This window comes from uncultured Tenacibaculum sp. (genome assembly GCF_947494125.1).
Taxonomy (GTDB): domain Bacteria; phylum Bacteroidota; class Bacteroidia; order Flavobacteriales; family Flavobacteriaceae; genus Polaribacter.
Genome location: NZ_CANLTU010000014.1, coordinates 1 through 57,671, shown reverse-complemented (window position 1 = coordinate 57,671; position 57,671 = coordinate 1). Strand labels below are relative to the sequence as shown.

Annotated in this window: 39 protein-coding genes (1 of these 39 running past the window's edge); 17 read left to right on the top strand and 22 right to left on the bottom strand. The window is 29.0% G+C overall.

The window, feature by feature from the left end; translation table 11 throughout:
* Positions 1-480 carry the 3' portion of a hypothetical protein gene (locus tag Q0881_RS15990; protein ID WP_299162467.1) on the top strand. 180 nt of this gene lie to the left of the window's left edge, so only the last 480 of its 660 coding nucleotides appear in the window; its start codon lies off the left edge, out of view; the stop codon is at positions 478-480.
* Between the two features lie 153 nt (positions 481-633).
* Positions 634-1,947, top strand: a complete 1,314-nt coding sequence (locus tag Q0881_RS15985) for a DEAD/DEAH box helicase (RefSeq protein ID WP_299162465.1) — start codon at positions 634-636, stop codon at positions 1,945-1,947.
* Between the two features lie 89 nt (positions 1,948-2,036).
* Here the strand turns inward: Q0881_RS15985 and Q0881_RS15980 are convergent, their stop codons facing one another.
* Together Q0881_RS15980 and Q0881_RS15975 are read right to left on the bottom strand one after the other, a co-directional pair.
* Complete coding sequence (locus Q0881_RS15980) at positions 2,037-5,870, bottom strand: M48 family metallopeptidase (RefSeq protein WP_299162463.1); 3,834 nt, start codon at positions 5,868-5,870, stop codon at positions 2,037-2,039.
* Positions 5,871-5,991: 121 nt separating this feature from the next.
* The gene (locus Q0881_RS15975; RefSeq protein WP_299162461.1) at positions 5,992-6,939 is read right to left on the bottom strand and encodes a tRNA-dihydrouridine synthase family protein; all 948 of its coding nucleotides are present in this window, start codon (positions 6,937-6,939) and stop codon (positions 5,992-5,994) included.
* An 84-nt stretch (positions 6,940-7,023) separates the two neighbouring features.
* On the opposite strand from Q0881_RS15975, the gene pbpC reads away from it, so the two are divergent.
* Positions 7,024-9,372: a penicillin-binding protein 1C gene (gene pbpC, locus Q0881_RS15970; protein ID WP_299162458.1), complete on the top strand. Its 2,349-nt coding sequence runs from the start codon at positions 7,024-7,026 to the stop codon at positions 9,370-9,372.
* Here pbpC and Q0881_RS15965 read toward each other — a convergent pair.
* Both Q0881_RS15965 and Q0881_RS15960 read right to left on the bottom strand, forming a co-directional pair.
* Entirely contained in the window at positions 9,365-11,581 is a 2,217-nt protein-coding gene (locus tag Q0881_RS15965) for a SulP family inorganic anion transporter (protein WP_299162455.1), read from the bottom strand. The two genes, pbpC and Q0881_RS15965, sit on opposite strands and share 8 nt — an antisense overlap.
* Positions 11,582-12,409: a universal stress protein gene (locus tag Q0881_RS15960; protein WP_299162452.1), complete on the bottom strand. Its 828-nt coding sequence runs from the start codon at positions 12,407-12,409 to the stop codon at positions 11,582-11,584.
* 80 nt (positions 12,410-12,489) lie between these two features.
* On the opposite strand from Q0881_RS15960, the gene Q0881_RS15955 reads away from it, so the two are divergent.
* Positions 12,490-14,307, top strand: a complete 1,818-nt coding sequence (locus Q0881_RS15955) for a sodium:proton antiporter (protein ID WP_299162449.1) — start codon at positions 12,490-12,492, stop codon at positions 14,305-14,307.
* On the opposite strand, the gene dnaX is transcribed toward Q0881_RS15955, so the two are convergent.
* Positions 14,296-15,996: a DNA polymerase III subunit gamma/tau gene (gene dnaX, locus Q0881_RS15950; protein ID WP_299162446.1), complete on the bottom strand. Its 1,701-nt coding sequence runs from the start codon at positions 15,994-15,996 to the stop codon at positions 14,296-14,298. The two genes, Q0881_RS15955 and dnaX, sit on opposite strands and share 12 nt — an antisense overlap.
* Before the next feature lie 143 nt (positions 15,997-16,139).
* Between dnaX and msrA the strand changes: the two genes are divergently transcribed.
* Positions 16,140-16,796 (top strand): peptide-methionine (S)-S-oxide reductase MsrA, encoded by a 657-nt coding sequence (msrA, locus tag Q0881_RS15945; RefSeq protein ID WP_299162443.1) that lies wholly within the window; start codon positions 16,140-16,142, stop codon positions 16,794-16,796.
* A 68-nt stretch (positions 16,797-16,864) separates the two neighbouring features.
* Here the strand turns inward: msrA and Q0881_RS15940 are convergent, their stop codons facing one another.
* From Q0881_RS15940 to Q0881_RS15910, 7 genes are all read right to left on the bottom strand, one after another.
* On the bottom strand, positions 16,865-19,126 hold the full coding sequence (locus Q0881_RS15940) for a TonB-dependent receptor (RefSeq protein ID WP_299162440.1): 2,262 nt from the start codon (positions 19,124-19,126) through the stop codon (positions 16,865-16,867).
* 58 nt (positions 19,127-19,184) lie between these two features.
* The gene (locus Q0881_RS15935) at positions 19,185-19,505 is read right to left on the bottom strand and encodes a hypothetical protein (protein WP_299162437.1); all 321 of its coding nucleotides are present in this window, start codon (positions 19,503-19,505) and stop codon (positions 19,185-19,187) included.
* Between the two features lie 85 nt (positions 19,506-19,590).
* Complete coding sequence (locus Q0881_RS15930; RefSeq protein ID WP_299162435.1) at positions 19,591-20,370, bottom strand: TerC family protein; 780 nt, start codon at positions 20,368-20,370, stop codon at positions 19,591-19,593.
* Positions 20,371-20,373: 3 nt separating this feature from the next.
* Positions 20,374-20,829 (bottom strand): hypothetical protein, encoded by a 456-nt coding sequence (locus tag Q0881_RS15925; RefSeq protein ID WP_299162432.1) that lies wholly within the window; start codon positions 20,827-20,829, stop codon positions 20,374-20,376.
* A 2-nt stretch (positions 20,830-20,831) separates the two neighbouring features.
* Positions 20,832-21,404, bottom strand: a complete 573-nt coding sequence (locus tag Q0881_RS15920; protein ID WP_299162429.1) for an adenylate kinase — start codon at positions 21,402-21,404, stop codon at positions 20,832-20,834.
* A gap of 4 nt (positions 21,405-21,408) precedes the next feature.
* A complete protein-coding gene (gene purB / locus Q0881_RS15915; RefSeq protein ID WP_299162426.1) occupies positions 21,409-22,752 on the bottom strand; it encodes an adenylosuccinate lyase in 1,344 nt (447 codons plus the stop codon).
* 71 nt (positions 22,753-22,823) lie between these two features.
* Positions 22,824-23,420, bottom strand: coding sequence for a Crp/Fnr family transcriptional regulator (locus tag Q0881_RS15910; RefSeq protein WP_299162423.1), 597 nt, complete (start codon positions 23,418-23,420; stop codon positions 22,824-22,826).
* Between the two features lie 69 nt (positions 23,421-23,489).
* Here Q0881_RS15910 and Q0881_RS15905 point away from each other — a divergent pair, with 69 nt between their 5' ends.
* Complete coding sequence (locus tag Q0881_RS15905) at positions 23,490-23,888, top strand: group III truncated hemoglobin (protein ID WP_299162420.1); 399 nt, start codon at positions 23,490-23,492, stop codon at positions 23,886-23,888.
* On the opposite strand, the gene Q0881_RS15900 is transcribed toward Q0881_RS15905, so the two are convergent.
* The gene (locus Q0881_RS15900) at positions 23,878-24,216 is read right to left on the bottom strand and encodes a hypothetical protein (protein ID WP_299162418.1); all 339 of its coding nucleotides are present in this window, start codon (positions 24,214-24,216) and stop codon (positions 23,878-23,880) included. The two genes, Q0881_RS15905 and Q0881_RS15900, sit on opposite strands and share 11 nt — an antisense overlap.
* A 130-nt stretch (positions 24,217-24,346) precedes the next feature.
* Here Q0881_RS15900 and Q0881_RS15895 point away from each other — a divergent pair, with 130 nt between their 5' ends.
* Positions 24,347-26,365: a VWA domain-containing protein gene (locus tag Q0881_RS15895; protein ID WP_299162416.1), complete on the top strand. Its 2,019-nt coding sequence runs from the start codon at positions 24,347-24,349 to the stop codon at positions 26,363-26,365.
* Between the two features lie 65 nt (positions 26,366-26,430).
* Positions 26,431-26,820 carry a hotdog domain-containing protein gene (locus Q0881_RS15890; RefSeq protein WP_299162414.1) on the top strand — a complete coding sequence of 130 codons (390 nt, stop codon included), beginning with the start codon at positions 26,431-26,433 and terminating at the stop codon, positions 26,818-26,820.
* On the opposite strand, the gene Q0881_RS15885 is transcribed toward Q0881_RS15890, so the two are convergent.
* The gene (locus Q0881_RS15885) at positions 26,809-27,507 is read right to left on the bottom strand and encodes a LytTR family DNA-binding domain-containing protein (RefSeq protein ID WP_299162411.1); all 699 of its coding nucleotides are present in this window, start codon (positions 27,505-27,507) and stop codon (positions 26,809-26,811) included. The two genes, Q0881_RS15890 and Q0881_RS15885, sit on opposite strands and share 12 nt — an antisense overlap.
* Before the next feature lie 3 nt (positions 27,508-27,510).
* The gene (locus Q0881_RS15880; RefSeq protein ID WP_299162408.1) at positions 27,511-29,211 is read right to left on the bottom strand and encodes a sensor histidine kinase; all 1,701 of its coding nucleotides are present in this window, start codon (positions 29,209-29,211) and stop codon (positions 27,511-27,513) included.
* Positions 29,212-29,354: 143 nt separating this feature from the next.
* Here Q0881_RS15880 and Q0881_RS15875 point away from each other — a divergent pair, with 143 nt between their 5' ends.
* From Q0881_RS15875 to Q0881_RS15850, 6 genes are all read left to right on the top strand, one after another.
* Positions 29,355-31,745, top strand: coding sequence for an outer membrane beta-barrel family protein (locus Q0881_RS15875; RefSeq protein ID WP_299162406.1), 2,391 nt, complete (start codon positions 29,355-29,357; stop codon positions 31,743-31,745).
* Between the two features lie 151 nt (positions 31,746-31,896).
* Positions 31,897-32,238, top strand: a complete 342-nt coding sequence (locus Q0881_RS15870) for a hypothetical protein (protein ID WP_299162404.1) — start codon at positions 31,897-31,899, stop codon at positions 32,236-32,238.
* Positions 32,239-32,363: 125 nt separating this feature from the next.
* Entirely contained in the window at positions 32,364-36,683 is a 4,320-nt protein-coding gene (locus Q0881_RS15865) for a CusA/CzcA family heavy metal efflux RND transporter (protein ID WP_299162402.1), read from the top strand.
* Between the two features lie 42 nt (positions 36,684-36,725).
* On the top strand, positions 36,726-37,922 hold the full coding sequence (locus tag Q0881_RS15860) for an efflux RND transporter periplasmic adaptor subunit (RefSeq protein ID WP_299162399.1): 1,197 nt from the start codon (positions 36,726-36,728) through the stop codon (positions 37,920-37,922).
* Positions 37,923-38,022: 100 nt separating this feature from the next.
* Entirely contained in the window at positions 38,023-40,002 is a 1,980-nt protein-coding gene (locus tag Q0881_RS15855) for a heavy metal translocating P-type ATPase (RefSeq protein ID WP_299162397.1), read from the top strand.
* Between the two features lie 31 nt (positions 40,003-40,033).
* Positions 40,034-40,873 carry a prohibitin family protein gene (locus Q0881_RS15850; protein WP_299162395.1) on the top strand — a complete coding sequence of 280 codons (840 nt, stop codon included), beginning with the start codon at positions 40,034-40,036 and terminating at the stop codon, positions 40,871-40,873.
* A gap of 69 nt (positions 40,874-40,942) precedes the next feature.
* Here Q0881_RS15850 and Q0881_RS15845 read toward each other — a convergent pair whose 3' ends face one another.
* Together Q0881_RS15845 and Q0881_RS15840 are read right to left on the bottom strand one after the other, a co-directional pair.
* Positions 40,943-42,763, bottom strand: a complete 1,821-nt coding sequence (locus Q0881_RS15845) for a DEAD/DEAH box helicase (RefSeq protein ID WP_299162392.1) — start codon at positions 42,761-42,763, stop codon at positions 40,943-40,945.
* 171 nt (positions 42,764-42,934) lie between these two features.
* A complete protein-coding gene (locus tag Q0881_RS15840; RefSeq protein ID WP_299162390.1) occupies positions 42,935-44,290 on the bottom strand; it encodes a hypothetical protein in 1,356 nt (451 codons plus the stop codon).
* A 181-nt stretch (positions 44,291-44,471) separates the two neighbouring features.
* Here Q0881_RS15840 and Q0881_RS15835 point away from each other — a divergent pair, with 181 nt between their 5' ends.
* A complete protein-coding gene (locus Q0881_RS15835; RefSeq protein WP_299162388.1) occupies positions 44,472-46,091 on the top strand; it encodes an ATP-binding cassette domain-containing protein in 1,620 nt (539 codons plus the stop codon).
* Between the two features lie 106 nt (positions 46,092-46,197).
* Here Q0881_RS15835 and Q0881_RS15830 read toward each other — a convergent pair whose 3' ends face one another.
* Genes Q0881_RS15830 through Q0881_RS15820 form a run of 3 tightly spaced genes read right to left on the bottom strand, consistent with a single transcriptional unit; the run spans position 46,198 to position 48,270 of the window.
* Positions 46,198-46,731 (bottom strand): RsmD family RNA methyltransferase, encoded by a 534-nt coding sequence (locus tag Q0881_RS15830; RefSeq protein WP_299162386.1) that lies wholly within the window; start codon positions 46,729-46,731, stop codon positions 46,198-46,200.
* The gene (locus tag Q0881_RS15825) at positions 46,731-47,552 is read right to left on the bottom strand and encodes a DUF3822 family protein (protein WP_299162384.1); all 822 of its coding nucleotides are present in this window, start codon (positions 47,550-47,552) and stop codon (positions 46,731-46,733) included. Before Q0881_RS15825 ends, Q0881_RS15830 begins: the two co-directional genes overlap by 1 nt.
* Positions 47,536-48,270, bottom strand: a complete 735-nt coding sequence (locus Q0881_RS15820) for a hypothetical protein (protein WP_299162382.1) — start codon at positions 48,268-48,270, stop codon at positions 47,536-47,538. The genes Q0881_RS15825 and Q0881_RS15820 overlap by 17 nt, the downstream gene beginning before the upstream one ends.
* 102 nt (positions 48,271-48,372) lie before the next feature.
* On the opposite strand from Q0881_RS15820, the gene Q0881_RS15815 reads away from it, so the two are divergent.
* Both Q0881_RS15815 and Q0881_RS15810 read left to right on the top strand, forming a co-directional pair.
* Entirely contained in the window at positions 48,373-49,800 is a 1,428-nt protein-coding gene (locus tag Q0881_RS15815; protein WP_299162379.1) for an AAA family ATPase, read from the top strand.
* Between the two features lie 78 nt (positions 49,801-49,878).
* Positions 49,879-52,395 (top strand): PIG-L family deacetylase, encoded by a 2,517-nt coding sequence (locus Q0881_RS15810; protein WP_299162377.1) that lies wholly within the window; start codon positions 49,879-49,881, stop codon positions 52,393-52,395.
* Positions 52,396-52,492: 97 nt separating this feature from the next.
* Here the strand turns inward: Q0881_RS15810 and Q0881_RS15805 are convergent, their stop codons facing one another.
* Together Q0881_RS15805 and Q0881_RS15800 are read right to left on the bottom strand one after the other, a co-directional pair.
* Positions 52,493-53,917, bottom strand: coding sequence for a SusD/RagB family nutrient-binding outer membrane lipoprotein (locus Q0881_RS15805; RefSeq protein WP_299162375.1), 1,425 nt, complete (start codon positions 53,915-53,917; stop codon positions 52,493-52,495).
* A 15-nt stretch (positions 53,918-53,932) separates the two neighbouring features.
* Positions 53,933-57,097 (bottom strand): SusC/RagA family TonB-linked outer membrane protein, encoded by a 3,165-nt coding sequence (locus Q0881_RS15800; protein ID WP_299162372.1) that lies wholly within the window; start codon positions 57,095-57,097, stop codon positions 53,933-53,935.
* Positions 57,098-57,671 lie beyond the last annotated feature (574 nt).

The window sequence follows — 57,671 nt, the reverse complement described above, 5'->3', positions numbered from 1 at the left end:
TATAAAAAAAATTATGAGAATGATAAAGCTTTTTTAAAATCATATTTAAATGAGTTTGTAACACAAATAAGACAAAATAATAAGTCTTCTAACTTTGAAATAGATACTACCACTAATTGGGATGTGTTAATTGAAGGATACAATGCAAATAATCAAGCTGAAATAAACTCATTATTTATAAATAGTGATAAACGTTATTTATTATATTTTAAAAACTTCACGATTAATAATAGGTTTGTATCTTCATATTCACCTGGTTTTGGACCTGGAAGCTTTGGACATCATAACACAACAGAGTTTTGTGTTGTAACGGCTAAAGTTATAGTTTATAATATAAAAGAGAAAAAACAAATATTAGAGTTTGATTCTACTGGTGAAAGTTCAGTATTTATGTTTGATTTTACCAAAACATTATTGAAAGCTAAAACAAGATCTATTGAAAATGTTATCGAATATATAACAACAGGAAAAAGATCATAGAAATTATAATTTTCCTTCAAAAGGAATGCGTAAATGAGACAAAGCTTATTGAGAAATCAATAAGCTTTGTAATTTCCAAAATACTTAATCTTTCCTAATCAAAGACTACTTATCTTTGCGGTTGATAAAAAATTTCATAGATATTTAAATATTATGGCAACGACAATGAAAACACAGGAAGATATTTTAGCAAAATTGAATATCTATGAATTAAATGAAATGCAACAAAAAGCAATTTCAACAATTGATGAAACTGCAAATACAGTAATACTTTCTCCTACAGGAACTGGTAAAACCTTGGGCTTTTTACTACCAACGTTAAAACTGATAGAACCTGATAATAAAGAGATTCAAGCTCTAATTTTAGTACCATCAAGAGAATTAGCTATTCAAATAGAACAGGTAATTCGTGAAATGGGAACAGGTTTAAAAGTAAATGCCGTGTATGGTGGACGTTCAATGGCGAAAGATAAAATTGAATTAAAGCATACTCCAAGTATTTTAATTGGTACTCCAGGTAGAATTTCAGATCACTTTGCAAACGATCGTTTTTCTAAAGACAGTATAAAGACCTTAATTTTAGACGAGTTCGATAAATCGTTAGAAGTAGGTTTTGAGTATGAAATGCGTGGAATTATTAATCAGTTACCTAATATTAGTAAACGTATTTTAACATCAGCAACTCAAGAAGCTGAAATACCAGAGTTTGTTCGTTTAAATAACCCTACTATATTAAATTACTTAACAGGTAAAAAATCTAGACAGTTAACTTTAAAAACGGTTGTTTCTCCTATAAAAAATAAGAATCAGACTTTAGTTGAATTGTTAAAACATATAGGAAATCAACAAGGAATTATATTCTGTAATTTAAAAGACAGTATAAATCATGTAAGCGAGTTCTTAACCAAAAATAAGATAGCACATAGTTGTTTTTCAGGAGGGATGGAACAAAGAGATCGTGAGCGCTCGTTGATAAAATTCAGAAATGGAACAAGTCAGGTGTTAATTGCAACTGATTTAGCAGCAAGAGGAATTGATATTCCAGAAATGAAATATATTATTCATTACGAGTTGCCAGAAAGAGTTGAAGAATTTACACATAGAAATGGTAGAACTGCAAGAGTAAATGCTAAAGGAACTGCTTATATTTTAAAATGGCAAAAAGAAAGCTTACCGGAGTTTCTTAAAAATATTCCTAATGCTGATATTTCTCAAAAAGAAAAATTAAAGCCTAATTATTGGGAAACTTTATTTATTTCTGGAGGAAGAAAAGATAAAATTTCAAAAGGAGATATTGCAGGATTGTTCTTTAAAAAAGGAAACTTAACAAAAGATCAATTAGGTGTTATTGAATTAAAGCAAGATTGTGCCTTTATTTCAGTGCCTATAAGTGAAGCAAAAAAGTTAATAGAAGAATTAAATAATACACGTTTAAAGAATAAAAAAGTACGTATTACTTTGGCATAAATTATACTATTACACAAATAAAAAAAGTACTTACTAATAATTGTAAGTACTTTTTTTATTTGTATAGGTTTAGAACATTAATAAAATAACTACAAATAAGGTTTTTCATTTGCAAATAAACCACCTTCATATATTTGCTTCCATTTTAAAGGAATATCACCATCTAGAATAATATTTGCCATGATATAAGCTTGTGCTTTCCATCTTAATTCTAGTTTAGCTATATGCTTATCTACTTTTGAATATTTTTTTGTTTTAATAAGAGTAACCAGTTTATTAATATATTTTTTATCTAGCTTAAGCAGTTCAAATGAAGGTAAGAGTTTTTTATAATCCTCTTTGCTTTTTATAGCAAGAGCCATAGTTGCCCAAACATTATTTAAATTCAAGCCTTCTTTTTCGGAAATATTTAACGCAGAAGCTATCATTTGTTTAGTTGCTCCTTTAGAAGCTCCAATTAAACGTAGAGCATAAGCTTTATAATCTTCAAATTTTTGAGCTAATTCATAAGCTTCTACTATTTTACCTTTATGTAAAAGATAATAAATATAATCAGGGTTTGTAGTCTTACCTTCTATGTTTCCATTTTCTAAATTATTATAATAGTTTATTTCTTCATTGTCTATTATACTAGCATACTTTTCTTCCTTTGATATATTGTTTAACACTCTTTTTATGCGTTCTGCATTATTAGCTACTAATTCTTGGAGCCCTTTGTTTTCATTATTTACAATTTCAAAAGCTTCATATGCTTTTGAAAAGGACCCATTTTCACTATAACAACTTGCAGCTGCAAGAGCTAACCAACTATGATTTTTCCATTTTTCGTAACCTTTTATAAATTGAGCATTTTTTTCATTTTCATTTTCTATACATCTAGTTGCTAAATAAAAATAATTTGGATTGTTTGGAGAATTAATTAATAATTGTGTGTTCTTCTCACAAATATTTTTGAGAGATAAAGAATCACTAAGATCTTGCATAGCCCTTAAACTAATTAATTCTGTTGGGTTTTTAGCTAATCTAGATTTAACAACATCAATTCCATTAGGTATTTCGTTTAAATAATGTAACCATGTTATTAAATGTTTACTGTTTTCATGATCCCATTTGCTATGAGTTTTGATAATGTTATTTTGTTGAATAGAATCAGTTAACATGCTCATAATATTTTCTGGCGCAATATCGCTGTAAGCATGTAAGGCATACCTTTTTTCTCCGCTACTACCAGAAGATAAATCAATTGATACAGGAGGTTCTTCTAAAACGTAATCAACCTTAGTAGAAAACCATTTTTTAGAGCCTAAATAAGTTCTTTGATTTATTCCTGAGGGTGTATAATTATAGCCATAGAAAATAGGGTACTCCATAAAAACACTAGCATTTGCAATATTATAAATATATGCAGAATGATCATTAAACTCAAAATCATCTTCTTCAATTAACGCTCCTTCTAGTGTAGTAGTTATGCTATGATATTTTTCACCATAATTTAATTGTAATTTCTTTGATGAATTTGGAGGTATAAAATAAATATCATCATTAAAAGAGACGTTTACATTTGTTTGAAGTCCATTATAGACATATAAAGGTAGTTTTTGAGAATAATTACCATAATACAGAGCTGCTAGAACAATACTAGCAGAAACGCCAAATTTAGCTATGGAAGGAATTAAACCATCTCCAATAATAAAACGATCCCATGAACTTAACTTTTGCTGGATTTCTCGCTCATTTCCAGAAACTAAAGTGTCATATTTTTCAGGAATAGAGAGAGAGTTTGTTTTTAAGTCTAAAGGTTGTTGTTGTAAATAAGCATTCTTAACTTTATCCTCAGTCTCTAATAATAATTCTAATGATTCATTTCTTAATTTTTGAAGAGCATTTATAGCTATATTAGTCCAACCATCAATTACATTTACCCAATCATTTATGTTTTCTTTATCAGGAGGGGTTAATTTAAATTCTTCAAATAGTGAAGAATAGTTTTCTATATTAATGTTTTTTAGTAGTTCAGATGAAAGTTTAATCTCATTACTGTGCAAGTAAACTCTTCTTAAAACACTATAATATTCATTACCAAGCTTAAGAATTCCTGCTAATTCAGATGAAGATACATTTCCATCAGCTAGTGCTATAATTAAAGTATGATTAAAACTATCTCTTATATCATTAATACTAGAAATACTATGTTCGCTATAATGTACTAGTTTCGTTAATTCTTTTAAATAAACACTAGCTTTTATATTTATAAGTTTTGAAGCTTTAAAATGAATAGTCCTACAACGTTTATCGTGTTCCATTAATTCTTGCTGAATTTCATCAACTTCTTTTTGCAAAGAATTTAAAAGCTCAGGAATATCTTTTCTTTTTATTTCATTTCCTCTATGCCATATTCTTCTTTTTTCTATAGTTATAGCTTCATTTTTACTTATAGTTAATGCAGTAATTTCTTGTTGTATTTCCTGAAGTAGATCAATTTTTTTACTAATTTCTTTAGGATAAAGTTTATCAAAATCGTCTTTTAAAGGTTTAATAGGAACATCGGCATCAAATAAAGATTCAGATGTTTTAAAATTTAAAAAAGGCTGTCTTTGTAAAAAAGTAGAGTGATATTTTGGATTTAAAAATAACCAATTGAAAAATGTAGAATTTTGTTTTTTTAAAGCTTCTTCATTACTTATTGAAACAGTTTCGACCTTACTTGTTTTAATAAGTCGTTCAGTTAATTCTTTTTTATAAAAAGATGGATTAGAAAATAAATCCCAAGATAATCGATTATCTATTGGTTCATAAATATAAGTTTTCTTAGCATTGTTTTCTCTTTCTATATCAGCTGGATGTGTTTCCCACATTTTTGGCGGGTTATACTTTGCAGAAGTAAATATTCTATGCTTTTCACGATTTTCTTTAGGGATTTCAGGAGATTTACCATAATTAGTATTATCCAATACTTTAGCCATTTGTTGTATGTAATTAGTTTGCAATACATACATATCTTCAATTGCTTTTTTTTCTTGTAAATCTTCGTTAATACAATTTAAAGCATTGGCATAAGCTTCATCGGCTATTTGTAATTTATACAAAGCATGAATAAGTGCATCACTTCCTGTTAAGGAAACAGCAACCAAATCAGCTTGAAATTCCATTTCTCTAGATAAAGCTCTTTCAGCAATAATTACAATACTGAAACAAATTTCAATTAAAGATCTAATAGCCCAAACTAAAATTGAAAGTATCCATCCAATCCATGATATCCTTATATCGATACTTGACAGTCCGGCTAAAAAATTGTCAAAAGCATCTCGTTTAGTAATAATTTTATGAGCTATTTGCTGAGCAACATAAACATATCTACCTAGTAGCATTGATTTTTGAGCAAAATGTCCAAATTCATGAGCCAATACAGCCTTAAATTCACCAAGACTTAATACATTAACTAATCCAAGTCCAATTTCTAAGTTCTTTTTTGAAGGTATAAGTAAGTTTAAAAAAGAAATGTCATAGGAAACACTAGCATTAACTCGATCTGTTAAAAACACTTTGTGAGGCCTTGGAGCTCCTGCTTCATCAGCTAATTTATATAGGAAATCAAATAATAAAGGTTCATCCTTCTTACTGATATATTGTTGCATTGAATTTTCTTCTTTTTTATTTAAAAAGAAAAGAGATTTTATCATAAAAAGTGATAAAAAACCAAAGCATATGGCAAGTAAATAATTCCAAAAATGGCCATCAAAATTATTAGCATCAACAAATAAATTGTAAGCTAATTTGGCAAACCATACTGTTAATGAAAAATATAGAATTATAAAAAGAAATAAACCAAGTACAGATAACCATACATGTTTTTTAAAAGATTTTGTTGGTTGTGTTAAACCAGTCGGTATTTTGGCCGACATTTTAGTGTAAAAACTATTCATAGCATTTTAAGTTTTCTTATTCAAGAATCCAAATATAATTAAAAGATTGATTATAAAAAGAATAATTGTTTATGCTTAATAAGAAGATGCTAATAAGATATTAGTAAAGTATTTAATTGTATTATTTTTCGCTATTCAAAATCTCTTTTACAGCAGCTTGGTATTTCTTCGGATTTCCAGCTTTTTTAATTTTTTTATACGTTTTACGAGGATCAGCAAAAGATTGAGAAAAATATTCCCAAAAGCCTAACATTTTCATTTTTATTGGAGTTGGCCCCGATAAAGCAGCATCGTATTGTTGATATATTTCATTATGAAAAGTTTCAAAACGTTTCCATCTATCTTTCGGATATTCTGTAGTATTATCTTTAATCATTTGTGGTAAAAAAGGATCAGCAATTAATCCACGCCCAATCATAAAATGTGTAATGCTAGGAAAACGTTCTTTCATAGCATTAAAGCTTTCTACAGAAGTAATATCACCATTATAATACAATTGATGTTTGGCAACATCTATACATTTTTGAAAAGCCTCTAAATCTACTCCACCTTTATATAGTTGCTTACCAATACGAGCATGAATAGCTATATTCTTTAAAGGATATTTATCTAAAATAGGGAAGGAGTGTAAAATTTCTTCGCTATTTTCATATCCCATTCTCATTTTCATAGAAACTAAAATATCTGTTTCATTATGAGCTTTGTGTAAAACTTCATCAATTCTTGCAGGGTCGCAAATTAATCCAGACCCCATACCTGATTTGGTTACCATTGGGTAAGGGCAACCTAAGTTCCAGTTTAATTCTTTATATCCTAAACTTTGTACATATTTAGCAACAAACAAAAACTCATCAGGATTATTCGTAATAACTTGAGGAATAACCGTTAAAGTTGTGTTATTTTCAGGTAGTAAATCACGTTCGTAACTAGATTTTATTTTAAATTTCCCATTCAATCTAATATATGGAGCATAATAGGTATCAATACCACCAAAATATTTGTGTTGGGCATTTCTAAAACGAAAATCGGTAAATCCTTGTAAAGGAGACGAAAGTAAGGTGAAACTCATAGTATTTAATAAGCTGCAAATATAACTTACTTATGGTTATATTTTAGTGATAAACTTTATACTTTTGAATTGAATAAATTGTAGATGAAAAAAGGCGTAAACTTTCTGAAAAAGCATAAAATAAAGTCAATCATTATAAGTGCATTAATGATTGTTTATTATAATTGTTTGCCTCAAAAACTTTTTCAAACACCAACATCAACAGTTGTAACAGCAAGAAATAATGAGTTATTAGGAGCTGTAGTTGCAAAAGATGGGCAATGGCGGTTTCCTGAATTAGATTCAGTTCCAAAAAAGTTTGAGCAGTGTATTTTACAATTTGAAGATGCACATTTCTATCAACATTTTGGCTTTAATCCTGTTGCTATGGGAAAAGCAATGTTTGATAATATTAAAGCTAAGAAAATAGTTAGAGGAGGAAGTACTATTACGCAACAAGTAATTCGTTTAGCACGTAAAAATCAACAACGTTCCTATATTGAGAAGTTAAAAGAACTAGTATTAGCAACCCGATTAGAGTTTAAGTATTCAAAAGAAGAGATTTTAAAACTATATGCATCTCATGCACCTTTTGGAGGTAATGTAGTAGGTTTAGAAATGGCTTCGTGGCGTTATTTTGGTTTACAACCACATCAACTTTCTTGGGCAGAAAGTGCAACGTTAGCTGTATTACCCAATGCACCATCTTTAATTTACCCAGGAAAGAATCAACTAAAATTAAAAAAGAAAAGAAATCGGTTATTAGGCAAGTTGTATAAAGAGAATATCATTGATAAAATAACTTATGAGTTAGCTCTTGAAGAAGAATTACCAAAAAGGCCTTATGCTTTACCTAGCTTAGCAAAACACTTAGTACAAGAAATAGAAAAAAAGCACCAAGGAAAATACATACAAAGTTCTATAGACATCCATATACAGAGACAAGTGAATAATTTAGCAAAGCAACATTATTTACATCAAAAACAGAACGAAGTATATAATTTGGCAGTATTGGTGTTGGATGTTAAAACTAGGAAAGTAGTAAGTTATGTAGGAAACTCACCTACAGACAAACAACATCAAAAAGATGTAAATAATATTATTGCTCCTCGGAGTACAGGAAGTACTTTAAAACCATTTTTATATGCACATATGTTGCAATCTGGAGATTTATTACCAACTCAATTAGTAGCTGATATTCCAACAGAAATAGCTGGGTATAGTCCTAATAATTTTAATTTAACTTTTGATGGTGCAGTTCCTGCAAATGAAGCTTTAACAAGATCGTTAAACATTCCTGCTGTACGCATGTTACAATCGTATGGATTAGAAAAATTTACAGAAGATTTAAAAGAGTATCATATTAATGATATTAATAAACCTGCTGATTATTATGGCTTATCTTTAATTTTAGGTGGTGCTGAAGCTAGTTTATGGGATTTGAGTAAAACATTTGCAGGTTATGCAGGTATTATAAATAATTATGAAGCTTTAAAACATAAATATTATAAAAATGAATTTGTCTCTCCGAGTTATACAAACTCAAATAAAATTGATTTAGGGACTGTAAATGAAAATTATGTAACTATTGATGCTGGTACAGCATTTACTACTTTAAACACGTTAACAGAAGTTAATAGGCCATATACGGACCAAGCATGGAAGTATTTTGATTCTTCACAAAAAATAGGTTGGAAAACTGGAACTAGTTTTGGAAATAAAGATGCTTGGGCAATTGGAGTAACTCCAAAATATGTAGTAGGAGTGTGGGTTGGAAACTCTGATGGAGAAGGACGTCCAGATTTAACAGGAGTTGGAAGTGCCGCACCGTTAATGTTTAATGTTTTTGATGTTTTACCTAAATCGGATTGGTTTTTAGAACCTTATGAAGATTTAATAGAAGAGAAAGTTTGCGAGCAAAGTGGTTACTTAGCTTTGCCTATTTGTAAATCGATAATAAAAGGAATTCCTAAAAGTGGAATAAATGCTAAATCATGTCTATATCATAAACAAATTACGGTTGATAAATTTGAAAAGTATAGAGTAAATTCTGCTTGTGAGTCTATAACTAATACAAAAAATATTGTATGGTTTGAATTGCCTCCTTTAATGGCATATTATTATCAACAAAAAAACGCCAATTATAAGACTTTACCTAGTTTCAGAAATGATTGTATTCAAATAGAGAGTACTACTATGGATTTTATTTTTCCGTCGAAAAAATATTCGAAAGTATCATTAATACGAAATGAAAATAAAAAACTAAATCCTGTTATTTTAAAATTAATGCACGCAAATGAAGGAGCTAAGGTGTATTGGTATTTAAATAACAAATATATAGGCACAACACAACAATATCATGAGCAATCTATAAAACCTAAAATAGGAAAATATAAAATAACAGTTATAGATGATTTTGGAAATGAAAAAATACGCTTTATAGAGGTTAAATAATAACCTCTTTTTTCTTAATCACGCTTTTTAATCGAACTCCAAAATCAGCTAAAGATTTAATTTCTTTAACACCTGCTAAACGTTCTCTACCAATAACTAGTAAACCTTGATTACTTGCTTCTATATGATAATATTTATTGCTTTCGAAAAATAAAATTAATTCATCTGTAAAGAAAAATCTAATTTTTGATTCATCTTTTCCAGATAAATAAAATCTCTTTGAAAAATCTGGATGATTTTCTATGTTAATATCTTTAAACCCTGCAAAGTGGTATATGTATTCAAAAATTCCTTCTCTATCTAAAGTAAATTCTGGTAAATCTTCACCTAAATCAATATGCAACATTGTTGCTTTTATAATTTGTTTAGCAAAAAGTTCACCTTCGTGAAATTCTACATCAAAAAGTGTACAATTTTTATTAGATAATATATTAGATACTTTATTTATTTGTCTAGTTTTAAAATATCCAAAATGTGGTATTTGAGTAACAGATTCTTTAGGTAAAGCTGTATAACTCCATCCTAAATCATTACTAATAGCTTGTAGTGCTTTTTGTCTTTTTGTTAAATTATTTAAATTAGTTGTTCCTTCTGTTTGGATAGGAATATTTTTACGAAGCGCAAAAGGATGCTCACTACCAGTTTTATATCCATCAAGCCCAATTACTTCAAAGTGTCCTCCTTTACGTTTAAAAGATTCAGCATAATTATGTAGGTTTTCCATTACAGAATGATCCACAAAATCACATAAAGTAAAATCAATTATAGCATCTTCATTTTCCGGAATCTGATCTAGTTTAGCTTTTAATTTTGTGTAATTTAAAAAACTGGAAAAATTTTCAACTGAAACATAGTATTTTTCATCTTCTTTAAACATTAAAACATTAGGTTTTAATAAGTTTTTAAGAAAAAACATAAAATTTTTATTGATAAATACGTGAATAACAAAAGTAATAAAGATACCTGCTAAAATTCCTGTAATTAAACTAGTAGCAATAGTTGTTAATAAGGTAACTAAAAATATAATTAACTGTTCTGTACCAATTTGAAAAACTTTTCTAATATTCTCAGGAGAGGCTAATTTGTATCCTGTATATACTAAAATAGCAGCTAAGGCAGGAAGAGGGATTTTACGTAGTTCGGCAGCAAATAATAAGATAAAAGCAACTAAAAAAGCTGCGTGAAAAAAGTTAGCTGAACGATTACTTCCTTTATTATTAACATTTACAGAACTTCGAGCAATTACTGTAACTACATTTAAACCACCAAGAAAACCACTAATAACAGTAGCTAATCCTAAAGCACGAATATCTTTATTTACGTTAGAACGTCGTTTTAAAGGATCTAATTTGTCAACGGCTTTAATACTTAATAAACTTTCTATACTTGCAATTAAAGTAATAGCAATTACTGCATTTATAAACTCAAATTGATAAATTTTACTAAAATCAGGAAAAGCAAAATTAGATAACACGTCATTGGGTAAACTAATTAAAATACTTTTATCTATAGGATACGCAGAAGTAGAAAACATATCATAGTAATAATATAAACCTACACTTAAAACCACAATCCACATTGGTGCTGGAATTAATTGAAAGTATTTGTTTCTAATTTTACTATAAAAAACCATTATAAGTAAGCTCACTATACCTACTAATCCCGCATAAAAAGTACTTGTGTTATCTGTATTTATAAATTCAATAATTCCTTGAGGAACTTGTATTAATAAATCAATAATGCTCCCTTTAGCATTTAAGTTACCAAACATTACATGAATTTGCTTGGCAAAAATACCAATACCAATAGCGGCTAACATTCCTTGTATGGCGGAAGAAGGAAAGAAATCTCCAAGAGAACCTAGGCGTAAGAACCCTAAAATAATCATGATAATTCCAGAAACAACAATGGCAGCTAGAGTATATAGAAAACCTTGATGCATATCTCCAGCTCCTAAAGTAGTTATAGCTGCTAGAATTACTACTACTAATCCGTTACCAGGTCCAGTAATAGTTACATTTGAGCCACCTAGTATAGCAACAACAGAACCTCCAATAATAGCAGCAATTATTCCTGATATTGGTGGTGCTCCAGAAGCTAAAGCTAAGCCTAAACCTAATGGAAGAGCTATTAATGATACTACAAATCCTGAAAAAATATTTTGTGGTAATTCGCCTAAAAATGTTTTAAATCGATTCTTTTTCCCCATTTATTTAACTATTAAAACATCTGTTGGTAATTCTGATAAAATGTATTCTAAATCGTGAGGAAAAATTCTATCAATAATTCCCATTTTTTTTGGAGCATTCATTACTAATAAATCTGCTCTTTTAATTTTTGCATAGTGACCTATAGAATACCCTCTACGCCCAAATATACTTTGTTTTTTTATAATAATATCGTTGGTGTCAATTTGTTTAAGCATGCATTCCACACGAAAGTCTTCACGTTTTTTTAAACGTTCTTTAGCTAATGTAGCCTTGCGTAATGTAGCATCATCACTAACTTTTACATTTAATTCTGCTTGACTAATCTCTTCAACTATAGTAACTCTTTTGCAATCTAAGTTTTTAGAAATAGTAAAAGCAGCTTTAATTGTTTCTTCGGTTTTTTCATCTTCTAAGCCACTTACAACAATATGTTTACAAGGGATTCTTTCAATAGATGGTTTTATTAAAAGGAGTACAGAACATTGCGCTTTACGAGTAAGTTCTCTAGCAATAGAGCCTACATAATATTTATATAGTTTTTCTTTTTGTAAAGCACCAAGTATTAGTAAATCAACGTTTTCTTGTATTGTTGTTTCAAGTATTACATTTACAGGTTTACCTTCTTGCCAAAGTGTTTTTAATGGTTGTTGTAATTTAGGAGCTTCATTTAACAATTGTTGTAATTGTTTTTCTTTTTCATTAGACTTTTCTCCAACATGTACTCCAATTACCTGAGCTCCAAACATATTCCCTAATCTAAAAGCCTCAAATAAATTAGCTTTTAAATTGGGAGAGAAAGCAATACCAATTAAAATTTTTTTAATCAAAATATTGTTTATTTTTAAGATTTCGAAGATAAAAATTTTATTCTTATTTAAAGAAATAATATTTAGCACATTAAAAGACTATGGTAGAGTTAGCAGGAATTATTATTTTAGGAATTTTAGCACAATGGGTAGCATGGAAATTTAAAATTCCAGCAATATTGCCTTTAATTTTGATAGGATTATTAGTTGGTCCTGTTGCTGCTGAATTTTTTAGTGAAGATGGAAGTAAGTGGATAGAACCTATATGGAATGGAAAGAAAGGATTATTTCCTGGTGATGGACTGTTCTATTTTGTGTCTTTAGCAATAAGTATTATTCTTTTTGAAGGAGGACTTACCCTAAGAAAAAGTGAGATTTCTAATGTAGGACCCGTGATAACAAAACTTATTACTTTAGGTTCTGCAGTAACTTTTGTTATTTCAGGAATACTTGCACATTATATTTTTGGATTAGGTTGGGAAATTTCAATGCTATTTTCAGCTTTAATTATAGTAACTGGTCCAACAGTAATATCGCCAATATTAAGAAATGTACCTCTTAAAAAAGATGTAGCAGCAGTATTAAAATGGGAAGGGATTTTAATAGACCCTATTGGAGCTTTAGTAGCTGTATTAGTTTTTGAATTTATTAGTGTAGGTGGAGGAAGTGGTTTTACTAAAACTGCATTATTAGAATTTGGAAAAATTTTATTATTTGGATCTACATTTGGTTTTACTTTTGCTCATGCTTTAATTTTTATAGTGAATAAAAAATTAGTGCCACATTATTTATTAAATGTAGTTTCACTTTCAACAGTGCTATTTGTGTTTGTATTGTCAGATTTATTTGCACATGAATCAGGTTTATTATCAGTAGTAGTAATGGGGATGGTAATAGCTAATAGCAAGATTCATAGTTTTGATGAATTATTATATTTTAAAGAGTCACTTTCTGTATTATTAATATCGATACTTTTTATTTTGTTGGCAGCAAATATGGATATGAGCCAACTAGAGCTTATCTTTAATTGGAAAGCTTTACTATTATTTGCAGCGATAGTCTTAGTTATACGTCCCTTAGGTGTATTTTTAAGTACTAGAGGATCTACTTTAAAATTAAATGAGAAATTATTTATAAGTTGGGTAGGACCTAGAGGTATTGTAGCTGCTGGTATTGCTTCATTATTTGGAAGTAAATTAATGAATCAAGGTATAGTAGGAGCAGAGTATATTACGCCTTTGGTATTTATGATTGTATTAGGTACAGTACTTTTAAATGCAACTACTGCACGTTTATTTGCGAAGATTGTAGGTGTATTTTTAAAAGAATCAGAAGCAATAATAATTATTGGAGCATCAGAAGCGGCAAGAGTTATAGCTAAATATTTGGTGGAGAATGATAGAAGAGTAGTACTATTAGATCAAAACAAAGACTATATTGAAAAGGCACGAAACAATAAAATTGAAGCTTTTGATATTGATATTTATAATGATAGTATAGATGAAAAAGTAGAATTGAGTGATGTAGGTTATTTAATAGCTATGACCGGTAGTGATGTAGTAAATAAATATGCAATAGCTCAATTGTCTGAACAATATGGTGAAAAAGGAGCATATAGAATAGCAAGTTCTAAAGAAGTAAAAGAAGATGAAATAGAAAACGAAGTTAATTTGTTTACTAAAAATGATGATTATATCAATTTGAATGAAAGTGCAAGAGATTATCCTGCAATACACGAATTGATTATTACTTCAAAAGAAGATTTTACAACGAAGCTTGAAAAAATTAATAAAGAATTAAAATCTATACCATTATTTATAAAGGTAGGAGATGCTTTAGAATTATTACCAACATTCAATTTAGAAAATATTAAAGAGAATAATGCAATTGTTTATTTAGGGAAAAAGTTAGAGGTCTAATCCAAAAGTTTGCTTTAATTTTTCAATTAAAGGGTTTTTTTCTTTTAATTTCTCATATTTTTCATGAGGTGTATAAGCAAACTTCTTTTCAATAGTTTCATTAACTACAATTTCAATAGAAATACCATAATTATTGAGAGATTCTCGTAAATAACGCATTAATTTTGGCTTTCCTTTTTCTAATTGAGCTTTCATTAACTCATTAGGAATAGAAAAGCTTATTTTATGATTTGCTCCTAATAATGGAGTGTCTGATGCTAAAATAGCTGCCATGCTACGCTCTCCAAGACCTTGTAACTTAAAATAATATTTCTTCCAAGTTTCACTTAATTCTTCGTTGGTAAAAGGTGTTTTTGGATGGTTTTCAAAATTTTCATCATCGTCAAAAGAAGTACTAACCACCTTTTTATTATGAATACTTTTTAAAGATAAAGCAGAAGCTCTACGCTTTATGTTTTTTAATAAAGGCTTGGTTGCTTTCGGAACTTCTTTGACCTCAGGTTTAACTTCTTGAGGAATCTCAGAAGCTTTAACAATTGGTTTAATTGCAATTTTCTTTATCGTTGGCGATAAAGAAGTAAAAAAAGTAGCTGGAATTATGTAGTTGCTAGATTTTTTTTTTGCTCCATCAAAAGTGATAGAGGCTATTTGCATTAAGGTAAGTTCTACCAGTAAACGTTGATTTTTACTGCCTCGATATTTTAAGTCACAATCATTAGCTTTGTCAATAGCAGGAAGCAAAAATTGCATATTAGCTTTTTTCGCTTGATCAAAATATTTCTTTTTAGTATTATCTCCAACCTCTAATAATTGTATTGTTGCTTCATCTTTAGCAACTAATAAATCTCTAAAGTGTGAGGCAAGTCCATTAATAAAATGGTGTCCTTCAAAACCTTTACTTAAAACATCATTAAAGGCCATTAATACTTGTGGAATCTTATTTTCTAATAATAAATCAGTGATGTTAAAATAGACATCATAATCAAGTACATTTAAGTTCTGAGTAACAGCTTCACGGGTTAAGTTACTTCCAGAAAAACTTACAACTCTATCAAAAATAGATAAAGCATCACGCATGGCTCCATCTGCTTTTTGAGCAATTACATGCAAAGCATCGTCTTCAGCCGTAATATTTTCTTTAGCACAAATAATTTTTAAATACTCTTTTGCATCTAAAACTCCGATTCGTTTAAAATCAAAAATTTGACAACGAGATAATATCGTTGGAATAATTTTATGCTTTTCTGTAGTTGCTAAAATAAATATAGCATGTGCAGGCGGTTCTTCTAAGGTTTTTAAAAAAGCGTTAAAAGCTGCTTGAGAAAGCATGTGAACCTCGTCAATAATATATACTTTATATTTTCCCGTTTGAGGAGGTATACGAACCTGATCAGTTAAATTACGAATGTCATCAACTGAATTATTAGAAGCAGCATCTAATTCGAAAATGTTAAAAGCAAAATCTTCATCTTCATTAGTAGTATCTGCGTTTTCTTGATTTATTCTTTTAGCTAGAATACGAGCACAAGAAGTTTTACCAACACCACGAGGTCCTGTAAAAAGTAAAGCCTGTGCTAAATGATTATTTTTTATAGCATTTTCTAACGTATTCGTTATGGCTTGTTGGCCAACAACATCTTCAAAATTTTGAGGACGATACTTACGTGCTGATACTATAAAATGCTCCATTTAATTGCTCCTGTTTACTCAAACAAAAGTAAAAAACCACATTACAATTAGCAAACAATTTTCTTAAGGAAACCCTAAAGTTGTAAACAATTGTAAAAACTTGTTTTTTTAAACGACTGAATAGATATAAAAGTTTAAAATTTATGAAGATACTTAAACCAATAGCACTTTTAGCTGTGCTCTTTTTAACTATTATTTTTACAAATTTCACAGAGAAACAAGTAAAGATAGAAAACAATGAGGCAATAAACTATTTAGAAAAAACAGAAGTAGCCTATTTTGCTAGTGGGTGTTTTTGGTGTGTTGAAGCTATTTTTGAAAGTGTAAAAGGAGTGGAGGAAGCTGTCTCAGGTTACGCAGGAGGTCTCACAAAAAATCCAACGTATAGAAAAATAGGTACTGGTAGAACAGGGCATGCTGAAACTGTTGCGGTTTATTATAATACTAAAAAAGTTAGTTTTCAAACCTTGGTAGATGTTTACTTCGGATCACATAATCCAACTACCAAAAATGGACAACATCCAGATTATGGTACACAATATAGATCTATTGCATTTTATAAAAATGAAAAAGAGAAACAAATCATAGAGAGTACTATTAAGAAATTAAATAAAGAGTTTTATAAGGGGAAAATAGTTACTGAAGTAACAAAATTCACTAAGTTTTATCCAGCAGAAGAATACCATCAAAATTATGAAAAGCTGCATCCTGAAAACCCTTATGTTCAAAAAGTTTCTATTCCTAGATTAAATCGTTTTAAGCGAAAATTTCCAGAATTGCTTAAAAAGGAAAAGCATTAAACTTTATTAATTTAAAGTTTGTTTATATAAAAAGAAAACTCCCCAAAATTTGGGGAGTTTTTGATTTTCTATATATTAAACTGTAAACCTAGAACAATATTTCTACCAGGATTTAGTATTCCATTTGATTTTAATCTAGATAAATGGTTAATATATTTTTCATTAAAAAGGTTATTTATAGCTACAGACGTAGTAAACTTATATTTGTTAATCATGATATCTCCTCCAAAACCAAAGTTTATCAAATTATAAGCAGGCGTGGTAGTTTCAAATTGACTAACATTGTTTTGTTTAAAATATGAGTGCATACTTAATGATGTATAACCATGTTGCAACCATTTTTTAATAGAAAACTCTGTTCTAAGTGTATTCTTCCATGCATTAGCTGGTATTAAGGGTAAATAGTTACCACTATCCTGTTTACCTATAACTGTTTCAAAACTACTTTCTATATGTAACCAATCTAATGGGTGTGGGTGTAAATGAAAACCAAATTCACCACCATATAATTTAGCATCTTCTTGTAAATACGTATAAACTGGAGCACCGTCTTCAATTTCACCTGTTGGTGATAAATAAATATAGTTGTTTAATTTATTATAAAATCCATTGGCAAATATTTCAAAGTGCTCAGTATTATAATCAAATGAAATATCTAATTGTAAATTTTTCTCGTTAACAAGATTATTATTTCCTTTTTCAAAACGATTCGTTCCATGATGAACTCCATTAGAAGTTAATTCTGCTAAATTAGGAGCCCTAAAACCATTAGCTATATTAATACGTGTATTTAAAACAGCAAATAATTTAGTTTTCAATCCTAATGAGGCAGTAAAACTATTAAATGATTTATCTATGGTATTGAAAATATGTACTTCATTTTCATGTTGTACTTCATGTCTTTCTGTTTTAATAGATCGGTTGTCAAAACGTATACCTCCTTGTAAACGAGTATTATTACTAAGTTCAAAATTAGCAGTAGTAAATACCCCAAAATCATTAATTTTAGCATTAGGTATTAATAATTCTTCGCCAAAATTAGTATTTGTTTGATGCAATCCTTGAGTACCAATTAAAAGTTCAAACTTATTCATTTTAGGAAAATGATATTTAGTGTTATAGCTAAATGTTTTTAACTTCATACTTAAAGCTGCTTCACCTTCTTCGTGCTCTTCATGTTCTTCTTCGGTTTCACCTTCTTCGTGTTCCTCATGCTCTTCAAACTCTTTTCTATTGTTTATAGTATATCCTAAATCAATATCTAATTTTGAGTTTTTGAAGAATAAATGATTGTGTAAACTAATAATATGATTATCTATATCTTGAAAAGGAATTTCTAAATGTGTTTCTTTAGTTTGTTCACCGATACCTTCAGTTAATCCAAGTCTTGAATTATTAAAATTATAACGTAATTCAGAAGAGAAGTTTTTTTCATGAAAACCAACACCAAGTTTTAAATCTTTTTCTTTAAAACGAGTATTGGTTGCTCTTTGATTAGGAGTTTTATAATCTGAATGAATAGCATAGGTTCCTCTTGCTAAAAATTGCCAATTTTTAAGAGACGATTTTACCCCTAATGAAGTATTGCTTCCTATTGTATTACTAAAGTAACGTTGATTTACATTGAATTTAGTAGTGTTTTCTGGAGCAAATTTTTCTGGTTGAATATATAAAACACCTCCTAAAGCATCTGAACCATATAATAAAGAAGCAGGTCCTTTTATAACTTCAATACTTTCAATTCCTGCATCGCTTATTCCTAACCCATGTTCGCCTCCAAATTGCTGGTTTTCTAAACGAATACCTTGCGTGTATACTAATACTCTATTACCACTTAAACCTCTTATTACTGGCTTACCAATTGAAGCTCCAGTTGTAATTTGAGAAACTCCAGCTATATTTGTAATTCCTTCAGATAACGTAGTGGCTCCAGTTTTTTGGATAGCTTTAGCAGACAATCGTTCTACTTTCATTACATTTTCAGATTGTAATTTATTAAAAGGTGTAGAAATTATAATTTCATCTATTTTAAAAACAGATTCTTCCAATTGCAAATCAAATGTAATATTCTGATTGTTAAAAATAAATTCTTTAGAAACAGTTTTAAATCCTAAAAAAGTAAAGTTAATAGTAACTTTTCCATTTGGAATGTTTTTAAAAGTATAGTCTCCTTGATCATTAGAAACTGTTCCTTTATGTAATTGATTTGAGAATACTTCAACTCCTAAAAGAGGTGATTTATTAATGTCTGTAATTTTTCCTGATAAATTATTTTGCGCGTATATAACCGACGTTCCTATAAACAATAGGAAGAATACTATTTTTTTCATTTAATGTATTTTACTGTGAAATAATAAGTTTGTTATTCTTTTTTTTATAACAATTTGATTAAACAGTAAAATAAGGAGGTCCTCGTGAGGTTCTTTTATCGGAATAAACAACAGAAACTACTTGAGGTAGAAAAGTGTATTCTTTTTTATAAAAATGTTGTGGTATTACAGCATAATTTGAAGCTGTTGAATACGAGAAAACTTGAAGTTGATAATGAAATAAAGAACAATCTAATTCTTGTTCATGAAAGTGATGATCGTCAATAGATGAACAAATGGTATGTTCATGATTTTCAAAACTATGAGCTATTTGTATTACTGATGGTAATAGTAACACAAGTAAACTTAGAAGGGCTATATGTTTTTTTAAGCGAAACATGATTTCAGAAGCAAAGGTATTAAAAAATAAATACCCGATAACCTTTACGACTATCGGGTATTGTTTTAAATATCTTAAATTTTTCTTAATGGTTTTTTTTACTTCCTCTAATACGCATATTTAACATCTCTACACCTAAAGAAAAGGTAATAGCAAAATATAAATATCCTTTTGGTATAACACCTATTTCTTCACCAAATAATTTAGCGTGTGATAAGTGAGCACTTTCAGCAATTAGCATGAATCCAATTAATATTAAGAATGATAATCCTAACATTTGAATTGTTGGGTGTTTGTTTACAAACTTACCAACTGGATTCGCAAATAACATCATAATAATCATAGATAGAATAACTGAAGCAATCATAATAACCATTGCACCTTCAACACCGTTAGTCATACCTACTGCAGTTAAAATAGAGTCGAATGAGAATACAATATTAATTAAAGTTATTTGAATTATAGCTTGTGTTAATGTATAACCCTTTTGAGGTTTACCATCTGTATCTTCATCTTCATGACCCTCTACTTTATGATGGATTTCTTTGGTACTCTTATAAAGAAGAAATATACCTCCAGCAAATAATATTAATGCTTGACCAGTAAAACCTGCTTTAAACCAAGAGAAATCTATATGAAAAAGAGGAGCATTCATTGCAATAAGTAATGAAATACCAAAAAGTAAAGCAATACGTAATACCATTGCTAATACTAAACCTATATTGGTAGCTTTTTTTTGTAGTTTTTCAGGTAATTTATTAGCTGCAATTGATATAAATATAATATTATCAATACCTAAAACGATTTCTAAAAATGTTAAGGTTACTAATGCACCCCAAGTATCGGGTTGTAAAAATATTTCCATAGTTTATTTTACTTTATATACGGTTCCTTTTTGTTTAAAATTTGAGTATCCAATCCTTGCTGTAAAGCTATAAGAGCTATCTGTAACTTTAGTAAGTTGAACAAATATAGGGTCTTTATCTAAATCTGTTTTTGGGTTTTTCATTTTTAAATAGTAAGCGAAGTTATTTTTCCACTTAATGTATAAAGTATCTATGTGTATACTTTCTTTTTCAGTAACAAGACTATCAGTTGAAATACTTACTTTTTTAGTATACTTTTCTATTTGTAAGCTATCTTTTCTAATAATAATAGTTTTTCCATAACCATCGCCTGCAGGAATTTCAAAGGTTCCGTATTTAAAACGTGTTGGGTCTCCTTTTTTTTCTGGAGTACATGAGGAAAATAAAATAGCAAAAAGAAAAAGAATAATTCCACAACTAATTATAATAGAAGATGAAAAATTAACAGATTTAATCATAGTTATAGCGACTTTAAGTTTTTATAAATAGTTTGACTAATATTTTCTATTGATTGATTACCATCAATTTCTAATGTAGGAATGTTTCTCCCTTTAATGTAATCAATTGCAGGTATTGTTTGAGTTATAAACTCATCTATTCTAGTTAAGACCGTATTTTGGTCAGCATCATCTTTTCTGTTCTCTTGTTTAGCTCTTATTTTGGCTCTTTCTAACAATACTTCTTTAGGTACTTTTAAAAATATTACAAAATCTATAGAATTATTATCTTTTTCTAAGACATTAATTAAGTGTTCTGCCTGCTTAGTATTTCTAGGATATCCGTCAAATAAAAAATTCTTTTTATTATCACTATTTTTATAAACTTTTTCAAGAATCTTCATTACTAATTCATCAGGAACTAATAAGCCTTTATTACTATATTCGGAAGCTTTTAAACCTAAGTCAGTTTTTTGAGACTTTTCAGCTCTTAATACATCTCCAGTTGAAAGATGAGTTAAACCAAAGTTATTAATTATTGTCTTAGACTGTGTACCCTTTCCAGCAAGAGGAGGTCCGAAAATAATGATATTCATAAAATTAAATTCCTGTATAGTTAGATGGTGTAATTGCTTTTAATTCATTTTTTATTTCAGAAGAAACTTCTAAAGTATCAATAAAGTTAGCAATTGATTGTTGTGTTATTTTTTCATTGGTACGTGTTAAGCCTTTTAATGCTTCATATGGATTTGGATAGGCTTCTCGACGTAAAATAGTTTGAATTGCTTCAGCAACTACAGCCCAATTGTTTTCTAAATCTTCAGCAAACTTAGCTTCATTTAGTAATAACTTGTTCAATCCTTTTAAAGTTGACGCAAAACCAATTAATGTATGCCCAAAAGGAACTCCTACATTACGTAAAACAGTACTGTCTGTTAAATCACGTTGCAACCTTGAAACAGGTAATTTTGCTGATAAATGTTCAAAAATAGCATTTGCAATACCTAAATTACCTTCTGAATTTTCAAAATCAATTGGGTTAACTTTATGTGGCATTGCTGAAGATCCTACTTCTCCTTTTTTAATTTTTTGTTTAAAATAATCGTTTGATACATAGGTCCACACATCACGATCTAAATCAATTAAAACTGTATTTATACGTTTTAAACCATCATATAAAGCAGCCATATGATCATAATGCTCAATTTGTGTTGTTGGAAATGAATGGTGTAAACCTAAAATTTCTTCAACGAAATGAGTTCCAAAATTTTTCCAATCGATATCAGGGTATGCTACTTTGTGTGCATTGAAATTACCAGTTGCACCACCAAATTTTGCTGCATGTGGTGTGTGTTGTATATGTATTGCCTGATTGTTAATACGCTCTACAAATACAAAAAATTCTTTACCTAAACGAGTAGGAGAGGCAGGTTGCCCATGCGTACGAGCTAACATTGGTATTTGATCCCATTCTTCAGATAAATCTGCTAATTTACATACCAAAGTATCTAATGTTGGATAATAAACTTCATTCATCGCATCTTTAATAGATAGTGGAATGGCAGTATTATTTATATCCTGAGATGTTAATCCGAAATGGATAAACTCTTTATATTTATTCAAGCTTAGTTTATCAAATTTTTCTTTAATAAAATATTCAACAGCTTTTACATCATGATTTGTAACTGCTTCGATATCTTTTATTTTCTGAGCATCGTCAGATGAAAAAGAAGTGTAGATTTCACGTAAATTAGAATATAAATCTTTATTGAAGTCAGTTAACTGAGGTAAAGGAATTTCACATAAAGCAATAAAATACTCTATTTCTACTTTTACTCTGTATTTAATTAAGGCTTCTTCAGAAAAATAATTAGCTAAATCCGCAACTTTATTACGGTACCTACCATCAATAGGAGAGATGGCATTTAATTGTGTTAAGTTCATTTTTTGTTGTTGTGTTGTAAGGGACAAAAATAGAAAATACTTATTTTATTTAGCGGATATCTGAAAGGAATTTAACGATAAACTTTTCGTTTTAAGATTTTAAGAGCTCCTCTCTTTTCTAACAATTTAATAACTCGTATTACTGTTTCTACTCGTAAACCTAAAGTGTCGGCAATTTGTTGGCGGGTATATTCTACTTTAAAAGTAAAATCACCTTTTATTTTATACACATCGTTTTTTAAATAATCGAAAAAACGTAAAACTCTATGAGCTGGTTCTTGACTAGAAATTTCTGAGGCTATAATTGCTTTGTAATATAAACGTTTAGCTAAACTTTGCGTTATTTTTAAATGAGTTTCAGGGTTTTCTTGCAATAACTTAAATAAATCTTTTTTAGAAATTATTAAAATTTCAGATTCAGATATTGCTTCAGCATTTGCAGGATATTTTACATCTATAAATAGGGGAGGTTCTCCAAAACTTTGTTCTTTGTAAAATATACCTTGAATAAACTCTTTTCCATCTTCATTATAATTATTCATTTTAACAGCCCCATTACTAATTTGAAAATAGTAATGAGCCGTTTCATTTTCAGAGAAAATAATATCTCCTTTTTTGTAGATTTTATATTGAGCGTTGTAGCTAAGTAAAAGTTCTTTAGGTATCATTATGATTTAAGTCATAAATTGCAACAGCATAAAGATATACTTTTGCGGCTTATTAATATATAGTTTTTGATGAATAGAAAAGAAATAGAAAATAGAGATGATGTATATTTATTAGTATCAACTTTTTATGATAAAATTAAAGAAGATGATTTTATAGGCCATATATTTTTAAAAGCGATCCCTAATGAGACTTGGGAGAGTCATTTACAAAAGTTGACCGATTTTTGGGAAACTAACCTTTTCTTTGTTCGTAAGTTTAAAGGGAATCCTATGAAAGCTCACAAAGATCTTGATAGCAATTTTAACCATAGTATTTCTCAAGAACATTTTGGCAGGTGGCTTCAATTATGGTTTGAAACTATTGACAATCTTTTTATAGGAACCAAAGCACACGAAGCTAAAGAAAGAGCACGAAATATTGCTTCCATGCTCTTTTTTAAAATGTTTGAAGCTAAACCTAAAGTATAAGTTGATAAATAATTAATAAAATATTCCCTAATATATTAATTATAAATGCCCAAGCTACCGTTTTAAATGCTCGTTGACTTATTGCTATTGCATTAGCTCCCATAGCAGAAATACAAGTAAATGCTAAAGGAAGGATATTTACTTCTCCATGTACAGCTAATGCAGCTGAGAAGGAAGCTATCATAGTACCAATCATTATTAAAATAACTGAAATACCAATAGCGTTTTCTTTTTCTTGCGCTATTTTTTTGTTTATAATGCTTATTAAATTGAAGTTTAAAGATGCATTTATTGAATTACTTACTGTTAAATGTTTTGTTGTACTCATGCCTAATAATATTTACTACAAAATTAGTAGCCAAACATTAATTAATTTATGACCCAAATCATAAATGAAAAGTTATTAGATTAATTTAATTGAATAGATATTTTTATATTCACAGATTAAAATAATTTTTGTGGAATCATTAACTCTCGTATATATAGTTTTAGCAATTTTAGTAAGTGTTACTATTGCTTTTTTTCAATATTTTTATAAAACGAAAAAAACACCTAAAATTCACGTTTTACTATTCTTTTTAAAAGCTTTAAGCTTGTTTCTGTTAATTTTATTGCTAATTAACCCAAAAATAGAAACCATTGAAATTGAAAATAAGAAACCAATTTTATCTGTTTTAGTAGATAATTCTCTTTCTGTAAAATATTTTAAAGAAGAGACTGCAATAACTACTATTTTAAAAGATATAGAAGAAAACAAAAATGTACAAGATAAATTTAATGTTCAATTATTTTCTTTTGGAAAAACAACTACTGTACTTGATAGTTTATCTTTTTTAGAAACTCAAACTGATATTTCACAAGCGATTGAATCTGTTAATCAATTAAATAAAGATGCGAATAACGCTACTATTTTAATTAGTGATGGTAATCAAACAAATGGAGATGATTATGAGTATACAAACACTAAAAATAGCATTTATCCAATTGTTATAGGAGATACAACAAGATATCAAGATTTAGAAATTTCACAGTTAAATGTTAACAAGTATAGTTATATAAAAAATAAGTTTCCTGTAGAAGTATTATTGTACTACCAAGGAAAAGGAAATGTAAATTCTGTTTTTACAATTACGCATAAAGGAAAAAGAGTATTTTCAAAGAAATTACAGTTTTCTTCGTCAAATCCATCACAAACAGTTTCTACGAATCTATTATCAGGAGAAAAAGGCTTGCAATATTATTCGGCATCAATTCGTAAAATTGAAAATGAAAAAAATATAAAAAATAATTATAAAAACTTTTCAGTTGAAATACTAGATGAGCAAACAAAAGTGCTAATTGTTAGTTCTTTTTTACATCCTGATTTAGGTGCTATAAAAAAATCTATAGAAAGTAATAAACAACGTAAAGCTGATATTGCTTTAGTAAGTAATAAAAATATTAATATTGCTGATTATCAATTTTTTGTATTGTATCAGCCTAATAGTTATTTTAAAAATATTTTAGAAAAAATACCTTCAAATTATTTGTTAGTTTCTGGAACTAAAACTGATTGGAACTTTATAAATTCTCAAGAACTAGGAATTAGAAAACAAGCAATTAATCAAATAGAAGAGTATGCTGCCATTTATAATGATAATTTTCTAACTTTTTTACAAAAAGATATAGGTTTTAATGAATTTCCGCCTTTAAGAGATAAATTTGGAGAAGTTATATTGAATAACAAATCACAAAATTTATTGTACCAAAAATATGCAGGAGTTGAAACGCAGCAGCCTTTATTAACTACCATTGAAAATAATGAGGAGAAATATGCAGTTCTATTTGGTGAAGGAATTTGGAAATGGAGAGCTGCAAGTTTTTTAAAAGATCAGTCTTTTGAAGAATTTGACTCGTTTTTAGGAAGTTTAGTACAATATTTAGCATCAAACAAAAAAAGAAAAAGATTAGAGGTTAACGCAGAACGATTGTATCCTGCTAATACACCCGTTTCTATTACAGCTTTTTATGTTGATAAAAATTTTAAGTTTGATAATAGAGCTGCATTGCAATTAACGATTACAAATGAAAAAAATAAAGAGAAAAAGACAGTTCCTTTTTCATTAGTAAGTAATTCATACCAAGTATCTGTTGAAGGTTTATCTTCGGGAGACTATACTTATAAAGTATCTGTTAATAATCAAAATATAAGTAGTTACGGAAAGTTTAAAGTTACCGATTATCAAGTTGAACAGCAATTTACAAATGCAAATTATAAAAAACTTAATTCTTTAGCATTAAAGACAAATGGTAAATTGTTTCATGCCAATAAAGTCAATGATTTGTTGGAAGAATTATCAGTAAATAAATCATATTTTACAACACAGAAATCTATTACCAAAAAGCAAAATTTAATTAATTGGAAATGGGCTTTATTTTTAATTATAGCATTGTTATCTATAGAATGGTTTATTAGAAAATACTATGGTAAAATATAAAAAACAAATAGAGTTTAATAGGTTTACTAAACCTAATTATTGAAATTTGTAGTAAAATAAAATATATGAAATTTCACACTAGAAAATGGGTAAAACCAGAAGATTTAAATCCAAATGGAACTTTGTTTGGTGGTCGTTTATTACAATGGATTGATGAAGAAGTTGCTTTATATGCTATTATTCAATTAGAAATTCCAAAAACAGTAACTAAGTTTATGTCGGAAATAGACTTTGTAAGTTCTGCAAAGCAAGGAGACATTATAGAAATAGGTATAGAAGTTGTAAAGTTTGGAAGATCATCTATTACTTTAAATTGCGAAGTACGTAATAAGATTACGCAGAAAACTATTATTGCTATTGATAAAATAATTATGGTTAGTTTAGATGAAGAAGGCACTCCTGTTGCTCATGGAAAAACAAAAATAGAATACGCAAAAGACAGATTAAAAAAATAACTTTTTTAATTCTTTATATTTAGTTCTACCAACAGGTAAAATCTCTCCATTATTCAATTCAATGGAATATTTACTTCCAGTTTGTACAATGATTTCTTTAATTTCAGTAATTTTTACTAAATAAGATTTATGGATACGCTGAAAAGATTCAGGTAATAATTGAGAAAGTTTTTCTAAAGATTTATCGTGTAATTCTTTTTGTTCGTTGGTCAAGAAAACTTCAGTATATACACCAGCTCCTTTAATATATCTTACATTTTTGATATCTATTAATTGAACTCCTGTACGTTTTTTAATAGCTAAATATTGCAAGTTTTCAGTAGTAACTTCTTCTTTTTTTATAATTCTATTGAAAGCTTGTTCTAATCTGTTTTTATTAAAAGGTTTAGGAACAAAATCTAAAACACCATGCTCAAAGGCTGTTAAAGCTTGATGTTTATTTGCAGATATAATAATAGTGTGAAAAGCTTCAGAAACACTGTTTTGTAAAACCTCAAAACCACTTTCACCATTAAGGTTTAAATCTAGTAATAATAAGTCTAGTTTGTTATTTTGAATATATTCAATGCCTTCAGCCAAAGAATGTACACAGGTTAATTCTTGAAGTGTGTTTAAAAAGAATTCTTTAGTCATACGTTCAATTCTTTTAGCGATGCGAGCTTCATCTTCAATAATTAAAATTTTCATAGGCTAATTTAAAATTGTAATTACATTCTTCCATCCATCTTTTGTCGATTCTGAACTAAAATGCCAACGGTTTTTATAACTTTCGGTTAATCGAGCTTTTATATATTTAAAACCAGTTCCGTCAGCTCTTTCTTTTTGTAAATTCCTAACTTTAGCAAAAGTAATAAAGGTGTAGCTTTGTTGTTGTTCATTGGTTTTTACAACTAATTTAAAACGTATTGAGTTATTTTTAAGAGGCAAACAATGTGTAATACTATTTTCTAATAGAGTATGAATAACTGCTGGCGGAATCTTCTGAGAATCATCATTTAAAACACCTTCATCTTCCCAAACGTAATCAATCTCCTTTCTGTATTTCATAATGTTTAAGTGACTCTTACAAAGTTTTATTTCTTGAGAGATAGGAATTAATGTTTCATTTTCTACTTGATTTAATAAATCAAACTCATCAGCTAAAGCTTCAATAAATTCTACTCCTTTATCTGGAGCTTCTTCAACCCAATCAATCAAAGAAGTTAAGGTGTTCATTAAAAAATGAGGTTGTATTTTCTTTTTTAATAACTCATATTTTAATCTTGTAGATTCAGCTATAGAATGCTCAAAAGCTAATCTTTGCTCTTTTAATTTTACAGATAATAAGTAGAACATACACAAAGAAATAATACCAAAACTTACAAACAAACTAACGTCGTAAATGGAGATTTTATATACAGTAAAACTGAGTAATAGTCCAATTAGTACCACTATAGCAGCTTTTTGTTTTTTGTATATAGCATAGCATATAATTAAAGTAGAAGATAACCACATCATTTGGGCTAAATATAAGGCTGTATAATCGAATGAATGTGAATAAAAATTATAGATCCAAATTTGGAATATGGCATAAGCTAAGAAAAACCATTTACGATAAACAAAAGAAAACTGTACAGCGAAATAATAGGGAACTAAAAACGATATGAGTAAAGTTAATATACCAATAGCCTTTAAACGTAAGATAAAATCAGAATAATGAATAGGGATGTAAAATTTTATATACTCTAAAATAATTAAGAGGAAAAATAAAAAACTAGACAAACTAAATAACAACATTGTATATTGTTTTCTATCATTTATATATAAAAAGAAATAGTAAATAGTTGCAAGTAAAAAAGCTCCCGCTAAAATATTTATGTAGATGGTATCTTTTAATTTATTAGTAATTAGTTCTTTATAATTATATACAGATATGTAAATTCCACGTGGTGATTCCTTTTCATATAATTGAGACATTCTTAAGGCAATAGTATGATTTCCAGCATTAAGTAAGTTATTTGGGATTAGAAAGGTTTCCGTTGTTCCACCTGTTTTTTTATTGTTAAATTCATTTCCAGGCTGTCCATTTCGTCCTATTAAGACACCATCCCAAAATACTTCATAAGCTCCAAAAGTATGTATGTTTAAACCCGTTTTTTGTAATGAATCTGGAGCTTTAACTGTTTTAAGTATTTTTCTAGCCCAAAAAATACTATCTCCTTCAGGAATAGTCTTCTTTATACTCCAATTACTATCATTAAAATCCTTTAAAGCCCAAGAAGAGTTGTCTCCAGTTTTGTACAATGTTTTGGAGCTATTTTCGTGAATTTTAAGAAAAGCCTTGTCTCGTTTTATTTCATTTTTACATGAAACAAGTAGTAGTATAAAAGATATGTAAAGTATTTTATTCATGAATACTATTTTATTATGGTAAAAGTAAATGAAATAAAAGTGTTTTTAGAGCAGTTTACAAATGGTTAGAGCAGTTTACATAATTTTAAATATAAGAATACGATTTTGTGTTGATTTTTGATGAAAATTAAAACTCAAAAAATATGAAAACATTTATAAACCTATTAATCTGTTTGCTTTTTAGTATTTCAGTATTGGCACAGAAACAATCTAGTAATGGAAAAATTTCAGGTAAAATTGTAGATAGTTCAAAAGAAACATTACCGTATGCAACAGTTGTTTTAAAAGACGCTTCTAAACAAATTTTAGAAGGTGTTGTTACCGATGAAGAAGGATTATTTACTTTTTCTAAGATACTTATAGGAGATTATAACTTAGAAATTCAATATATAGGTTTTGAAACCATTGAAAGAAAAATTAAAATAACTAAAGAACAAAGAATTGTAAGTTTAGGTAGCATAATATTAAAAGAGAATACAAAAACACTTGATGAAATAGTGGTAAAGGCAGAAACATCAGAAGTCTCTTTAAAATTGGGAAAGAAAGTGTTCAGAGTTGGTAAAGATATTACTTCACAAAGTGGTTCAGCAACAGATGTATTAAGTAATGTGCCATCAGTAAATGTCAGCCCTACAGGAACGGTAAGTTTACGTGGAAACGCTAATGTACAAGTAATGATAAACGGAAGACGTTCAGCATTAACACAATCGCAAGCATTAGAACAATTATCCGCAGATGTTATTGAAAGTATAGAGGTTATTACAAATCCATCAGCAAAATATGATGCTTCAGGTTCAGCAGGTATTATTAACATAATACTTAAAAAGAATAGAAAAACAGGGTTAAATGGTCAAGTACGTTTAGTATCAGGTGTTCCAGATGATTTTAGAGCTATTGGAAATTTAAATTATAAAGCAAATAAATTTAATTTTTTCACCAACATAGGAATTAGATATACAGATTATGAAGGAGAATATTTTAAACAACAAACAACTACAGAAAATAATATCACAACTTTTTTAAATCAAAGAGAAGATGAAGATAGACATGATGATGGACAACTATTTTATTTTGGTACAGATTATTATATAAATGATAAAAATACAATTACAGTAGCTTATTATAGAAATGAAACAGAAGATACAGATGTAACAAATTTATTTTATGATTTTTCTAACTCAGGAGTTTTATCACAATCGTTACAAACTATAGGTAATTCTAAAGAAGAAAGAGATTATAACCAATTAGAAGCAAATTACACGAAAACATTTGCTAAAAAAGGTCAGAAATTAACAATAGATTTTCAATATGATTTTTGGAACAGTGAAAAAGATTGGCATTTACAAACGGATGAAAAATTTCCTACAACATCTATTGCTCAAACAACCATTCAAACAAAAGGAAAGGGAAGTACAGATGATATTGTAATTCAAACAGATTTTAAAACACCAATAAATAAACAATCTAATTTTGAAATAGGAGCAAAGTTTGAAAATAGAAAAATAACAAATGAATTCTTAGCTGAAGAATTAATTAATGGACAGTTTGAGGTAATTGATAATATAAATAATCAATTAAATTATAAAGAAAAAATAATGTCGGGTTATGCACAATTAAATTCTAAAAAGGGAAAAATTAGTTACCAAGTAGGATTAAGATTAGAAAATACAAGTATTGATATACAAGCATCAGAAACAACATTAAACTTAAAAAATAATTATACAAATTTATTTCCATCAGCTACATTAGGATATGAGTTTAAAGAAAACTTTAGTGGACAAATAAATTATAGTAAACGTATTAGTCGACCATCATTATGGCAATTAAATCCTTTTTTTCAATTAAAAGATTTTACATCTAGATTTACAGGAAATCCAGCATTAAATCCATCATATACAGATGCTATTGAATTATCTCTTATTTACAGAGGAAATAAATTTAGATTAAATCCTTCTATTTATTATTCAGGTACCAATGATGTATTTCAATATGAAACAAAACAAAATAATGAAGGCATTTTTATTCAATCACCTATAAACTTAGATAATGAAAAGCGATATGGAGCTGAGTTATCTGCGTCATACAATCCATTAAAATGGTTAAGGTTTTCGGGAGATTTTAATATGTACGCTTTTAAACAAAAAGGAATACTTAATAATAAAGTTGCAGATTTTTCAAACAATACTTGGTTTACAAATTTCACAATGAATATTAGACCAACTAAAACCATACGGCTTCAAACAAGAATTTTTCATCAAGGAGAAGAAAGTAATGCACAAACAAAGACAAAACCTATAACCAATTTAAATTTTGGATTACAAAAAAGTTTGTTCAATAATAAAGGAAGTTTAATCTTTAATATTTACAATGTACTTGATACAAGAAGGTCAAGAGAACAAATTACAGGCGATAATTTTTCAATCTATCAAGATAGAAGTAGAAATGCACAAAGATTTTCATTGAGTTTTGTATATAAGTTTAACCAAAAACCATCTGATAAAAATAGAAATGCAAAAAGAAGTAATAGAAATTAAAAAGAGTAATTTATAATTATTACAGCAGCCTGTATTATTTTTTAATACAGGTTGTTCTATATATAGACGTATTTCAATTTATTAAAAGCAGTTAAAAAAAGAAAATATTATTTTTTTTTAATAGCTTTGCATATAATCTTATAAGATTGATTTGAAAAATATTAGTATCATAATATTAACGCTTTTATTGTTTGTACCACCAGTACAAGCACATGCGGATGCTATTATTTTTGAAGACGATTTAACTGAGGCACATATTGATGTAATAGATAGTACACATCATGATTCTCATCATGAAAATGATACAGAAGAAGAGAAAAGTAAAGAGCATCATCATCACTGTATTTCTCTTGGTATATCTAATGCTATTATTACAAAAGAATTTAATTATTTATTTGTAAAACCATTACAAGTAAAAAAGAAAATACTTTTTCGTAAACATTTAAATGCATCTAACTTTTTAGATGAACTTTTTCAGCCTCCACGGGTTTAATTCTACATTTTAAATTTTAACAGTTTATAATTCTTGTCTACACAAGAATTACATGTTGTTATACCGATAACTTTCAAAGTTAATTCGGGATATATCATATTAAAATAGAATTAAATACATGAAAAATGTTAGATAATATCATAAAATTTTCAATTAAAAATAAATTGATTATTGGAGCTTTGGTATTCGCATTAATTGGATGGGGATTATATTCCTTAAAACAATTACCAATTGATGCAGTACCGGATATAACCAACAATCAGGTGCAAATAATAACATCAGCACCATCACAGTCAGCCCAAGACATTGAGCGCTTAGTTACTTTTCCAATAGAAATGACAATGTCGAGTATTCCAAATATAGAAGAAATACGATCTTTTTCTCGATTTGGTTTAAGTGTAGTAACAGTCGTTTTTAAAGATAAAGTAGATATTTATTGGGCACGTCAACAAATAAGTGAACGCTTAGTTGAAGCAAAGAATCAAGTACCAGAAGGAGTAGGAACTCCAGAAATGGCGCCGGTAACAACTGGATTAGGAGAAATATATCAATATACTTTATATGCTAAAAATGGATTTGAAAAGCTGTACCCAATAATGGAATTACGTTCCATTCAAGATTGGATAGTTCGTCGACAACTACTAGGAATAGAAGGAGTAGCAGATGTAAGTAGCTTTGGAGGTTTTTTAAAACAATATGAAGTAGCCATCCAACCAGAGAGGTTGCAATCATTAAATGTAAGTATTAATGAAGTTTTTAAAGCTTTAGAAAATAACAACCAAAATACTGGAGGAGCCTACATAGATAAAAATCCTAAAGCCTATTTTATTCGAAGTCAAGGGTTAATAAAAACACCTGAGGATATAAGAAATATAGTAGTAAAAAATACTGAAAATGGCACACCTATTTTAATTAAAGACATAGGAAAAGTACAATTAGGACATGCAGTTCGTTATGGAGCAATGACAAGAAATGCCGATGGAGAAGTAGTTGGAGGAATTGTAATGATGCTAAAAGGAGCAAATTCATCAAAGGTAATTAAAGATGTAAAAGAACGAATAGTTCAAATAGAAAAAAGCTTACCAGAAGGTGTCGCAATAAGGCCATTTTTAGATAGAACAAAATTAGTAGATAAAGCTATTAAAACAGTAGCAACAAATCTTGTAGAAGGAGCATTAATTGTAATTTTTATACTAGTATTACTATTAGGAAATTTAAGAGCGGGGTTAATTGTAGCATCAGTAATTCCATTAGCAATGCTATTTGCTATAAGCTTAATGAACGTTTTTGGCGTTTCTGGTAACCTAATGAGTTTAGGAGCTATAGATTTTGGAATTATTGTAGATGGCTCTGTAATAATTGTAGAAGCTACTTTGCATTATTTAGGATTGAAAAAGTCAGGAGTAAAGCTTTCACAAGAAGAAATGGATGAAGAAGTATATAATTCTGCATCAAAAATTAGAACCAGTGCAGCTTTTGGAGAAATCATTATTCTAATTGTGTATTTACCAATTTTAGCATTAGTAGGTATAGAAGGAAAAATGTTTAAACCTATGGCTATGACAGTAAGTTTTGCAATTTTAGGAGCTTTCCTTTTGTCGTTAAGCTACGTACCTATGATGAGTGCATTGTTTCTTAAAAAGACCATTAACAATAAGAAGAATATTTCCGATAAAATTATTGAAACAATACAAAGAGGGTATACACCTTTGTTAGAATTTGTACTTGGTAATCAAAAGAAAGTTGTTGTTGGAGCCATATTAATTTTTGGATTGAGTCTGTTTACTTTTTCAAAAATGGGATCAGAATTTATACCATCATTAGATGAAGGAGATTTAGCAGTACAAACCATTGTTTCTACAGGGAGTTCATTATCCTATACAGTAGAAGTTTCTAATAAATCATCAGAATTATTACTGAAAGAATTTCCAGATGAAATAGAGCAAATAGTAAGTAGAATAGGTTCCTCAGAAATACCTACAGATCCAATGCCAATTGAAGCTTCAGATATTATAATTATTTTAAAAGATAAGGATAAGTGGACAAAAGCAGAAACTAAAAATGAGTTGACTACTAAAATGCAAAAAATATTAGAAGACAATATGTTGGGGGTTTCATTTGGATTTCAACAACCTATTCAAATGCGTTTTAATGAGTTAATGACAGGAGCAAGGCAAGATGTAGTTTTAAAAATTTATGGAGAAGATTTAGATAAATTAGTAAAATATGGAAATGAACTGAGTAAGATTATTCCAAAAGTTGAAGGAGCAGAAGATTTGTATGTAGAGAAAATGACAGGGCTTAAGCAAATTGTAATAGATTATAATAGAAGCCAATTAGCGTATTATGGATTAAATATATCTGATGTAAATACAGCTATAAATGCAGCATTTGCAGGTCAAAATGCAGGTTCTGTTTATGAAGGTGAAAAGCGTTTTGATTTAGTAGTTCGCTTAGCAAAAAAGAATAGAGCTAATATAGAAGATATCCGTAAACTATATATAACAACGCCAAACGGAGCTCAAATACCGCTAGCAAATGTAGCCAATGTTGATTTTAAAACAGGACCAAATCAAATACAACGTGATGATGCTAAACGTAGAATTACTGTAGGGTTTAATGTACGTGGACGTGATGTTGCCAGTATTGTTGCTGAATTAAAGCAGAAAGTAAATAATGAAATCCAATTTGATCCAGGGTACTATATTACATACGGAGGAACGTTTAAAAATTTAGAAGAAGCCCGCGCTCGTCTTGGAATAGCAGTACCAGTAGCTTTATTATTAATATTTCTATTATTATACATAACGTTTAAATCAATAAAGCAAAGTATTTTAATTTTTACAGCAATTCCAATGTCAGCAATAGGAGGAATATTTGCGTTGTGGTTACGAGATATGCCATTTTCAATATCAGCAGGAATTGGGTTTATAGCCTTATTTGGTGTAGCTGTATTAAATGGTATTGTATTGATTGCCGAGTTTAATCGTTTAAAAAAAGAAGGCATAACTAATTTAAAAGAAATAGTTAAAAAAGGAACATCAATTCGTTTAAGACCAGTAATTATGACAGCAGCCGTAGCATCTTTAGGTTTTTTACCAATGGCAATTTCATCATCGGCAGGAGCAGAAGTTCAAAAGCCTTTGGCTACAGTGGTTATAGGAGGTTTAATATCTGCAACTTTATTAACATTATTAATTTTACCAGTATTATATATGCTGTTTGAAACTGTTAAAACAAAGAAAGAAATTCTTTCAAAAAGTATTACAGTTCTTGTTTTTCTTTTTAGTATTTCAGTAGCACAAGCGCAAGAAATGCCGAGGAAATTATCAGAGAAAGAAGTAATAAATTTAGCTTTAAAGAAAGATGTTTTATTAAAAAAGGCAGCTTTAAATATAGAGAAAAAAGAAACTTTAGTTTCAGGAGCTATTATTATAAAACCAACATCGGTACAATATCAAGATGTAGGAGTTGCACCTGGATTATCAGAAAAAGAATGGGCTATAAATCAAAATTTTGGATCAATACTATCTCACATACAGAGAAAAAAGTTAGCAAAATCTAAAGTAGTTTTAGCAAATTCTTTAAGAGATATTTCAAAAAAAGAAACTCAAAGGAAAGTAAAGAAGCTATACCAACAGTGGAATTATTTATTTGGATTGATCTCTTTAATGGAAGAACAGCAAGAAAATACGAGCCAGATAAAGAATATAGCAGAAAAGCTATATAAATCAGGAGAAATTGGAGGTTTAGAAAATGATTTAACTGCCATACAATCTTTAGGAGTTCAATCTCAAAAAAGTAAAGTATATAAAGATTTCCTTAAAGTGGAAAATGAGTTAAAAGAATTATTGCAATTAAAGGAAGCTATAATTCCAGTGAGTAAATTTCCAAATAAAAAGGAAGTTTTAATAATCAAAGATACACTTTCAGAAACCTTTTTAAAGGCCTTAGAAAAAAGTAATATAGTTGCAGAAAGAAGTGTGCTAGCAATAAAATCAACTTATTTTCCAGAATTAAAAGCAGGAATTATTAATAGAAAAACAGGAGGTAATAATGACTATACAGGATTTAATATAGGTTTAAATATTCCATTATCTTTTTGGTCAAATAATGCTAAAATTAAGCAACAAAAGATAATTAAAGAAGAAGTAGCATTTGAAAATGAATCTAAAAGAATAGCAATTCAAAATAATTTTAAAAGCTTACAAAATCAAATTAAGTATTTAAAAAGCGAACTGTTAAGTATAGATAAAACGAAAAAACAAGCGGAAAAATTTATTAAAAAGTTGGAATTAGCATATAAATCTGGAGAGATAGATGCATATCAATATAATCAAAGTTTTAATGCATATTTTCAGGTAATGCAAAATTATTTATCACTAATAAATAATTACAATCAAACTGTAATAGCTTACGAGTTTTATACAGAAAATAGGAATTAACATATAGACTTTTAAGTATTTAAAAGTAAAAGACATTATAAAATGAAAAAAATATTTTTAGTATTAATTACAATTATAGCAATTAGTTGTAGTTCAAAAAAAGAAGATCATTCAGGGCATGACCATGCTTTAGAAGAAAAAAATAAAGAAACAAAATCGGCTGTTATTGAAGAAGAGCACAACGAAAATGAAATCCATTTAACGAAAGCACAATTAGAAATAGCTAAGATAAAAGTAGAAAGTATAGCTAAAAAGAAAATTAGAGATAGAGTAGAAGTAACGGGTACTATTGAAGTACCTCCGCAGAGTAAAGCAACAGTATATGCACCTATGGAAGCATTTGTGTTTAAAACAGACTTGTTACCAGGAGACAAAGTTCGTAAAGGGCAAACAATTGCAGTATTGCAACATCCAAACTTTATAAAGTTACAATATGCATACTTAGAAGCTATAAATAATTTAAATGTAGCAACAGCAGATTATAATCGTAAAAAGATGCTATTAGAAAGCGATATTACTTCAAAAAAATCATTTCAAATTACTGAAGGAATCTATCGTTCAGCAAAGAGTTTAACAAGTAGTTATGCATCTCAATTAAAAATGGCAGGATTGTCACCTAAAACTGTAGCTAAAAATGGAATTCAACAATATGTTTACGTAAAAGCTCCAATTGAAGGCTATATTGTTGAAAATAATTTAAATAAAGGAATGTTTTTAGCTGCGAATAGTGAAATGATGGAAATTATAGATAATGATCATATGCATGCTGAATTGAATGTTTTTGGTACTGATATTACTAAAATTAAAAAAGGAGATGATTTTATTTTTATTCCATCTGGTTTGGATATAAAATATGAAGGATATATAAAATTAATTAGCCAAAAAGTAGATGAAAAAACTAAAACAGTAAACGTACACGGTCATTTTGAAGATGAAGAAAATCGTTTAAAATCAGGAATGTTTATCAATGCACAAGTCTTATTAGCAGGTAAAGAAGTTTTTGCTGTTCCAGAAGAAGCAATTATAGATAATGAAGGTGAAAGTTTTATTTTTAAGGCAGAGAGTAATGAAGAATTTATACCATTAGAAGTGACACTAGGGAATACTGACAATGGGTTTGTAGAAATAAAAACGATTCAGGATAATAACTTTAATATTAAAATAGTTACCAAAGGAGCACATTTCTTAAAAGGTAAATTACTGCAACAGGCAGGAGTAATGGAAGGACATGCACATTAATTAAAAAATAATTGAGGTATCTTAGGTTTTAAAAATCTAAGATACCTCAAACAAAATGCATCTTTATATAAATAATGATGTCAATTAAGAAACAAAAAACATGCCTGAAAAACATTCTAAAAATCAACATCATTACCACAAACATGAAGGTATATTGGGAGAGAAAACAGAACTTTATTTTGCAATTTTAAGTGGGGTATTTTTCTTTGCTGGTTTAATTATAGAGAAAGCAACTAATTTATCAGAAAGTTATGCTTTAATTAATTTTATAAGTGCTTTTATTTTTGGAGGTTGGTTTACAACTAAAGAAGCCATAGAAAAGATTCGAAAAGGACAATTTGAAATTGATTTTTTAATGCTTATAGCTGCTGTTGGTGCAGGTTATATAGGTAAATGGGAAGAAGGAGCCTTGTTACTATTTCTATTTAGTATAGGACATGCATTGGAAAATTATGCAATGAATAAAGCTAAAAAATCTATAGAAGCATTGGGTGAATTATCACCGAAAACAGCCTTGGTTAAAAGAGAAAATTTAATTATTGAAATAACTGTAGAAGAATTAAAAATAAATGATGTAATTGTAGTTAAACCAAATACAAAAATAGCAGCAGATGGTGTTATTGTAAAAGGAAGCAGTAGTATAAACCAAGCTTCTATAACAGGAGAGAGTATGCCAGTAGATAAAACAGCAGTTTTAGATACCAGTAAATTGCTAGATTTTGACAATATTGATACTGAAAATGTAGTGTATACAGGAACAATAAATGGAAACAATGTATTGGAGGTTAAAGTGCTAAAATTAAGCGTAGATAGCACTATATCTCGATTAGTAAAAATGGTGAGTGAAGTAGAGACTCAAAAATCACCAACACAGTTGCTTACTAAAAAGTTTGAAAAATGGTTTGTACCAATGGTAATCGTTTTGGTAATTTCTTTATGTTTTGCTTATTTAATAATCGATGAAACTTTTAATGAAAGTTTATACAGAGCAATTACAGTATTAGTTGCCGCGAGTCCATGTGCTTTAGCAATATCAACTCCAAGTGCAGTATTAAGTGGTGTAGCAAGAGCAGCGAAAAGTGGTGTATTGATAAAAGGAGGAAGGGCTTTAGAAGATTTAGGAAGTTTAACTACTATAGCTTTTGATAAAACAGGAACTTTAACAGAAGGAAAACCAAAGTTAACCAATGCAATTTCTTTAAATAATTTTGATAGAAAAGAGTTTTTAAATATAGTTCTATCAGTTGAGAGTTTAAGTAATCATCCATTAGCAAAAGCAATATCAAAAGATATAAAAGAACAATTTTCGATTGAAAATTCAAACAAAGCATCAAATATAAAAGCAATACAAGGAAAAGGTATTTCAGCAAACTATAAAGAAAAAAAAGTATTTATAGGTAATGAAAAGTTAATGACAGATAAAAACATTGCTATTTCAGAGGAAGTTGAAAATTCAATGAAAGAATTACTTCAAAATGGACAAACTGTAATGTTAGTAGCATATCAAACCGAACTAATTGGATTATTAAGTGTAATGGATGTTCCAAGGGAATCGGCTAAAAATACATTGAAAAGATTAAAAGAGATAGGTATTAAGAAAATGGTGATGCTAACTGGAGATCATCAAAATGTAGGAGATTCAATAGCAAAACAAATAGGATTAACAGAAGTAAAAGGGAATTTATTGCCAGAAGATAAAGTTGCAGCCATTCAAGAATTAAAATTGCGAGATACTAAAATAGCAATGGTTGGAGATGGAGTAAACGATGCCCCAGCAATGGCGAATAGTACTGTTGGAATAGCAATGGGAGCAGCAGGAAGTGATGTAGCCTTAGAAACTGCCGATGTAGCCTTAATGAGTGATAAAATTGAAAATTTACCGTTTGTAATTGGTTTAAGTAGAAAGTCAAAAACAATAATTAAACAGAATTTATGGATGAGTTTAGGTATTGTGGCTATTTTAATACCAGCAACTTTATTTGGATTTGCAAAAATTGGTCCAGCAGTATTAATTCATGAAGGTTCAACATTATTAGTTGTTTTTAATGCATTACGATTGTTACGCTATAATGAGAATTAATTCAGTATTTTTGAGATAAATAAAAATAAAAATGAATAATAATAGACAACAACTAGACTTTAAATTACCAAAGGGTATTTTCTTTATAGGGATATTAGCAGTAATAGGAATCATACTTTTTTCAAAATCAACAGTAACTATAAAATCTGGACAAGCCGGAGTTTTATATAAAACATTTGGAGGGGGAGTAGTAACAGATGAGCCAGCTTTGGGCGAAGGATTTCAAATTGTAGCACCTTGGAATAAAGTTTTTGTTTACGAAGTACGTCAACAAGAAATATTTGAAAAAATGCAGGTTTTATCATCTAATGGATTAGAAATTCAATTAGAAGCTTCGGCTTGGTTTCAACCACAAACAGAAAAAATAGGTTTGTTACATCAAGAAAAAGGAGAAAATTATATCTCTAGAGTTATTCAACCAGCTATTCGTTCTGCAGCTCGTAGTGTTGTTGGTCGTTATACTCCGGAACAATTATATTCTAGTAAAAGAGATGTAATTCAAACAGAAATTTTTGAAGAAACAAGAAAAATATTAGATAAGCAACATATTCAGTTAAATGAAGTATTAGTTAGAGATGTAACTTTACCATCAACAATTAAAGAAGCAATTGAACGTAAATTAAAACAAGAACAAGAATCTTTAGAATATGAGTTTAGATTAGTTACTGCTCAAAAAGAAGCAGAAAAACAAATAATTGAAGCAAAAGGTAAGGCTGATGCAAACAAAATTCTAAGTGCATCTTTAACAGATAAAATATTACAAGATAAAGGTATTGAAGCTACTTTGAAATTATCACAATCTCCAAATAGTAAAGTAGTATTAATTGGAGCTGGTAAAAGCGGAATGCCAATTATTTTAGGAAATCAATAAGTTTATAAAACTTAAGTAACAAAAAAACAGCTCAATTGAGCTGTTTTTTTGTTACTTAGAGATTGTGTATTAATCTCTTTTACGTTTTCTTCCAAATCCTGAAGAAGCATTGCTATCGCCGCTACTTCTTCTTGGAGAATTAGATCCGCCATCACTACTACGTCTTCTAGAATCTCCACCTCTAGAGCCTCTATGACCTCTATCGTTTCCACCACTTCTTCTTTTTCCACTGAATCCACCACCGCCGCTACGAGATCTTCTTCCGCCACCGCCACCACGGTTAGATTTAGTAATTTCAATATTAACAGATCTTCCGTTAAAATCGGGATCGTTAGAGCCAAAAGCGTCTAATGTTTCTTTTTCAAAGTTTTTGTCTATTTCAAAGAAAGAAAAAGTATCTAAAATATCAATAGCGCCTATTTCAACTTTATCAGCAATTTTTTGATCGTTAATTAATCCAATTAACGAAGCTGGATTCAAACTATCTTTTCTTCCTAAATTGATGAAGAAACGAGTCATGTTTTCATCATTAGATCTACCTCTAGAACTATCTCTAGATGACGATAAATCGTTTAAATCTGCAGATTTGTTGTAATAACTTAAAAATTTATTAAATTCTAATGAAACGAATTTTTGTATTAATTCTTCTCTAGTTAATTCTTCTAATTTCTCATAGATACTAGGTAAGAATTCTTCAATTTGTTCATTGTTAACCTCTGTAGCTTTTACCTTTTCAATTAAATGCATTAATTGATTTTGGCAAATTTCTTTACCAGTAGGTACTTTTTTAGCTTCAAATTTTTTCTTGATAATACGTTCAATCGAACGTAATCTACCTTTTTCTTTATTGTTTACTAAAACAACAGAAATACCTTTGTTACCAGCTCTACCAGTTCTACCACTACGGTGATTATAGTTTTCTATTTGGTCTGGTAATTTGTGGTTTATTACATGCGTTAATTCTGTAACATCTAAACCACGTGCAGCAACATCAGTTGCCACTAAAATTTGAATAGTTTTCTTACGGAATTTACCCATAACACTATCTCTTTGTTGTTGAGATAAGTCTCCATGTAACGCATCAGCACTATAACCATCTTTTATTAAGTTATTAGCAACTTCTTGTGTTTCTCTTCTAGTTCTACAGAAAATAATTGCATAAATATCAGTATTAACATCTGCAATTCTTTTTAAGGCTTGGTAACGTGTTCTTTCGTTTACTACATAGTATTGATGAGTTACGTTATCTGAACCTTGGTTTTTTTCTCCTGAAGTAATTTCAACAGGATTGGTCATGTAATTACGAGCTATTGCTTCTACTTCTCTAGGGAATGTTGCAGAAAACAATAAGGTTTGTTTAGTTTCAGGAGTAGCATCTAATACTTTATCTAACTCATCTTTAAACCCCATGTTAAGCATTTCATCTGCTTCATCTAAGACTAACCATTTTACGTTTCCTAATTTTAAAGCTCTACGATTAATTAAATCGACAGTTCTTCCTGGAGTTCCAACTACTATTTGCGCTCCTCTTTTTAAGCCTCTTATTTGTTCTTCAATATTAGAACCACCATATACAGTTACCACTTTTAAGTCTGGTATGTATTTAGAGAACTCTTTAATATTATTTCCTATTTGAACAGCAAGTTCACGAGTAGGAGATAAGATAATAGCTTGAGTGTTTTTATCTGAAGAATTTATTTGCTCGATAATTGGCAAACTAAATGCAGCAGTTTTTCCAGTTCCAGTTTGAGCGAATGCTTTTAAATCAGCCGTAGATGAAATAATTTGAGGAATTGCTTTTTCTTGAATTACAGTAGGCTTTTCATAACCTAAATCTGTTAATGCTTTATTGATAGGCTCTTTTAAGCCTAAATCTAAAAATGTTGACATATATACGTCTGTGTTCTTTTAGATTCACAGACGCCAGTATCTGTAAACCTGATTCTTATTTTGGACAATAGATTATATGGCTAATAATCTGGTAGTTAATAATCTAAATTTCATTTTATTTCGAAAATAAAATCGCGCAAAGATATAGTAATTTATATAAATCAAAGAAATTTATTTGATTTTTTGTAAATCACTGACTTGTAGGTTTATGTCTTTAGCAGATAAACTAGTATATCCATTTTTGATAATACCTTGTTTGTCAATGAGTATCATACGTGGAAATTTACTTGAAGAAAAATTACAAACAGCACTTTTATTAGGTAAGGTGTATTGATATTTAATATCAATGTTTTTGGTATATCTTTTTGTGTCATTGCATAAGTTCACAACAACAAAGCTTGTATTAGGATTATTTTTTATTAAATAATTAATACGAGAAGATACCCACTCATCAGAGGCATACTTGTAGTTTTTTAGTAAAATAACTGCGCTTTTCCCTTTTATAATTTGAGAAATGTTTTTTATTTCTCCGGTAGCATCAATTAAGTCAAAAGGTGGAATTTTATCACCTGTATTTAATAATTTAAGATCATTTTTTAAGCGTTGAATATTTTTCTTTTGATTGATATTAGTATTCAATTTAAAAAAGGTGAAAAAAGCTTCATTCTTATTTTTTGGATCATTAAAAAAACGGCGAACTAAAGTATTGTATAAAAGTTTGTTTTTTATTTCTTCAGAAGATATTTGTGAATCAATATTATTTAAAAGGTCAACAGTAAAGTTTTCGGGAGTTGAATTTAAATTTTTAAGATAAACATCATTATATAATTTGTCAATAACAAATCTATAATATGGGCCATAAAAAATTAAAGAATCTTTTTTAGAGTTGGTGTTTTTGCGATAGGCAAAATAAGAATCAACTAATTTTTCAGGTGTATTCTTAGCATAGTTGTCAATGGCGTATTTTTCTTTGTAATTATAAATAGGATATAGTAAAGCTATGTTAAGTATTTCAATAAACTTTTCAGATAAATTATTGTTATTCTTTTTGTATTTGTCTACAATGGCTTGTCTTATATTTTTAATTGAGTCAATTTTTTTTATAAAATCTTCTTGAGGTAGTTTATAAAGCCTTGAAATATATTTTTCTTCTTGCTCGTTTTGTAAAAAAGACTCAATTAGAATATTATTTCGCTCTGCATTATCACCACTAAAAACTAAGGATTCATCAAAGTTCCAAGTATTTAATCGAAAAAGTAAACTATCTTTTGGTTCAAGATAAACATATTGATGTTCTGGTCCATGTTTAAAAAAGTATAATCCTTCTTTTAAATTCTTATAAGTACCTATGAAGCTATTATCTTTTTTTAAATAGATAGTATCATTAAAATTGTAATTATCAGAAAGTGTTACATAACTACATTTAGGATTAATAATTTTGCCTCCAAAAAAAGTAGATTTTGGTGCTTTTGAATCATTACATCCAATAAAAATAATTAATAATATATATATGTAATTTCTAATCATGTTCTTGTTGTTATCTTGATAAAGATATAGTGTTCAAAAATAGACATCTCTATATAATCAAGCTGTTAATTCGTTGTTAAAAGAATTAAAAGCGTCAAAAGTAAGATGTTAAATATTTCTTTGCAAATTCTTTTTGCATTAGTATATTTTTTACTTTTGCACGGAATTTAAAAAAATATAAATGTTATCAGTTTCTAATTTATCAGTTCAGTTTGGTAAACGTGTTTTATTTGATGAAGTGAATACTAAATTTACTCAAGGAAATTGCTACGGGATTATCGGAGCAAATGGAGCAGGGAAATCTACTTTTTTAAAGATTTTATCAGGTAAGCAAGATGCAACATCTGGTCATGTTCATTTAGAGCCTGGAAAAAGAATGTCAGTTTTAACCCAAGATCATTATGCTTTTGATGAGTATACTACTTTAGAAGCTGTTTTAATGGGAAATAAAGAATTGCATAAAATTAAATCAGAAATTGATGCTTTATATGCTGATTATACTGATGAAAATGCAGAAAAAATAGGAGAGTTACAGGTTCGTTTTGAAGAAATGGATGGTTGGAATGCCGACTCTGCTGCAGCGACACTTTTATCTAATTTAGGAATTAAAGAAGCAGATCATTATACATTATTAGCCGATTTAGAATCTAAAAAGAAAGTACGGATATTATTAGCTCAAGCTTTATTTGGTAATCCTGATGTGTTAATAATGGATGAACCGACGAATGATTTAGATTTTGAAACAATCGCTTGGTTAGAGAATTTTTTAGCTAATTTTGATAATACAGTAATCGTCGTATCGCATGACCGTCACTTTTTAGATGCGGTTTGTACACATATTTCTGATATTGATTTTGCGAAGATTAATCATTTTTCAGGAAACTATACGTTTTGGTATGAGTCTAGTCAGTTAGCAGCAAAACAGAGAGCACAACAAAACAAGAAAGCAGAGGATAAAAAGAAAGAATTAGAAGAATTCATTCGTCGTTTTTCGGCAAATATGGCTAAGTCTAAACAAGCTACTTCACGTAAGAAGATGATAGATAAGCTAAATGTTGATGAAATTAAACCTTCTAGCCGTCGTTATCCAGCAATTATTTTTGATAGAGATAGAGAAGCAGGAGATCAGATATTAAATATAGAAGGATTGTCAAAATCTTTTGAAGGAGAAGCTTTATTTGCTAATGTTGATATTAATTTAAATAAAGGGGATAAGGTAGCTATTATTTCAAAAAATTCTAAAGCAGTGTCTACTTTTTACCAAATTATTTCAGGTAACGAAGAAGCTGATTCTGGAAAATACAATTGGGGAGTTACCACAACACAATCATATTTACCATCAGATAATTCATCTTTTTTTCAAAACGGTGAGTTAGATTTAGTAGATTGGTTACGACAATATGCTCAAACTGAAGAAGAAAGAGAAGAAGTGTTTTTAAGAGGTTTCTTAGGTAAAATGATTTTTTCAGGAGAAGAAGCTTTGAAGAAAAGTAATGTATTGTCAGGAGGAGAAAAAGTACGTTGTATGTTATCTCGTATGATGATGACTAGAGCTAATATTGTTATGTTAGATGAGCCTACAAATCACTTAGATTTAGAATCTATTCAATCATTAAATAATTCTTTAATCAATTTCAAAGGAACAGTATTATTCTCAACTCATGATCATGAGTTTGCACAAACAGTAGCAAATAGAATTATTGAGATTACACCAAAAGGGGTAATTGACAAATACTCTACATTTGATGAGTATTTAGGAGATCCTAAAGTAAAAGAATTAAGAGATAAAATGTATTCATAAATAAAAAAAGGGAGCTAATTAGCTCCCTTTTTTTATTCAATATTAATAATATTTTTTGAGTTTTATTATAGTGTAAGAACTTTTTATTTAGGTTAGTTTCCGCGTTTTATTCAAAAAAACTAAAAACATTTCCACCATAACGTTTATCATAACTGTGTTTTGGATGTTCGGTTAAATCAGTATGCTTAGAATGTTCTATAACCAAAATTCCTTCTTCGTTTAAGAGTTCTTTTTCAAAAACAAGATCAGCAATTTTTAAAAATTGAGAAGCTTCAAAATCATAAGGAGGATCTGCAAAGATCACATCAGATTTTAAAGGTGTTTTCTCTAAGAATTTATAAACGTCACTTTTATAGGTGTTTATATTAAAATCAAGTTCTTTAGAAGTTTGATTTATAAATTTAATACATCCATAATTAGCATCTACAGCATAAATTGTTTCTGTACCTCTAGAAGCAAATTCATAACTAATATTACCTGTACCAGCAAATAAGTCTAATACAGAAATGTTATCGAAATAATAGGTATTATTTAAAATGTTAAATAATGATTCTTTAGCCATGTCAGTCGTTGGACGAACAGGTAAATTTTTTGGAGCTGAAATTCGTTTGCTTTTATGTTTTCCTGAAATAATACGCATTAAGAAACTAGAATAAAGTTAGTATGTTTAAAAAAATCTGTACTGTTAGTAAAAAAACTAGAATTTGAGTTTATAAAATTAATATTACGAACATAATTATAAGTAATATCATATAATTCCGATTCTTTTTCAATATCACCAATAAAAGTTAATTGAAATTTATTAGGATCCATTTCTAATTGTTCAGCAGTAAATAAAATGTAATAAATGAAATCTTCTTTTGTTTGAAAAGAAAAAGAATTATGAAGTTTTAAAGTACCTTGTTCAAAAACAATAATATCTATTTGATTTATAGATACGTGGACAAAAAAAAGTTGCTTAGGATTCTTTTCAGAATAACTTAAAAGTTTATCTATTAATACTGTAGAATGATGCTTAAATTCAAATTCTCCAAAATTTTGAAATAGATAATTGTTAATATTAACGTAAGGAATATATACTGTATGAGCATCCATTTTTTCTAAGGAATCATAAGTAATTAAATCTGTAGAAAGTGTTTTAACAGTGTATTTTAAGTAAGAATCTAAATTATTTCTATCAAAATATTTATTAGGAACTAGTGTAGATAAATTATTTTGATGAATCGCAGAAATAGAAATAAAATCCTGTTGTAAGTCTTTATCAATAGCAAATATATTAATGATTTCATTTAATAATACTTCAGGAGAAGTCAATGGCGTATCAAAAATATATTGGGTAAAAAGAATTGGTTCTTTTGTCTCTGAATTAAAAATACAAAAAGAAAATCCATCCAAACTAAATTGGATGGATAGATTCTTATGCTGCGCTAATGCGCTTATTTTTTTACTCTTTTTTTGCAAGTGCTTCAGCTTTATCGTAGTAAGGAGGCCAGTTACCACCAGTAGTTACTTCGTCTAAAGATCCAACAGAAACAAATTGACCTTTAATTTGATCAGTTTCAATTGCTTCTAATTCTTGCTTTACTAAAGAACGACTCATTCCTTTTAAAATAGAAGCTTTATCTGCTTTTACTTCAAAAACTGGAACTAATAAACCTGCAACTTTTTCTACTTTTCCTGTAGCTAATTCAAATTGCTTATCAGTACCAGGAACATTAAACATTCCTTTATAGTCTTTTCCTTCAAAATATTTCATCACAGGTTCATAACCTATTGTGTCAATTTGTTTTTTAGAAATCGTAATTTTAATTCCACCACCTCTATCAACTTCTTCTTCAACATTTTTAGTTTCTGTTAAAGCTAATTGACCGTTTTCTATAAAGTTAATTAAAGAATCTTTACTATCTGTATAGGTTCTATGAACTTCTTTATATTTTACTTCCGCGTCACGAATTAATTTTAAATTCTCAATAACTTTAGCGTATTTTACTTTTTTGTCTTTTGCAAAATTAATAGGCTCCATAATACCTCCGTAAATTTTATACACTAAAAAAGCAGTAACAGCTAATAATAATATAGATATTAACCATCTCATTTTCAGTGGTACAAACTTAACGATAAGGAAAGCTAAAAGAACTGCAACCACAACAGCTGCTAAAATCATTAATAATAAATTCATTTTTTTTGTTTTTAATATATGATATACGCAAATCTACAATTTTTTTTCATTCATGAAAATAATTATCTATAAATACATTTATCTTTGAGCATTATTTGAAATATGATAGAATCAGCACCCAATTTTTATAAAGAAATATTACAAAAATTTCCGTACCAACCTACTCAAAAACAAAGTGAGTTATTAGATGCTTTAACGCATTTTATATTTGATAACAATAATCACGCCCTTTTTTTGCTAAAAGGATATGCTGGTACAGGGAAAACAACAATTATAAGTACTGTGGTACATAATTTATGGAAAACAGGAAAAAAAGCAGTGTTATTAGCTCCAACAGGACGTGCAGCCAAAGTAATTTCAGGATATTCAAAAAAACAAGCATTCACGATACACAAAAAAATATATTTTCCTAAAAAGCAAAGTAATGGAGGTGTAAGTTTTGTAATGCAGCCTAATAAACATACAAATACGATATTTATTATTGATGAGGCTTCAATGATATCTGATGATCGACAAAATGCGAAACTATTTGAAAATGGATCATTATTAGATGATTTAATATCATATGTATATTCAGGTAAAAACTGTAAAATTGTTTTTATAGGAGATACCGCACAGTTACCTCCAGTTAAATTAACAATGAGCCCTGCTTTAGAAGCAGATAATCTTTCGTTTCAATTTAATAAGGAGGTAACAGAGATTGAATTAGATGAAGTAGTACGTCAACAAGAAGACTCTGGAATATTAGCAAATGCTACAGATTTACGTTTGTTAGTTCAAAATGATGCGACTCATTTTAAGTTTGATGTTAATTTTGCTGATATTATTCGATTAGAAGATAGTTATGATATTCAAGATGCTATTACTACGGCTTATGACGGTGATATAGGAGTAGAAGATACAGCGATTATAGTTCGATCAAATAAAAGAGCAAATCAATATAATCAACAAATAAGAACGACAATTCGAGGTCAGGAAAACGAAATATCAACAGGAGATTATGTAATGGTAGTAAAGAATAATTATTTCTGGTTAAAAGATTCTTCTTCAGCCGGTTTTATTGCTAATGGAGACATTTGTGAAGTAATGCGTATCAATTCAATAAAAGAACTCTATGGATTTAAATTTGCTGAAGTTGAAATTCGTATGATTGACTATCCTGATATGAACCCTTTTGAAACAGTATTACTTTTAGATACACTTTCTAGCGAAAGCCCTTCTTTAACCTATGAAGAGTCAAATAAATTATATGAAGCTGTAAAAGAAGATTTCGCTCATGAAAAATCTAAGTATAAACAGTTTATGGGAGTAAAGAAGAATAAGTATTTTAATGCCTTACAAGTAAAATTTTCCTATGCTATGACTTGTCATAAATCGCAAGGAGGGCAATGGAATACTGTTTTTATAGAGCAGCCATATTTACCTGATGGTCCAAGTGTTGAATATTTAAGATGGTTATACACAGCAGTTACAAGGGCACAAGAGAAATTATATTTAATTGGTTTTAAGGATGATTACTTTTTGAATTAAAAAGTGTTAGCATTTTGTTAATTTGATAGAATCTCTGACTAAAAAAGTTACATTTGTTAGCCAATCAAAACGTTAAAAATGTACAAAAAAACACTTTTTTGTTTTTCTTTTTTATTGATATCTATATCAATAACAGCACAAAAGCCTCAAAAATTATCATCAAATCAGATTTATGAAAAAGTTCAGAAATTAAACTTTTTAGGCTCTGCATTATATATAGCTGCACATCCTGATGATGAAAATACTCGATTAATAGCTTATTTAGCAAATCATGAAAAAGCAAGAACAGCTTATTTATCATTAACGCGTGGTGATGGAGGTCAAAACTTAATAGGTCCAGAAATAAGAGAACTATTAGGAGTTATACGAACACAAGAATTATTAGCGGCTCGTAGAGTTGATGGAGGAGAACAACGTTTTTCTAGAGCAAATGACTTTGGATACTCTAAACATCCGGACGAAACTTTAAAACTTTGGAACAAAGACAAGGTGTTAGCCGATGTAGTTTGGGCAATTCGTACATTTAAACCAGATGTAATAATCAATCGATTTAATCACAGAACCCCCGGTACAACTCATGGGCATCATACATCTTCAGCAATGTTAAGTGTAGAAGCTTTTGATTTGGCTAACGATAAAAACAAGTACTCAAATCAATTAAAAAGCACAAGCATATGGCAACCTAAACGATTGTTTTTTAATACTTCTTGGTGGTTTTATGGAAGTAGAGAAAAGTTTGCAAAGGCAGATAGAAGTAAAATGTTAAGTTTTGATGTGGGAGCTTATTATCCATTAAAAGGATTATCTAACAATGAAGTAGCTTCCATAGCGAGTAGTCAACATTTATGCCAAGGATTTGGACGTTTAACAACACGAGGTACTCAAACTGAATATGTAGAATTTTTAAAAGGAGATTTCCCTAAAAATAAAAAAGACATATTTTCTGGAATAAATACCACATGGAATAGAGTAGAAGGTGGTGGAGATATAGGAGATATTTTATATAAAATTGAAAAGAATTTTGATTTTGTAAACCCGTCAAAACATCTTCCAGAATTATTAAAAGCTTACAAGCTAGTTCAGAATTTGAAAGATGAACATTGGAAGAATATAAAAAGTAAAGAGTTAAAAGCTATTATTAAGGCTTGTGCAGGACTATATCTAGAAGCATCTGCAAATACATCAAGTACAACACCAAATAGTGTAGAAAGTATTAATTTCGAAATTTTAAATAGAAGTAAATTTTCTATGGAATTAGCATCTATAAAGGTGCTTCCTGAAGGAAATGTGATACAAAAGAATTTAGATTTAGCTCCAAACTCAAGAAAAAACTTTAAAGAAAATATTACTATTGGTTCGTTAGAATATTCTTCGCCATATTGGTTAAGCTCTCCTTGGGATTTAGGTATGTATAAGGTTGCAAATAAAAAAGTTATTGGAAACCCAGAAACTGAAAGACCAATACAAATACAATACAATTTAATAATAGAGAATGAAGCAATTTCATTTACTATTCCTGTAGTACATAGATATTCTGAAAGAGATAAAGGTGAAATCTATGAGCCTTTTGAAGTATTACCTATAGTTACAACTAAACTAAAAAATAAAGTAGTTATATTTTCAGAAGAACACTCACAAAAAGTTTCTTTAGAAGTGCGTTCGGGCGCTAAAAATGTAGCAGGAACTGTTTCTTTACAAGTTCCGAATGGCTGGGAAGTTTCACCAAAAGAAATAGCGTTTGATATTGAACAAAAAGGAGATGTACAAGTAGTAGATTTTAAAGTAATACCACCTAATGAACAATCGGAAGTAGTTTTAAAAGTAATAGCTAAAGTAAATGGAAAATTGTTTGATAAAGAGTTAGTAGAAATTAACTACAATCACATACCAAAACAATCAATATTATTACCATCAGAAGCAAAAATGGTACGTTTAAATATAAAAAAAATAGGTAAAAGAATTGCTTATATTCAAGGTTCTGGAGATGCTGTACCAGAAAGTTTGCGTCAAATAGGATACAATGTTATTGAAATTAATCCAAAAGATATTAACGATAAAAATTTAGAAGATTTTGATGCTGTTGTTGTTGGTATACGTGCTTATAATGTTTTGCCTGAATTACAATTCAAACAAAAATATTTGTTAGATTATGTAAAGAATGGTGGAAATATGATTGTACAATATAATACAAGTAGGAGAGTAGATGTAAAGGCACCTTTTGAATTAAAATTATCTAGAGATAGAGTTACTGATGAGGATGCTAAGGTTACAGTATTAGCAAAAAATCATTCGTTATTAAACTATCCTAATAAAGTTTCTGATTCTGATTTTAACGGTTGGGTACAAGAGAGAGGACTGTATTTTCCAAACCAATGGGGTAAAGAGTTTACGCCTATATTATCTATGAATGATAAAGGGGAATCAACTAAAACAGGAAGTTTATTAATAGCTAAATATGGAAAAGGTAATTATATGTATACAGGGTTAAGTTTCTTTAGAGAGCTGCCTGCAGGAGTTTCTGGAGCTTATAAATTGTTTGCAAATATGTTATCGGTAGGAAAAGAAGAAAATAAAAAGACTGCAATTAAGATGTAGTAAATAACGAATTATAAAACAAAAAAGCTTGCCAATGGAAAGCTTTTTTGTTTTTAAAGTATTTTTTCCTTTTAAGATTCTTTTGTTAAATAGATTTTTATTTAGCCCACCAAAGTTTAGTGTCAAGGTTGTCAGGCCCTTGAGCTGCTATAGCACTATCATAGTTTACCTTATTAATATTAGGAGTTGTGGTAGCATATGCTTGTCTTTGAGGAATATCAGTACCTTGTAATAAAATTGCAGGTTTTACAATTGTACTAGGACCACCAATTCTTCTCCATTCAGCCCAAGATTCATAGCCTTGCATAAATAAAGCTACCCATTTTTGTTCTGCAATTGATTGCATTCCAGTATACGGAAAAGCATCAGCAAAAGTATTCGCATCTGGAGTAGGAACATTCCATTGTTTCATAGATTCTTTTATACCATTTCTAAAATAAGTTTCAGCATTGCCTGTCATCCAACCAAGTTCAACAGCTTCAGCCATAGAGAACTGTATTTGTGCAGCTGTAAATATGATACCAGGAGCAGTTCCGTTATAAATAATATCTTTTGTAATAAAAGAAAAATTATCAACTAAATCATTACCACTTCCATAATCAGCACCGATAAATCTAGTGCCACTACCTGCGGAAGCGCTAGTAGCTGGGTCTGAATATTTAGCTAATCTAGGATCTTGAGGAGCTGTATCTGAACCAGTTCCTATCATGTAATTAACAATAACATCAGACATTAAATAATCTTTACGAGTCTCAAAAGCATCTTGCCAAGGATTATCATTATTATCATCAGATAAAAAAGTGTAATAAATATTATCACTTGATTGTTGAATAGCACCAGAAATAGCTTCGTTGAATTTAGTTTTAGCATACCCCCCTAATTCAACATCTCTTTTAGATAAACGAAGAGCCATAACAGCTTTTAATGTATTACCAAATTGTTTCCATCTTGCCATGTTACCATTGAATAAAATATCTCCTTGTGGGACTCCTGAAGTTGTTATTTTAGCCAAAACAGCATCGATTTCTGAAATAAGTCCTTTGTAAACAGTTTCTTGTGAGTCTAAAACGGGCTTTTTTAATTCAAGACCTTTAAGTGCTTCTGTATAAGGTATCCGTCCCCATCTATCAGTCATAGTGTGTAAAAAATATACGCGAGCTAAAGTAGCTGCAACAAGAGTGTTTATTGAAGCTGGAGCTGTACTAGTTTTATTTATTTCAATTACAGTTTTAAGGTCGTTTAAAGGATTAGCATATAACCTGTAGTATGACCAGTTTAAGCTAACATATCTACTTTCATCAGGATATTGCCCGTTAGCTACATATTGGCTGTAAAGCATTGGAGTTTTTTGAGTAACCTGAGTACCAATCTCTCTTAAAGCATTAGCTAGTAGTCCAGAGCTAGAAGCTATAGAAGATTCGTTTGGATTTGTATTTGTATCTCCAAAATCTACAGTTTCACAACTTGTTAGTAAGGTGCCAATAAGTACGAATAATAGAAGTTTATTTGTTCTTGTTTTCATTGTAATAAATTTTAATTAAAATGTAAATTTTGCATTTACGCCAATCGAACGAGCACTAGGCATTTGACCGTTTTCAATATAATTATATGAATCTCTACCTTCAATTTCTGATGGATCAATTCCTTCTATATCAGATTCTATTAACCAAACATTATTAGCGAATATTCCTAAATTGATATTGGTAAAAGGAGTTTTTTCTAAAATAGTACTTGGTAGATTGTACTCAAATCTAATGGTTCTAAGTTTAATATATGTTGCATCATTAATATACTCTTCATGAACATTTCTTAAATTAGTTCTCCATAGAACATAAGGATTTACTAAGAATTGTTGAGCATTGCCGTTGGCATCAACACCTGACGTTAATTGTCCTCCAGAATCAGAATTTGCATTAGTTAGATTAACAGACCATGCAGTACTTTTAGTACCTGTGATAGTATTTCGTATAGGGTTTCCTAAAGGATTATTTCCTACAGTTTCAATACCTTGCCCTCCATAATTACTATATCTTCTTGTAACTCCATAAAACTTACCTCCAAATTGGTAATCAAAACCAAAAGATAAGTTAAAATTCTTGTAAGAAAAATTAGTTGTTAACCCACCAGTAAAATCGGGTAAAATTGAACCTAAAAATTTATTAGTATCATATTCATATAATCCATTAGCAGCAAGTATTTTATTTCCATTAGCATCACGTCTATATGCATTGCCATAAATGGCTCCCCATTCTTTTCCAATACGTTCTTGTAATTGAGGCCCCCAGCTGCTTAAAATATTAACATCTACACCATCGGCAATATAATTAACAGTTTTTTTAAGAGAAGCGATATTAAAATCTATATCCCATCTAAAGTTTTCTGTTTTTACAGGTATTAAATTTAAAGATAGTTCAAAACCTTTAGTGGTTTGTTTGCCATCATTACTATAGAAACCTGTAATTCCAGTAGAACCAGGAATCGTAACCCATGAAGGAAGTTCTTCATCTTTTCTGTTAAAGTAAGTTACATCTATACCAATTCTGTTTTTTAAGAATTTAAGTTGAATACCAAATTCTGTTTCTTTTTTACTTCCACCTCTTAATAGAGGGTTAATTCCTGCATTTGGTACTGATGATGTTCCAGTTGAACCATAAGGGTTTCCGGTAGTGTATGTTTGAGATAATGCATATGGGTTTGGGAAATATGGAGCTTCTGCTAATCCTATTCTTATTTTACCAAAAGATAAAGTCTCATTATTTTCTATTAATTTAGAAAAGACAAAAGAACTAGAGATACCGAAAGAAGTAATTTTATTTTTATCAGGGTTTGCTGTAGAACCCCAGTCATTTCTATATGTACCTTCTACAAAAAATAGATCTTTATATCCTATAGAGAGAGAAGAAAATAAAGCTTTTCTTTTTGTTTCTATTTTCCCTCCAGCATAACCGGGTCTATCTACAGATGTAGTAATACTATAAAAGCCTGGCGTTGTCATACCTCCAACAGTTTCAGATTCGCTGTACCTATAAATTTGGTTGGTTATTTCAAAACCAGCATAAGCAGAAAAATCAAAATCATTTAATTTTTTAGAGTAGTTAACAATACCAGTAACTTCATCTTTAACATCGCTTGATACGCTTTCTTGATACCATGGATTTCCTGAGTGGTTAGGATTTAAACCTCCCCAAGCGGCTCTGTCGCTATAATTATAACTATTGTAAGATTTTTTAAAAAGTATATCAGCATTCAAATCATCGTTAAATTTATAATTTGCACCAAATGATCCATATAAGCTGTTTTTAACTTGCTCGTTTAAGTTTTCATAGATTTCAAAGTAAGGAGAATCCCAGTATAAAGGTTTTAAATTTGTAGGAGATGATATGTTCCAAGAATAAATGTCTCCATTTTGTTTATAATTTTTTAATCTTTTAATATCTAATTGTCTTTGCCACCATTGGTTAAAATTAGACCCTAAGTTACCATAGTTATTATCGGTATCGTTTTTGGTATACCGATTTGTGTAATTTGCATTAACTCTAAAACTTAATTTTTTATTAATATTGTAGTCTGTGTTAACGCTAACAGTAAGAGTACTGCGTTTTGTGTTTTCTAAAATTAATTCTTGATCAATTTTTGTCAGAGTAGTTCTAATATTATAATCTTCTCCGCCTTTTAAGAAGCTTAAAGAGTTATTTTTAGTGACTCCTGTTTGATAGAAATCTTTAACATTGTTAGGGTTTGCTTCCCATGCTCTTAATTTTCCATATTCATTACTTCCTGGTATCCAAGAATCCCAATGACGCACCATTTGCCCTTTTAATTTAGGTCCCCAAGATTCATCAGCAGAATAGGTAGGAATATTTTGCCCGTTGTAATCTGTAAAGTACCCAATGGCATTCGTATATCTTTCAGGATGTCCAACAGGTTTCCCATCATTAGCATAACCACCACCATATTCATTTTGATATTCAGGCATTAAATAAACATTAGAAAAAGCAACACTTGTACTAAATTCAATTGAAGATTCCCCATTCTTTGCCTTTTTTGTTGTAATTACAATAGCCCCGTTTCTACCTTCTGGACCATATATAGCTGTTGCTGCTAACCCTTTTAGTACGGTCATAGACTCAATATCTTCAGTATTAACATCTGACCTTGCATTTAATTTAATTCCATCAACAACATATAATACATTGCTTTCTCCCCTTAATCTTATATTGGAGTTTTTAAAAGTAGAACTGGGTTGACCAGTAAATTGAATCCCTGCAACTTTACCTGCTAAAGCTGTGCTAATATCTGTCTCTTTTGTTTTAGTAAGATCTTCCCCTTTTACGGTTTGTTGAGAGTAACCTAATGCTTTTGCTTCTCTTTTTATACCTAATCCTGTAATTACAACTTCATTAAGGACATTTCCGCTTACCATAGTTAAATCTATTTTGTTAGTAGATTTAATATTAATTTCAACAGTTTTCATTCCTATAAAACTAAAAATAAGAACATCTCCAGTTTGAGCTTTAATAGTGTACTTTCCGTTAAAATCAGTTTCGGTTCCAATAGCTGTCCCTTTTTTTATAATATTTACTCCAGGAAGAGGGCCTGATTCATCAGAAACAATTCCTGAGATAGTTCTTTCTTGTGCCAAAGTAATTTGAACAATTAGTGCTAAAATTAGCGTTAAAACTCCATTAAAATTTGTTTTCATTTGCTGTTTTTTTCGTGTTTAGAAATCAATATAAAAGTGGATCATTATTTAAATATGTCTATAGATTAAAATTGATTTTGCGTTAAAAATTATATGTCATTTATGCTACTCTGATTGAATAGTATATGATATAATTTGAACCAATTATAATTAAAATAAATGCTTTTATATAGGGGGGATTAATAAACGGATACTTTAACGTAATAAGCGGTATGAAATGCTGATTAAAAGGAAAATAAGTTTATTTTAATGTTTGTTGTAGTGTCGTATTTACTAATAGATGGTTGTTAGTAGTATATATTGAGGAAGATATTTCTCAGGGTTTTTATAAAATGTTGCTTTTTGTTCTGCTGATGTAAAATAATAGATTATGTTTTTATAATTTGATTTGAAATTTTTATTTCCTTCCTGTGCTAACTCTAAATTTAGGTATGAAGTTTTTATAAACACATTTTGGTAAGAGCTTTTTAATCATAAGTTTTGCTTAACACAAGGTATTAATGCAATATTTTATAAAAATTTTAGTAAACATAAGATGTTGATAGTTTATTTATTAAAAGTTTTGCTTAACACA

Bases quoted from the DNA above. Each gene is read 5' to 3' on its own strand.
- Q0881_RS15985 (WP_299162465.1), top strand. From the start codon at position 634: ATGGCAACGACAATGAAAACACAGGAAGATATTTTAGCAAAATTGAAT.
- Q0881_RS15980 (WP_299162463.1), bottom strand. From the start codon at position 5,870: ATGAATAGTTTTTACACTAAAATGTCGGCCAAAATACCGACTGGTTTA.
- Q0881_RS15975 (WP_299162461.1), bottom strand. From the start codon at position 6,939: ATGAGTTTCACCTTACTTTCGTCTCCTTTACAAGGATTTACCGATTTT.
- pbpC (WP_299162458.1), top strand. From the start codon at position 7,024: ATGAAAAAAGGCGTAAACTTTCTGAAAAAGCATAAAATAAAGTCAATC.
- Q0881_RS15965 (WP_299162455.1), bottom strand. From the start codon at position 11,581: ATGGGGAAAAAGAATCGATTTAAAACATTTTTAGGCGAATTACCACAA.
- Q0881_RS15955 (WP_299162449.1), top strand. From the start codon at position 12,490: ATGGTAGAGTTAGCAGGAATTATTATTTTAGGAATTTTAGCACAATGG.
- dnaX (WP_299162446.1), bottom strand. From the start codon at position 15,996: ATGGAGCATTTTATAGTATCAGCACGTAAGTATCGTCCTCAAAATTTT.
- msrA (WP_299162443.1), top strand. From the start codon at position 16,140: ATGAAGATACTTAAACCAATAGCACTTTTAGCTGTGCTCTTTTTAACT.
- Q0881_RS15940 (WP_299162440.1), bottom strand. From the start codon at position 19,126: ATGAAAAAAATAGTATTCTTCCTATTGTTTATAGGAACGTCGGTTATA.
- Q0881_RS15935 (WP_299162437.1), bottom strand. From the start codon at position 19,505: ATGTTTCGCTTAAAAAAACATATAGCCCTTCTAAGTTTACTTGTGTTA.
- Q0881_RS15930 (WP_299162435.1), bottom strand. From the start codon at position 20,370: ATGGAAATATTTTTACAACCCGATACTTGGGGTGCATTAGTAACCTTA.
- Q0881_RS15925 (WP_299162432.1), bottom strand. From the start codon at position 20,829: ATGATTAAATCTGTTAATTTTTCATCTTCTATTATAATTAGTTGTGGA.
- Q0881_RS15920 (WP_299162429.1), bottom strand. From the start codon at position 21,404: ATGAATATCATTATTTTCGGACCTCCTCTTGCTGGAAAGGGTACACAG.
- purB (WP_299162426.1), bottom strand. From the start codon at position 22,752: ATGAACTTAACACAATTAAATGCCATCTCTCCTATTGATGGTAGGTAC.
- Q0881_RS15910 (WP_299162423.1), bottom strand. From the start codon at position 23,420: ATGATACCTAAAGAACTTTTACTTAGCTACAACGCTCAATATAAAATC.
- Q0881_RS15905 (WP_299162420.1), top strand. From the start codon at position 23,490: ATGAATAGAAAAGAAATAGAAAATAGAGATGATGTATATTTATTAGTA.
- Q0881_RS15900 (WP_299162418.1), bottom strand. From the start codon at position 24,216: ATGAGTACAACAAAACATTTAACAGTAAGTAATTCAATAAATGCATCT.
- Q0881_RS15890 (WP_299162414.1), top strand. From the start codon at position 26,431: ATGAAATTTCACACTAGAAAATGGGTAAAACCAGAAGATTTAAATCCA.
- Q0881_RS15885 (WP_299162411.1), bottom strand. From the start codon at position 27,507: ATGAAAATTTTAATTATTGAAGATGAAGCTCGCATCGCTAAAAGAATT.
- Q0881_RS15880 (WP_299162408.1), bottom strand. From the start codon at position 29,211: ATGAATAAAATACTTTACATATCTTTTATACTACTACTTGTTTCATGT.
- Q0881_RS15875 (WP_299162406.1), top strand. From the start codon at position 29,355: ATGAAAACATTTATAAACCTATTAATCTGTTTGCTTTTTAGTATTTCA.
- Q0881_RS15865 (WP_299162402.1), top strand. From the start codon at position 32,364: ATGTTAGATAATATCATAAAATTTTCAATTAAAAATAAATTGATTATT.
- Q0881_RS15860 (WP_299162399.1), top strand. From the start codon at position 36,726: ATGAAAAAAATATTTTTAGTATTAATTACAATTATAGCAATTAGTTGT.
- Q0881_RS15855 (WP_299162397.1), top strand. From the start codon at position 38,023: ATGCCTGAAAAACATTCTAAAAATCAACATCATTACCACAAACATGAA.
- Q0881_RS15850 (WP_299162395.1), top strand. From the start codon at position 40,034: ATGAATAATAATAGACAACAACTAGACTTTAAATTACCAAAGGGTATT.
- Q0881_RS15845 (WP_299162392.1), bottom strand. From the start codon at position 42,763: ATGTCAACATTTTTAGATTTAGGCTTAAAAGAGCCTATCAATAAAGCA.
- Q0881_RS15840 (WP_299162390.1), bottom strand. From the start codon at position 44,290: ATGATTAGAAATTACATATATATATTATTAATTATTTTTATTGGATGT.
- Q0881_RS15835 (WP_299162388.1), top strand. From the start codon at position 44,472: ATGTTATCAGTTTCTAATTTATCAGTTCAGTTTGGTAAACGTGTTTTA.
- Q0881_RS15830 (WP_299162386.1), bottom strand. From the start codon at position 46,731: ATGCGTATTATTTCAGGAAAACATAAAAGCAAACGAATTTCAGCTCCA.
- Q0881_RS15820 (WP_299162382.1), bottom strand. From the start codon at position 48,270: ATGAATTTATTATTAATGATTTTAGCAGCTGTTGTGGTTGCAGTTCTT.
- Q0881_RS15815 (WP_299162379.1), top strand. From the start codon at position 48,373: ATGATAGAATCAGCACCCAATTTTTATAAAGAAATATTACAAAAATTT.
- Q0881_RS15810 (WP_299162377.1), top strand. From the start codon at position 49,879: ATGTACAAAAAAACACTTTTTTGTTTTTCTTTTTTATTGATATCTATA.
- Q0881_RS15805 (WP_299162375.1), bottom strand. From the start codon at position 53,917: ATGAAAACAAGAACAAATAAACTTCTATTATTCGTACTTATTGGCACC.
- Q0881_RS15800 (WP_299162372.1), bottom strand. From the start codon at position 57,097: ATGAAAACAAATTTTAATGGAGTTTTAACGCTAATTTTAGCACTAATT.